Annotated in this window: 51 protein-coding genes and 1 riboswitch (2 of these 52 cut by a window edge); of the genes, 3 read left to right on the top strand and 48 right to left on the bottom strand. The window is 36.1% G+C overall.

What is annotated here, in order from left to right:
• The 8 genes from DFR56_RS00750 to DFR56_RS00715 form a co-directional block, all read right to left on the bottom strand.
• On the bottom strand, window positions 1-64 hold the 5' portion of the coding sequence (locus DFR56_RS00750) for a sugar ABC transporter ATP-binding protein (protein ID WP_146214227.1). The gene continues 1421 nt to the left of window position 1, outside the view; only the first 64 of its 1485 coding nucleotides appear in the window; the start codon lies at window positions 62-64; the stop codon falls past the left edge of the window.
• Window positions 65-90: 26 nt separating this feature from the next.
• Complete coding sequence (locus DFR56_RS00745; protein ID WP_242694539.1) at window positions 91-1065, bottom strand: LacI family DNA-binding transcriptional regulator; 975 nt, start codon at window positions 1063-1065, stop codon at window positions 91-93.
• A gap of 372 nt (window positions 1066-1437) precedes the next feature.
• Window positions 1438-2160 (bottom strand): response regulator, encoded by a 723-nt coding sequence (locus DFR56_RS00740; RefSeq protein ID WP_110393516.1) that lies wholly within the window; start codon window positions 2158-2160, stop codon window positions 1438-1440.
• A gap of 226 nt (window positions 2161-2386) precedes the next feature.
• Window positions 2387-3376 carry a pyridoxal-phosphate dependent enzyme gene (locus DFR56_RS00735; RefSeq protein WP_244916412.1) on the bottom strand — a complete coding sequence of 330 codons (990 nt, stop codon included), beginning with the start codon at window positions 3374-3376 and terminating at the stop codon, window positions 2387-2389.
• 564 nt (window positions 3377-3940) lie between these two features.
• Window positions 3941-5401, bottom strand: coding sequence for a sodium:solute symporter family protein (locus DFR56_RS00730; protein WP_110393514.1), 1461 nt, complete (start codon window positions 5399-5401; stop codon window positions 3941-3943).
• Between the two features lie 43 nt (window positions 5402-5444).
• A complete protein-coding gene (locus DFR56_RS00725; RefSeq protein WP_110393513.1) occupies window positions 5445-7076 on the bottom strand; it encodes an AMP-binding protein in 1632 nt (543 codons plus the stop codon).
• Window positions 7077-7095: 19 nt separating this feature from the next.
• Complete coding sequence (locus DFR56_RS00720) at window positions 7096-7659, bottom strand: TetR/AcrR family transcriptional regulator (protein WP_244916411.1); 564 nt, start codon at window positions 7657-7659, stop codon at window positions 7096-7098.
• A gap of 446 nt (window positions 7660-8105) precedes the next feature.
• Window positions 8106-8972: an amidohydrolase family protein gene (locus DFR56_RS00715; RefSeq protein ID WP_110393511.1), complete on the bottom strand. Its 867-nt coding sequence runs from the start codon at window positions 8970-8972 to the stop codon at window positions 8106-8108.
• A gap of 248 nt (window positions 8973-9220) precedes the next feature.
• On the opposite strand from DFR56_RS00715, the gene DFR56_RS00710 reads away from it, so the two are divergent.
• Window positions 9221-9811, top strand: a complete 591-nt coding sequence (locus DFR56_RS00710; protein WP_110393510.1) for a hypothetical protein — start codon at window positions 9221-9223, stop codon at window positions 9809-9811.
• A 70-nt stretch (window positions 9812-9881) separates the two neighbouring features.
• Window positions 9882-11177, top strand: coding sequence for an acetamidase/formamidase family protein (locus DFR56_RS00705; RefSeq protein WP_110393509.1), 1296 nt, complete (start codon window positions 9882-9884; stop codon window positions 11175-11177).
• Between the two features lie 342 nt (window positions 11178-11519).
• On the opposite strand, the gene DFR56_RS00700 is transcribed toward DFR56_RS00705, so the two are convergent.
• From DFR56_RS00700 to DFR56_RS00595, 22 genes are all read right to left on the bottom strand, one after another.
• Window positions 11520-13214, bottom strand: coding sequence for a methyl-accepting chemotaxis protein (locus tag DFR56_RS00700; RefSeq protein ID WP_110393508.1), 1695 nt, complete (start codon window positions 13212-13214; stop codon window positions 11520-11522).
• 477 nt (window positions 13215-13691) lie between these two features.
• A complete protein-coding gene (locus DFR56_RS00695) occupies window positions 13692-14687 on the bottom strand; it encodes an LLM class flavin-dependent oxidoreductase (protein ID WP_110393507.1) in 996 nt (331 codons plus the stop codon).
• 200 nt (window positions 14688-14887) lie between these two features.
• Window positions 14888-15652, bottom strand: coding sequence for a 3-oxoacyl-ACP reductase (locus DFR56_RS00690; RefSeq protein ID WP_110393506.1), 765 nt, complete (start codon window positions 15650-15652; stop codon window positions 14888-14890).
• Window positions 15653-15719: 67 nt separating this feature from the next.
• Window positions 15720-15819: riboswitch (TPP riboswitch) on the bottom strand.
• A gap of 514 nt (window positions 15820-16333) precedes the next feature.
• Window positions 16334-18049 carry a phosphoenolpyruvate--protein phosphotransferase gene (ptsP, locus tag DFR56_RS00685; RefSeq protein ID WP_110393505.1) on the bottom strand — a complete coding sequence of 572 codons (1716 nt, stop codon included), beginning with the start codon at window positions 18047-18049 and terminating at the stop codon, window positions 16334-16336.
• A complete protein-coding gene (locus DFR56_RS00680; protein WP_110393504.1) occupies window positions 18049-18315 on the bottom strand; it encodes a phosphocarrier protein HPr in 267 nt (88 codons plus the stop codon). The genes ptsP and DFR56_RS00680 overlap by 1 nt, the downstream gene beginning before the upstream one ends.
• Before the next feature lie 267 nt (window positions 18316-18582).
• Window positions 18583-18855 carry a PTS sugar transporter subunit IIB gene (locus DFR56_RS00675; RefSeq protein WP_110393503.1) on the bottom strand — a complete coding sequence of 91 codons (273 nt, stop codon included), beginning with the start codon at window positions 18853-18855 and terminating at the stop codon, window positions 18583-18585.
• A 15-nt stretch (window positions 18856-18870) separates the two neighbouring features.
• On the bottom strand, window positions 18871-19620 hold the full coding sequence (locus tag DFR56_RS00670; protein ID WP_110393502.1) for an SDR family NAD(P)-dependent oxidoreductase: 750 nt from the start codon (window positions 19618-19620) through the stop codon (window positions 18871-18873).
• Window positions 19621-19655: 35 nt separating this feature from the next.
• On the bottom strand, window positions 19656-20408 hold the full coding sequence (locus tag DFR56_RS00665; protein WP_110393501.1) for an SDR family NAD(P)-dependent oxidoreductase: 753 nt from the start codon (window positions 20406-20408) through the stop codon (window positions 19656-19658).
• Between the two features lies 1 nt (window position 20409).
• Window positions 20410-21444 (bottom strand): alcohol dehydrogenase catalytic domain-containing protein, encoded by a 1035-nt coding sequence (locus tag DFR56_RS00660; protein ID WP_110393500.1) that lies wholly within the window; start codon window positions 21442-21444, stop codon window positions 20410-20412.
• A gap of 229 nt (window positions 21445-21673) precedes the next feature.
• Window positions 21674-22111 (bottom strand): hypothetical protein, encoded by a 438-nt coding sequence (locus DFR56_RS00655; RefSeq protein WP_110393499.1) that lies wholly within the window; start codon window positions 22109-22111, stop codon window positions 21674-21676.
• 72 nt (window positions 22112-22183) lie between these two features.
• Complete coding sequence (locus DFR56_RS00650; RefSeq protein ID WP_110393498.1) at window positions 22184-22468, bottom strand: PTS sugar transporter subunit IIB; 285 nt, start codon at window positions 22466-22468, stop codon at window positions 22184-22186.
• Window positions 22469-22483: 15 nt separating this feature from the next.
• Window positions 22484-23860, bottom strand: coding sequence for a PTS galactitol transporter subunit IIC (locus tag DFR56_RS00645; protein ID WP_110393497.1), 1377 nt, complete (start codon window positions 23858-23860; stop codon window positions 22484-22486).
• A gap of 52 nt (window positions 23861-23912) precedes the next feature.
• On the bottom strand, window positions 23913-24386 hold the full coding sequence (locus tag DFR56_RS00640; protein ID WP_110393496.1) for a PTS sugar transporter subunit IIA: 474 nt from the start codon (window positions 24384-24386) through the stop codon (window positions 23913-23915).
• Window positions 24387-24684: 298 nt separating this feature from the next.
• Window positions 24685-25632, bottom strand: a complete 948-nt coding sequence (locus tag DFR56_RS00635) for a sugar-binding transcriptional regulator (RefSeq protein WP_110393495.1) — start codon at window positions 25630-25632, stop codon at window positions 24685-24687.
• A gap of 333 nt (window positions 25633-25965) precedes the next feature.
• On the bottom strand, window positions 25966-26364 hold the full coding sequence (locus DFR56_RS00630; RefSeq protein ID WP_110393494.1) for a VOC family protein: 399 nt from the start codon (window positions 26362-26364) through the stop codon (window positions 25966-25968).
• Between the two features lie 459 nt (window positions 26365-26823).
• Window positions 26824-27600, bottom strand: coding sequence for a Cof-type HAD-IIB family hydrolase (locus DFR56_RS00625; protein WP_110393493.1), 777 nt, complete (start codon window positions 27598-27600; stop codon window positions 26824-26826).
• Between the two features lie 41 nt (window positions 27601-27641).
• Window positions 27642-29018, bottom strand: a complete 1377-nt coding sequence (lpdA, locus tag DFR56_RS00620) for a dihydrolipoyl dehydrogenase (protein WP_110393492.1) — start codon at window positions 29016-29018, stop codon at window positions 27642-27644.
• Window positions 29019-30012: 994 nt separating this feature from the next.
• Entirely contained in the window at window positions 30013-31350 is a 1338-nt protein-coding gene (locus DFR56_RS00615) for a dihydrolipoamide acetyltransferase family protein (protein WP_110393491.1), read from the bottom strand.
• Window positions 31351-31364: 14 nt separating this feature from the next.
• Window positions 31365-32348 (bottom strand): alpha-ketoacid dehydrogenase subunit beta, encoded by a 984-nt coding sequence (locus DFR56_RS00610; RefSeq protein ID WP_110393490.1) that lies wholly within the window; start codon window positions 32346-32348, stop codon window positions 31365-31367.
• Window positions 32349-32362: 14 nt separating this feature from the next.
• Window positions 32363-33352 carry a thiamine pyrophosphate-dependent dehydrogenase E1 component subunit alpha gene (locus DFR56_RS00605; protein ID WP_110393489.1) on the bottom strand — a complete coding sequence of 330 codons (990 nt, stop codon included), beginning with the start codon at window positions 33350-33352 and terminating at the stop codon, window positions 32363-32365.
• 905 nt (window positions 33353-34257) lie between these two features.
• A complete protein-coding gene (locus tag DFR56_RS00600) occupies window positions 34258-34587 on the bottom strand; it encodes a CHY zinc finger protein (RefSeq protein ID WP_110393488.1) in 330 nt (109 codons plus the stop codon).
• 15 nt (window positions 34588-34602) lie between these two features.
• Window positions 34603-35706, bottom strand: a complete 1104-nt coding sequence (locus DFR56_RS00595; protein WP_110393487.1) for a D-TA family PLP-dependent enzyme — start codon at window positions 35704-35706, stop codon at window positions 34603-34605.
• Between the two features lie 508 nt (window positions 35707-36214).
• On the opposite strand from DFR56_RS00595, the gene DFR56_RS00590 reads away from it, so the two are divergent.
• The gene (locus tag DFR56_RS00590) at window positions 36215-36736 is read left to right on the top strand and encodes a GrpB family protein (RefSeq protein ID WP_110393486.1); all 522 of its coding nucleotides are present in this window, start codon (window positions 36215-36217) and stop codon (window positions 36734-36736) included.
• Between the two features lie 225 nt (window positions 36737-36961).
• Here the strand turns inward: DFR56_RS00590 and DFR56_RS00585 are convergent, their stop codons facing one another.
• From DFR56_RS00585 to nagZ, 18 genes are all read right to left on the bottom strand, one after another.
• The gene (locus tag DFR56_RS00585; protein ID WP_110393485.1) at window positions 36962-38488 is read right to left on the bottom strand and encodes a solute symporter family protein; all 1527 of its coding nucleotides are present in this window, start codon (window positions 38486-38488) and stop codon (window positions 36962-36964) included.
• On the bottom strand, window positions 38485-38832 hold the full coding sequence (locus DFR56_RS00580; protein ID WP_110393932.1) for a DUF485 domain-containing protein: 348 nt from the start codon (window positions 38830-38832) through the stop codon (window positions 38485-38487). The genes DFR56_RS00585 and DFR56_RS00580 overlap by 4 nt, the downstream gene beginning before the upstream one ends.
• Window positions 38833-38997: 165 nt before the next feature.
• Window positions 38998-40551: a Na+/H+ antiporter NhaC family protein gene (locus DFR56_RS00575; RefSeq protein ID WP_110393484.1), complete on the bottom strand. Its 1554-nt coding sequence runs from the start codon at window positions 40549-40551 to the stop codon at window positions 38998-39000.
• Window positions 40552-41493: 942 nt separating this feature from the next.
• The gene (locus DFR56_RS00570; protein ID WP_110393483.1) at window positions 41494-42054 is read right to left on the bottom strand and encodes a hypothetical protein; all 561 of its coding nucleotides are present in this window, start codon (window positions 42052-42054) and stop codon (window positions 41494-41496) included.
• Window positions 42039-42677: a lysophospholipid acyltransferase family protein gene (locus DFR56_RS00565; RefSeq protein ID WP_110393482.1), complete on the bottom strand. Its 639-nt coding sequence runs from the start codon at window positions 42675-42677 to the stop codon at window positions 42039-42041. The genes DFR56_RS00570 and DFR56_RS00565 overlap by 16 nt, the downstream gene beginning before the upstream one ends.
• A gap of 15 nt (window positions 42678-42692) precedes the next feature.
• Complete coding sequence (locus tag DFR56_RS00560; RefSeq protein WP_244916388.1) at window positions 42693-43640, bottom strand: phosphatidate cytidylyltransferase; 948 nt, start codon at window positions 43638-43640, stop codon at window positions 42693-42695.
• Window positions 43630-44247, bottom strand: coding sequence for a CDP-alcohol phosphatidyltransferase family protein (locus DFR56_RS00555; RefSeq protein WP_110393480.1), 618 nt, complete (start codon window positions 44245-44247; stop codon window positions 43630-43632). Before DFR56_RS00555 ends, DFR56_RS00560 begins: the two co-directional genes overlap by 11 nt.
• Window positions 44248-44592: 345 nt before the next feature.
• On the bottom strand, window positions 44593-45012 hold the full coding sequence (locus DFR56_RS00550) for a nucleoside 2-deoxyribosyltransferase (RefSeq protein ID WP_110393479.1): 420 nt from the start codon (window positions 45010-45012) through the stop codon (window positions 44593-44595).
• A 582-nt stretch (window positions 45013-45594) separates the two neighbouring features.
• The gene (locus tag DFR56_RS00545; RefSeq protein ID WP_110393478.1) at window positions 45595-46548 is read right to left on the bottom strand and encodes a GNAT family N-acetyltransferase; all 954 of its coding nucleotides are present in this window, start codon (window positions 46546-46548) and stop codon (window positions 45595-45597) included.
• Window positions 46549-47119: 571 nt separating this feature from the next.
• Window positions 47120-47989 (bottom strand): MurR/RpiR family transcriptional regulator, encoded by an 870-nt coding sequence (locus DFR56_RS00540; RefSeq protein WP_110393477.1) that lies wholly within the window; start codon window positions 47987-47989, stop codon window positions 47120-47122.
• Between the two features lie 24 nt (window positions 47990-48013).
• Window positions 48014-50107 carry a metallophosphoesterase gene (locus tag DFR56_RS00535; RefSeq protein ID WP_158525447.1) on the bottom strand — a complete coding sequence of 698 codons (2094 nt, stop codon included), beginning with the start codon at window positions 50105-50107 and terminating at the stop codon, window positions 48014-48016.
• 208 nt (window positions 50108-50315) lie between these two features.
• Window positions 50316-51221, bottom strand: coding sequence for an N-acetylmuramic acid 6-phosphate etherase (gene murQ, locus DFR56_RS00530; RefSeq protein WP_110393475.1), 906 nt, complete (start codon window positions 51219-51221; stop codon window positions 50316-50318).
• A gap of 14 nt (window positions 51222-51235) precedes the next feature.
• Window positions 51236-52384 (bottom strand): exo-beta-N-acetylmuramidase NamZ family protein, encoded by a 1149-nt coding sequence (locus tag DFR56_RS00525; RefSeq protein WP_110393474.1) that lies wholly within the window; start codon window positions 52382-52384, stop codon window positions 51236-51238.
• A gap of 24 nt (window positions 52385-52408) precedes the next feature.
• Entirely contained in the window at window positions 52409-53029 is a 621-nt protein-coding gene (locus tag DFR56_RS00520; protein ID WP_110393473.1) for a YesL family protein, read from the bottom strand.
• Window positions 53030-53056: 27 nt separating this feature from the next.
• Window positions 53057-53950: a carbohydrate ABC transporter permease gene (locus DFR56_RS00515; protein ID WP_110393472.1), complete on the bottom strand. Its 894-nt coding sequence runs from the start codon at window positions 53948-53950 to the stop codon at window positions 53057-53059.
• A 16-nt stretch (window positions 53951-53966) separates the two neighbouring features.
• A complete protein-coding gene (locus tag DFR56_RS00510; protein ID WP_110393471.1) occupies window positions 53967-54914 on the bottom strand; it encodes an ABC transporter permease in 948 nt (315 codons plus the stop codon).
• A 68-nt stretch (window positions 54915-54982) separates the two neighbouring features.
• On the bottom strand, window positions 54983-56602 hold the full coding sequence (locus DFR56_RS00505) for an extracellular solute-binding protein (protein WP_158525446.1): 1620 nt from the start codon (window positions 56600-56602) through the stop codon (window positions 54983-54985).
• Between the two features lie 117 nt (window positions 56603-56719).
• Window positions 56720-57671, bottom strand: the 3' portion of a protein-coding gene (nagZ, locus tag DFR56_RS00500; RefSeq protein ID WP_110393469.1) for a beta-N-acetylhexosaminidase. It continues 644 nt past the right edge of the window; 952 of the gene's 1596 nt are visible here — the last part of the coding sequence; its start codon lies off the right edge, out of view; the stop codon is at window positions 56720-56722.

Raw genomic sequence — 57671 nt, 5'->3', positions numbered from 1 at the left:
GGGCATTCTTTAGAACCTGTACAGCACCAAAACTTTTATGAATACCTGACATTTCTAGTTCCACTTGCTAACCCTCCTTACAAAGCTAATTCATTCCTTTTTTGCCTTGGTTGATTCACGAACTAAAACATTAGGCTGAATCATGATTATTTTATTTTCTATTGTTTCTCCATTAATTAAATGAATAAGAGCATCAGCCATTTTGTTGCCGACTTCTTGCACAGACTGTTCAATTGTCGTTAATGAAGGAAATAAAAACTCACCAATATAACTATTATCAAAACCAATAACTTGAACTTCATCCGGGATGTGGACATTCTTTTGTTTAAAATAACGAATAACCGTTGCTGCAGCGATATCATTAAAGACGAAAACGCCATCATATTTTTCAATGTTTTCTAATGTTTTAATATTTGCTTCAAGCATTTTACGTTGAAAATCACTTTCAAAGCGAATGATATCGACAGACATTCCTTCCTTCTTTGCTTCGTCTAAAAATCCCTGATATCGATCATGCACTGCTTTTGAAAAGTCAAGTCCAGTAATATGGAGAAGATGATTACATCCATTGCTTTTTAAATGATCAAAAGCAAGTTTTCCGCCTTGATAGTTATCTGTTACAATCGTAACAATATCGTCTGAAATGATACTTTCAAAAGAAACCACTGGAACTGTAAATAATTCATACTCTTTTTTGCATTGAGCCCGTACAGTGAAAATCCCCGCTACTCGATGACCTTGTAAAACATTAATGTATTCTCTTTCTTTAGTAGGATCGTCGTTTGTATTACATAAAAAGATAGAATAACCATGTTTACTAACATATTCTTCAATAATTAACGCTAATTCATTAAAATATGGGTTCGAAATATTCGGAACAAGCAGACCAATAATTTTGGAGTTTTTTGAAAAAATTGCTCTTGCTAACTCATTCGGTGTGTAATTAGTTTGTTTCACTATTTTTTCAATTTTCTTTTTTGCTTCTTCACTAACATAACCATTTTTATTAATATACCTTGACACTGTAGCGAGGCTAACACCAGCTTCTCTCGCAATATCTCTCATACTCTTCAACACTAATCCACCTTTATTTAACAGATTTAAAATAATCATCTATGGAACATGTTCCACATTTAAGTTTTAAAAAATTGTAAGCAAAAGGTTATGTTTTTTATGTAACATGTTTCATATTGATGATTTTAGATTATCAGAATTATTTTGTCAATCAATATTTCTTCACTAATAATCGATCAAGCTATTTGCTAGGGAAAAATCACCTGATTAGGCATTTACAGTCAGACAGATCACTTTTTTGTATGCGTATACAAATTTAGGGGAAGGAGGATGACATAATTGGCATCTTCGCTAGTATCTTTTGAAATATTCAAAAATGAATGAAATGTGTTGATGGATGTAGATAAAAACATCTTACTTCAATCAATCACTTCCAGTAGATTCGGTTTTACGTTCGATTGTCACCCAACCATTTTCAATCGCCTTCACGACCGCATGTGTCCGATCATTTGCACGACTTTTCTTCAAAATATTTCTTACATGGCTACTAACTGTGTAGCTTGTAATAGCCAATTTTTCAGCAATTACTTTATTGCTATAACCTCTAGCCAGTAATTTTAATACGTCATATTCTCGAGTTGTAAATAAATCGAGTGGTTTAATTGGTTTTTGATCGTCGTTTATAGGAGTACTAAACGTTTCACGAATAAGATAATAATACTCTTTGATTAATAAATGAGTGACATGCGGGTGAAACCAATACCTTCCAAGTTGTACGGCTTTGATCGCTGTAATGAAAGTTTCGGAATTCATTTCCTTTAATACATAGCCGGTAGCACCCATTTTTAATGCCACAATCATATGATTGTCATCGTCCTGACTAGATAAAATTACTATTTTTGTTTCAGGAGCTATTCTTTTAATGGTTTTAATATCGATTAATTCATTTGTTTTAATACTATTAATATCAAGCAAAATGATATTAGGACGATATTTTTTTACAAGTTGCAATGCGTCTTGTCTCGTTTCTCCTTCTGCAATGACGTTAAACGCAGCGTCTAGTTCCAAAATTTTTCTAATACTTTGTCTAAATAATGTATGTTTTTCTATTAATACGATGGAAATCGTTCTCTTGGAAAGATGCATGCTCCATTCCCCCTCATGGAAATTCGTTTGTTACTATATATATCGGCTAAAAATAATACTTTTGTACTATAATATCACTTTTTTCCTATTTCGATTAAAATATTAACATTTTATTTTACCTAGCGTAGTTAAAAACACCCTAATTTAGCTACTTTTCGTGCTATTTTTAGATTAATCATAAAAAATCCCACCTCAAACTATGAGGTGGGGATTTTTACCAAACAATCTAAAGTAAATTATTTTCTTGTGCGAATAATGCTGGTAATTCGCCAGGATGCAAAAATAGTACACCATCATCTTTTTGAAAATAACCTTTTTTAATCAAGTTAAAAAGCCCTGCCATCGCTTTACCAGTATGATAATGATCTAAAAATATCGCTTCTTTATCCGCTAATAATTTTATTGCATGCACACCTGGTTCATTTGGAAGAACACAATTATAGCCAATTGAATTAAAAATTTGGATTTCTTCCTCTTTTATTTCTATATCTAATCCTAGATGCTTTTTGGCTTCGTCAAATTGTTTGAATACTTGCCACCGATCTTTTTCTGCCTCATTCGAAACACTTATACCAATCGATCTTAAACCTGTTTTAAATAGTTTATTAGCCAACAGAAATGCACTATATGCATTAGCAGAATCGACTGCTTTCACAATGTAATTAATGTTCAATTTTTTCTGTTTAATTTGCTTAGAAATTTCTAATAGATCACAAACACCAGTTGGAGTTCCTTCGATTTTCCTCGGTATAATACAGGCTTTCATCCCTTTATTTTCATAATACTTTTTAATTTCTTGTACTTTCTCATCACAAATGTTTGCGATCTTTTGAACGGAATCTTCGTTTGTAACATTAATAAGATACATTTCCGTTCTATAAGATTCCTTAAACAAGTAACAGTCTTCTGGAATTTTTGATTCTGCTTCTGTAATAACAACGACAGGCTTTAAACCGAATCGGGCGGCTGTTGACACTGTTTGCCGAATATGATTTGATTGCAAATTACCAGAGGTGATAATTAGTTCTGCCCCATTATTTACTGCATTAGCCATTAAAAATTCTAATTGTCTCACCTTATTTACACCAAAAGCAATCCTCTTCTTATCATCTCTTTTTATATATAATTGAGGACCGTCGAACATTTCCGTAAGCCGATCTAACCGATGTATTTTTGTCGGAAGATTTCCGATTTTTATTCTTGGCATTGTTTTCATTTTCAACTGATAAACCTCCATCTATATAAACTCGTATTCCCTTAAAACTTTCTCGTTTCCCACTTTTCCTTTTTAATTAGCTAAAGCATGTACCATTAGAAAAATTGGCTTATCACAAGCCTTGTTGCAGTACGATGCACAATGTTTCTTGCGACGAGTGATCGCGGTCGCAAAAGTCTTCGACGAGACGAGATTTTATCGCAGTCCCAAAAGCTTTTCGATGGGACGAACGATTGCACAAAATCTCTCCGATGGGACGAGTAATCGCAGTCCCAGTCCCAGGATGTGCTAGTACTGGCGCCCGCGACACGTGTTTTGGGATGGGAAAAACGAAAGTCTAGTCCCAAGACGTCGCGCTTTTAGACAGTGAGCAGTAAGAATGTTTGATCCTTCCTTATCTGCAAATAAATACCCCTTTTTTTGATCTACAAATGAAGTTTTTACATGTGTTATGTTTATCTTGAGGATTTTAGTCTTTAGACCTTTATTTAGAAGAAATATATGTAAGGTGTTTATTTCCTTTTTAATTGCTTTTAATCCATTATTTTTACACTTACCCACCCCTTATTTCATTTTTGCCTGAATATTTCTTTCTAACTCTTTTTCTTTCCTTTCATCTCGAAATACAGGCTTTGTTGCTGTATCTTTTTGATACGTTAGTAAACTAATGATCCACATCAACCCTAAATTAATGATGATAGCTGGTAAGATTGGTTCCACATCCAACGGCTTATCCAACCCGTACAGGACAATTAAAATGATCGAACTAATGATGATACTCCAAAAAGCACCTTTTTTCGTCGCTTTTTCCCAAAACAGTGCAAAAATAATGGGAAAAAATAATGTCGCTGTAAAAATCGCATAGGCTAGCATCATTAGACCAAATAAACCACTAAAGGTTAATGCAATGACAATTCCCGCTGCTCCAAGTATTAATGTCACAATTCGAGACGCTTTTAAGTCTTGTTCATAAGATAAGGATTTTTTCATTACAGCTGGAATCACATCTTTGGTAATGACGACACCGGCAATTAATAATGTGCTACTTGCTGTGGACATTGCTACAGCTAAAATTGCTACAAGTCCTAGTCCAATTAAGCCGTTTGGTAAATAACTAATGATCAATTGCGGTATTGCTTCATCCTTATTTGTTAATTGTGGAATAATAACAGAAGCAGTGATCCCTAAAAGTAAGATGACGATTGAATAAAATAGAAAGATCCCCCCACTTATAAAAGAACTAAATTTTGCGACCTTTTCATCTTTACTAGCCATTACTCGTTGCCAAATTGTTTGATCAATAATAATTCCCGGAAGATACGTCGCAATAATTCCTACAACAAACAAAAATGGTAATCCTGACCAAACGCTCCACATTTCAGGGTCAACTGTTTGTCTTAGGTCAGAAAATGTAATTCCATCTGTAAATACATAAATGGGTAAAACAAGTACAAACAGAACTAAAATAATAATTAATTGGATGAAATCGGTATATGCAACTGCGATCATCCCGCCAATAAAAGTATACAGGACAAGAATGACACCAACGATAACTATTGCAGTCGTATAACTGATGCCAAGTGAATTCCCAACTAAATTAAATATAAGCCCCATAGCAATAATTTGTGCACCAAAAATTGCTGTAACTGCAATAGCTAAAATAATCGTTGTGAAAACTTTTGCAGACTCCCCATACCGCTCAGCCATTATATCTGGAATATACCATTTTCCCGTTTTCCTTATCTTTTTCGCCAACATCCCGACGATGATATAACCGACAAAAATAGCGATTGCTTGCCAAACTAAAATCATCCCATACTCATAGCCCATCGCCGCTGTCCCCATTGTTGCCGCTGTTCCAATCATCGTCGCTACAAGTGTTCCAATTGTCACACTATACCCCATTCGTTTTCCTGCTAACACATAGTCATCTTTATGTTTTATTCGTTTTGAAGCGATCAATCCGATGACGACCATGATAGCGAGATAGACAATAACGACAACAACATCTACTAAAGTAATCATGAAACTCTCCTTGATAGTAAGTTTTCCTTCTGAAAAGGGTTGATTATGGATGCCATTTATTTTCCACCCGATCAAAAGCTCCACTTCGTATATCTGCCTTATTATTTATTAACAATTGTTTCGCAATTTTATCGGATGGTGTTCGTGGAAATCTATCAATATAAGCAATATATCTCGGTATTTTAAAGGCTGCTAATTTTGTAGTGCAATGTGCAAAAATCATCTCCGGTGGTATATCCTCAGCCGTTTTATCTTCGGTTAATACGATAAAACACATTACTTCCTCTTTACGAATGTCATCAGGAACTGGAATGGCAGCCGCCTCCACAATACCTGGAATTTCTTCTACTACCGATTCCACTTCAAGTGCAGAAATGTTTTCTCCACTTCGTTTAATCATTTCCTTTATCCGACCAACGATATAGTAGTATCCATTCTCATCTTGGCGTGCTAAATCCCCTGTTTTAAACCACTTTCCATGAAAGGAGGTTTTATTTGCTTTCCTATTTTTATAATATCCCCACAACATAGCAGGTCCTGTTACCCATAACTCTCCCGTTTCTCCTTGTTCTACATCTCTCCCGCTATCATCTACAATTCTTAATTCTCTAAATGGTGCTGGTAAGCCACAGGAGCCGGAGCCGACCATATGAGTTGCATCTTCTGGCATATGGGTTCCAAGTCCAATTTCCGTCATTCCAAATGAATCTCGCCCAACGACATTAAACCGTTTCTCTAAGTCTATATGTGCTTGTCCTTTATATAAGTACGCGCTAATAAATCGCAAACTATTTTCCCGATCTAGCGGAGTTTCTGGAATACTTTTCATAATTGGTTCTGGAAAAGCGCAATAATGAATATTGTACGTTCGAATCCAATCGATAAATTTTGTTAAACTTGCTTGTTTAGGTACGTAAACAGTTCCTTCTTGAAAGATTGCCATCATTAGCTCAACTTGTGCTTCCATATAAAAAAATGGAAATTGAATAAGAAAATTTTCGATTCGCTGTTTTGTGAAATATGTGGCACTTTTCGCCATTAATAACCAGTAGTGATGGGTTAACATACACCCTTTTGGAAAGCCAGTAGTCCCCGATGTATACTGAATATTGCATAAATCTTCAAGGGTTACTTTCGTAGGAGCGATAAAATCATTATTACCATAATTAACTAGCTCCTCAAAGCTGTAGGCTATTGGATCTGTTTTACTACCTTTTACAATTACTTCCATGTCCATAAATTGTCCATTTTGTCGAATTTCGCGAAAAGTATTTTCACCATTTTCATCCAAAATCAGTATTTCTGCATCTGAATTCCGTAACACAAATTCCATTTCCTTCGCTGTATAATTTACATTAAGTGGCACCATTACTGCACCAATTTTGACAATTGCCATCCATGCAATAGGAAATGCAGTAACATTAGGTAGCATGATTGCAATATGGGTTCCTTTTCGAACCCCAAGCTCAAGTAAAGCATTAGCAAGTCTATTTGAATATATATTTAATTCCTTATAAGTTAGCTCTGTTTCATCTTCAAAAAATATACAAAGGGGCTTATCACCAACCTTTTCTACTTTTTCTGCTAATAACTCACCTATACTACTTGGTAGCTCTAGCTCTTCCATTTGTTTACGGATTTTATGTACCTGTTTCCATCCCGCATCAAGTAACATGTATGAATAACTCCTTTCTTTATGAATACACGCCTTCCATATAGATCGTTGTTATTGCATTCGCTATCTCGTTCGCCTTAAATTGTTCTGACAGTGTATATTCCCAAATAAATCCCCAAATCATATGCATTAATGCTCTTGCATTTAATAAATCATCTTTCGAAGCGGTCAATCCGTTTTCACGATTGTATTTTAGATCTTCGGCAATCCGGTAAATAAATCTTTCTTTCAATTGATGAAGCGTATGATACACAATTTCTGATTTTCCTTTCGCCTCCCAAACTACTTGCATGATCCGTCTATTTTTATCTACAATCTCAAAAGAACTCATCATTTGTCCATAAATAATTTCTTTATTTTGTTGTACCGTTTGCACTTGAAATTCCTGATCAAGCACTTGATAAAATTCTTCCATCACAAACGTAAAAATCTTCAGTAGCACATCATCTTTTCCTTTTCTAAAATGAAAATATACTGTTCCGTAAGCAACACCTGCTTCTCTACTAATCTGGCTAACAGTCGTTTCTACGTATCCTTTGTCCATAAAAATATCGAAAGCAGAGTTAATTATTTTCTCCTTCACACTATTCAATGTCAGCATCCTCCAATTAAGTTATATAGCATGAATTATAAGCAGATTAATAGTTTTATAAGAGGTTGTTCAAAAAGTCAGGTAAAAATGATACTTCGCATTTCTTTGGCAGTGAAGAAAGTATAAATCCTTTCTTACTCTGTAAGCGGAATTTTTAGTTCTCGCAATCATTGGCTTGCCTTTTCGCTACTCACGTATTAAAATGCATACGCTCCATTGCCGGAGGCCACGCCGCCTTGAACTGCGACGCACAATGTTGTCGATGGGACGAGCATTTAGCACAGTCCCAAGACGTGCTAGTGTCGGCTTTGCTGCATGTTTATTATGCCGAACGTAGGCACAACGTTTTTCGCTGGGACGAGTTATTTAACGGAGTCCCAGGACGCCAGCAATCTTGGCCGATCTCGATCCTTTTTATCCTCCTTTCTGAACACGCATTATAATTCAATTGTTAATAATGAACACGCATTTTTATGTAACCATTTTTCTTGTACGTCTTGCTTCAATGGAAACCCCTTTATTTCATCGATTGATCGCTTAATGGGAAGCAATGGCCAACCACTTGCAAACAACATTTTATCTTGAATAACCGTATTCCCATAATGAACAATCTCTTGCCAACCCGTATTCGGCATATTCATATATTTGGGCCGCATAGCCGCTGTTTGAATATAGACATTTGGATGTCTCCATGCAACTCCTATCAGCTCATTCACCCAAGGCCATCCCGGCGTCATTGCAATCAGTTTAAGTTCAGGAAAATCGACTGCGACTGTATCAATATATTGCGGATGACCATAATCCATCTTCCGTTCAGTTGAAAAATTGATCGAACAATGCAATGAAATCGGAATCCCAAGTTCCACACATTTCGCATAGATCGGATACATTTTGCGGTCATCTGGATACATGTTGTATTCAAAAGGTTCAATTGCTACACCAACAAGTCCTAGGTCTTTCACCGCTCTTTCTATTTCCCGAACCGCATCCATCCCTTTTAATGGATCAACCCCAGCAAATCCGACAAATCGATCTGGATATTTATTTACAATCTCTGACACTACATCATTCGCTATCTTCCTACCATGTAATGTTTCATTATCTTTTCCGCTTATGACAGCTAGGTGTACTTCCGCACTATTTAAGTGGTCGAAAAATTCCTCTATCGGTGCATGAAGAAAATGATTCACCTCATTAAATCGATCCGCATACAAATGTGCATACCCTTTTAAATAATCGGGTGGATCATAAAAATCGTCCATAAATGAACGGTGTGGTGGGCGCACACTAAAATCAATAACCATTGTCAACCTCCAATTTATGTAATCATCACAATATTATACGTGAACTGACACCGTGTCAACGCTTACTTTTCGACAATTTTCACTATTCTATCTTTCGTTGTAGGGACTTATCACTATACATTACAACATTTTGTCCGAGCGTAATGTGATTTTATCCCGCATTAAAGAATATTCAGAATATACGCTTGACTTTTGAATAAATAGGGTAAAATAGTAATAAACATATAGAGGGGGCGAGGCATATAGATATGTCAACAGCAATTACCTTTTTAACAATCGGATTATTCTGTTTTACTTTCGTTTTCTGGCTAAAAAAAAGCGAGAACAAACATAAATATGAAAGAGCGAAATTGGTTGAAATGTTTATTAAACAAAAAAAGATTCATGTAGATAACATTTTCATTGGCTTCTATTTTGATCTAGTAAATGATGCGAAAGGGCGAAATATTTGGTTTTTTTACTTACGACGAAATACCCTTCAATATAAAAATATCCCTTATGATGATCTATTTCAAATTGAGTATAAACTAGATGGTCAAACGATACATTCTATTGCAAGGATGGGAAAGTTAAAACGTGATCTTGTCGTTGTAAATGATACAAGTACAACGGGCGAGGTAATGGAAAATACAAATATAGTAGTAGATGAAAACTACAGAGTAAAAGAAATAACATTAACAATTTTAATTGATGAGTTAACCCCATCTACAATGGACTTTGTCTTTGTTTCATCGCACTTTCCTGTAGAATTAAAAAATGTAAAAGATCAAGATGCAAAAGAATGGTTTCAATTACTGACGGATATTATACAGGAGGAAGATCGTCGGTTAAAAAATTAACTGCTATTTGGAAATAATAATATCAAAATTACATATAACTAATTCCATATGGATAAGGAGCTGAACTAAAATGAACGCGAAACAAACTGTCTTCGTCGATCAATATACAGATGGAATTCTTGATCCAAACAAAGAGATGGAATATGTCGTAAAAGACGGGGGACATATCGTCGCCAATACGACCCCCGGCTGTTGGGGGCCAATGATTACTCCTGCCTTAAAGGGTGGACATGAAGTTACGAAACCCGTTTTTGTAGAGGGAGCTGAGATAGGCGATGCAATTATGATCTATATAAAGTCGATTGAAATTACCTCTTTTGCAACAGCATCTGGGAATGATAAGCCGGTTGATGGTCGTTTTAATGGAGATCCTTTTGTTGCCGCCATCTGTCCTGTTTGTCATACAATCAATCCTGAAACAGTCATAAAAGGGATTGGAAATACAGCAATCCATTGTAAAAATTGCGATTCTGATATTACCCCATTTAATTTTACCCATGCGTATACGATCGCCTTTGATGACAAAAAATCGGTTGGATTAACCTTAAATAAAAACGCTGCTGAACAAGTTGCTGGTGACGGAAGAAAATTTATGTGTACACCTGAAAATTCAATCCAAAATCCAATTGTAACTTTTGCGCCAAATGATATGCCGGGAACAATGGCACGAATTAGAGCATTTTTAGGACAGCTTGGAACAACACCAGCAAGAGCATTACCTGACTCACATAATGCGGGCGACTTTGGTCAGTTTTTAATTGATGCCCCACACGATTATGGAATAACGGAAGAACAACTCGAAGACCGGACAGATGGTCATATGGATATAAATCGTGTACGTGCGGGAGCTGTATTAATTTGCCCCGTAAAAGTAAAAGGTGGTGGAGTCTATCTCGGTGATATGCACGCGATGCAAGGCGATGGGGAGATTGCTGGACATACGGCAGACGTCGCTGGAATCGTCAGCCTGCAAGTTCGTGTCTTAAAAAATATGCAACTGGATGGTCCGATTTTGTTACCTGTGGAGGAAGATCTACCGTATTTAGCAAAGCCGTTTACAGAACAAGAAAAGATCTGTGCAAACCAATTAGCCAAACAGTGGAAGATGGATGAAATAGAAGACTTATGCCCCATTTCATTTATCGGAACAGGTGCCAATTTAAATGATGCAACGACAAATGGAATGGAAAGAGCAGCAAACTTTTTCGATATTACCATTCCTGAAGTAATGAATCGCTCAACGATAAATGGCGCTATCGAAATTGGCCGGCACCCGGGTGTTGTAACTGTTACTTTTTTAGCACCAGAATCATACCTAGATAATAAAGGGTTACTTGATATAGTGAAAGAACAGTATTTGTTATAAATGCTCTTTATAATGAATGTGTAAGAGGCCGGGACAAAAGTGTTTTCACCAAAGAAAAACCCGAACAATGGTAGCTGCATATAACCCGCTCCGGAAATATACTTCGCTTTCCGCGGGCAACGCCTCAACTAATTTCAAACGTTTTATTCAAAACGTTTGAAATGGATTTTCGGCTGTTGCTCTTCCCGCAGGAGTCTACGTATATTTCCTCCGCTAAGGTAATGCATTGTTTGTCTTTAGATTTGGTTATTTTAGTTATGTCCCAGCTTCCTTTGTTTTGTTGTCTTACATACATTTGATGAAATCTCATATAACAACGACGATTTAGTGCTAATCGACTAGTTAAATTTTAAATTGAAGTACTAATTCGTTTAATTCCTCGGCTAATCTTGCAAGATCATTTGCACTAGATGTAACTTCTTGCATGGCACTGCTTGCTTGTTCAGAAGATGCTGATGTTTCTTCTACTCCTGCAGCAGATTCCTCTGTAATTGCTGCAACCTCCTGGATTGAACTACTCATTCCTTGACTATCAGTTAAGATATCCCTTAGATTTGCAGACACAATGCTAATTTTGTTTGCCATTTCGGTAACTGCTGAACTAATCTGATTAAACGTTTCACCTGTTGTAATAATTTGAGTTGTCCCTTGTTCTACCTCTTTATATCCTTCTTGTAAGGAGGATGTAACAAAATTTGATTCACTTTGTATATCATTCACGATTGTTGTAATATTTGAAACAGAGTCCGAAGATTGTTCTGCGAGCTTTCTTACCTCATCGGCAACAACTGCAAACCCTTGGCCCTGCTCCCCTGCACGTGCCGCTTCAATAGCAGCATTTAATGCTAAAAGATTTGTTTGGTCGGCAATATCTTGAATTACTGAAACTAATGATGATATTTTTTGGGAATGTGTATCTAACCCTTCTACTTTTTGAACAGCATCGTGTACGATTTGATTTATTTTGGCCATTTGTTCCGTTGACCTTTCCATTAATTTGTGACCTTTATTCGTCATGTTTAAAACTTCATTCGATGACTGTTGAATTTGTTCACCATTTTCATTTGCTTCCTCCACTTTTGACACAAATGCTCCCATGACATTTGATAAGTCCCCAGCATTGTTTGCTTGAGTTTCTGAACCTTTTGCTAATTCTTCCATCGTAATGGTAATTTGTTCTGTCCCAGCCATCACTTCACTTGCTGATTGCGTTAACTCTTCACTTTGACTACTTACTGTGTGGGATACTCCGTTCATTTGTTCTAATAAAGTATGTGTATTATTTGTCATTTCATTTGTTGCTTCTACTAGTTGACCTATTTCGTCCTTTAAATTCGTTTGCAGTGGCTTCCCACTAAGATCACCACTTGCAATTGATACCATTCGGTTCATGACTGCTTTTAATGGCTTTGAAATGGAATTGGACGTAACGAATGCAATGATCATGCTAAAGACAAGAACGAGAACAGTTACAGCCACCACTATGGTTAAAGCAAACTTCCCACTTGATAGATTTACATTTTGATTGTTAATAATAACACTTTCCCTATCCTCTGCTAACTTTTGATAACCGAACATCAATTCTCGCGCATCTTCATTTGTTTTGATAAGATTTTGTAAAGCTAACTCTTTTTTCCCATTATCATATTCGGTAAACACATCTTCTATCATCATTTCAATCCATTCGTCTGTCTTTGTCATTAGTGCATTAAATTCTTCATTAGCACCTATGGCTTGCACTTCTTTTTCAAAATGTGCACCTTGCTCTAAACCTTCATTAAAAAGTTCACGATAACTAGGATCACCTGATAAAACATATCCTCGTGAAGTAGCAAGCAATTCTGCCATTATTTTGGCAAGTTGTTCATTAGCAATTAACAATGGTAGATCTTCATCTAAGACTTTTTCGGTAGAATCATTCATTTTATGTAATGTTACGTAATTATAAATCCCATAGATAACAATGAATAAAACAACCACCATAAAACCGACGATCATTTTCGTTTTAATACTTCTAAAATTTAGTAGACTCTTCATTTCTATCCCTCTTTTTTATTGGAACTATTTTTCCGTTTTAGATTTTTTGACTGCTCTATCTCCTTTTTTATAGGAATTTTTTACTGACGCCTCCCTACTTATAAAAATCACAGTAAAAAAAGACATTCTAATAAAAATAGAATACCTTTTTGTGCTTTACATAAAATCTATACGCTTTTCATCCATATTTAAGCGCAATAGATATGATTTTCTCTTTTTACTTTATAGTCTTTTAGAACTAGGCACTAAGTAATTATACACTAATCCTTTCATAATGAACAAAGATTTAACACGTTTGAACATCTCATGACTAAAGTCACGAGATTCTTGGGAACAGAACATATTTGAGAGTGGTGGCATACACTACCCACAGTGGTTTCTCTTATACACCAAGCTATCTCCGTAGTTCCTACGGTTCTTGATTATTTCTTTTTTACGTTAGGGATAATTTCCTTTTGAAAAAAGCTTATCCTTTCATCAATTTTTAAATTGTTCTGCTAATAGTCGATATGATATGAACTTTGCTTCTTCATCATATGTAATCGTCACGATCATTATTTCGTTAGCTTCATATTGGGTATTTAAAGCAATAATTTTTTCTTTTACTTGGATGGGATTTCCAATGATCATTTTTTTCTTCAGTTGATCTATTTTTTCTTTTTCCTTTGTTGTGAACGAATAGTTTTTCACAGTATCACGGGATGGTATCTTGTGTGGTCCTGTCACTTTTTCTTGTAAAACTTTCCAAAGTAACACACTTTCCGCCAGTTTTTCTGCCTTCTCAGTAGTTTCAGCACAAATCACATGCATAGCGACAATGACTCGTCCATGCGAATCATGAAACTTGCGAAAATTTTTCCGATACAATTTAACGACTTCTGGACCTTGTGCATTTGTCATAAAGTGACCGAAAGCATAATCTAATCCTTTTTCCGCAGCTAAAACTGCACTTTTTTCACTCGTTCCTAACAACCAAGTTTGAAGTGGGATAGGTGGAACAGGTGTCGGCTTTATTTTTCCATATGGATGATCTTTCGGGAAATTATGTGTAAAAAAGTTATTTAATTCATCAATTTGTTGTGGATATTCTCTCACTTGCTTCAAATAATTATCAGAAAGTGCCATTGAAACCTCAGCAGATCCGCCGGGGGCCCTACCAATACCTAAATCGATTCGTCCTGGAAACAGTGTTGCAAGCAAATGATATGTTTCTGCTACACGAAATGGTTTGTAATATGGTAGGAGTACAGCACCAGCACCAATTCTAATTGTATTCGTTTGTGCCCCAATGACACCAAGCATTACGTCAGGATTTGGGCAAGCAAGTCCAAACAAATCATGATGTTCTGCAATCCAGTATCGATGATAGCCAAGTTCTTCTCCAAGCTGAGCAAGCTTAACAGAAGACTGTAATGCTTCTTGTGCTGTTTTCCCTGCCGAAATTGGCGCTTGATCAAGTATGCTTAATTTCATAAAATATCACCTCTCCACAAAGTATATAATGAAAGTATCATCCTTTAAACGAAAAACGTTTTTGTTTGGGTCGGCTTATAGGCGATAAGTATAATAAGGAACTAAATTGTATATACACGTATATTTTTAATTAAATATAAAAACTCACTATCTGTAATTTGTTTACAGATAGCGAGGTAAAAGAAAAAGATGCAAAACCTTTATTTCATTACTAAGCCACCGTCAACAATTAAGTTTTGCCCCGTTACTGCACGACTCCATGGTGAAGCAAAAAATAAAATCGCATTAGCGACATCTTCTGGTGTTGTCACTTTTTGAAGGGGTGTCCCTTCTTCGATTATATTGAAAACTTCATCTGGAGTTGCAGCACTCGCATCCGTTTTACGGAGTAAACCACCAGAAACCATATTTACACCAATTCCATCTGCTCCTAATTCTTTCGCCATGGAACGAGTCAATCCTATGAGGGCGGCCTTTCCGGTATTATAATCATGGTAAGGAACAACTGGATTTTGCACGAGGTTTGTTCCGATATTAATAATTCTTCCAAACTGCTGTTTCACCATATCGTTCCTCCCGGCTTGTAGTGTATGTAAAGCAGCTTTTACACTTCCATCTAATTGTGTTTGGAACTCGTCCCATCCAATGGTATCTAGTTTATTTCTTTCATCGCCATTGAACGTAAAGTCAATTAGCGCATTATTTACAATCGTGGAAATCGGCTGACCAAAATGATCTTTCGCATGTTGAAACATATTATTTACTTCAGTTTGGTTACGAACGTCCGCTTTTAGAGCAATTGCTTGATCATTCCCTATTTGCTCGACAACTTCTTCGGCCTTTTCTTTACTTGAAAAATAATTCACGACCACTTTTGCACCTACCTGCCCAAATGCTTTCGCTATTGCCGCACCAAGTCCCCTACTCGATCCTGTTACTAATACAACCTGTTCGTTCATTTCCATGTTGAAACAACTCCTTTTCTATACTAAAAAAGATCACTAGGACAGTGATCTTGTTGATAAAAAAGAGTCATCAACTAAGTCACTTCCCTACGTCAGTGTTACCTGCATCAGGTTCAAAGGGTCAGAGTATCCTCTTCTCAGCTACAAGAGCTCCCCTAGTGATCAAATTATATGGTTGTCTTCAGTCTATCATACTTTGTAAAAAAGCAATATTATAATGAAATAAAAGGACAAGTACTCTACCAGCTAAAAATTTCGACGTCCTAGGAACCGCGATCTTCATCACCGTCAATGATGATCAATTGTCCATTCAACTAAAAACACGCGTCGTGGAACTTGCGATTACTCGTTTGTACTTGCATGTCCTTTGTGTAACGATGTACAAGTAGCACCTAAAACGTAAGATGGGTAAACTTTACCAGCCAAAGTATTCGCACAACGTATTACAAGATATATTTTATATATCTTCCTATGAAGGAGCATCTACCTTGTATTTCGTCATTGGAAAAAAATCGATCAAGTTCACTTGGAAATAGCTCTTGGAAGTAGCTTGAAATTTGCTACAAGCTTGAGCCCATTTACGCTAAACGACTATCTCGTAACTGTTCCAACGTGACATTGCCAAGTGAAAAGTTAAATCAAATATAATCCATACAAAAAAAGGAGGAACTCTCCCCCTTTTTATACAGTAATTTGCGTCAAAAATTTATTCACTTGTTTCATTAACTCTTCTTGTGTTTTCATTTTTGTTACTTCTAAAGCAAGTATTTCTAAATCTTCTTTGACGTGATTTATTAAGGAAAAACGTGACCCCAAGATGGATGGTGCATTCATTGATAATTCTTCCACACCAAGACCAACTAATACTGCTTGGGCGACATCATCGCTTGCAAGCTCCCCACAGACGCTTACCTTTTTCCCATATTTTTTAGCTGCTTGAGCTACTTTTGCGATCATCGTGAATATAGCAGGGTTATGTGATTGATATAAATAGGATACATTTTCATTCATTCTATCACAAGCGAATGTATATTGTGTTAGATCATTTGTTCCAATACTAAAGAAATCAGCTATTTGAGCAAATTGCTCCATTAACATAATGACAGACGGAGTTTCTACCATAATGCCAACATCAATATTGTCGCTAACGGAAATTCCTTCTACCACTAGCTTTTGTTTTTCCGCTAGTAACATATTTTTAGCCATGATAAATTCCTCAATCGTCGAGATCATCGGAAACATAATTTTTAATGTTCCATAGACACTTGCCCGAAGTAAGGCGCGTAGTTGAGTTGCAAATAATTCTTTTTCCTTTAATGTATATCGAATGGCTCGTAAACCAAGAAAAGGATTCTCTTCTTTCGGTAGCTGTAAATAAGATAATTCCTTATCTCCACCAATATCAAGTGTACGCACCGTTACTGGGCGGTCCCCCATTTGTTCGAGCACTGTTTTGTACGCTTCAAATTGCTCTTCTTCTGTCGGGGCCTGATGACTTTCCATATATAAAAATTCCGTCCGATAAAGCCCAATTCCTTCTGCACCATTTTCCAGCGCTTGCTTTACATCTGAGGGAGATCCTATATTAGCATTTAATTTTACTGTATGACCATCTTTTAGTTCAGTAGGAAGGTCTATATATTGTTTTAACGTTTCCTTATGTTGTTTATCTTCATCTCTTCTTTTTTCGTATGATTTGACTGTTTCAGAATCCGGATTGATATAAACTTCTCCTTGTTCCCCATCAATAATGACTAAATCATTTTCTCCAATATGCTCACTCGCTAATGAAGTACCAACAACTGCCGGAATGCCCATCGTTCTAGCCATAATAGCTGAGTGAGACGTTTTTCCGCCAATATCTGTTACAAATCCTTTTACATAACGAATATCAAGTTGAGCAGTTTCCGATGGTGTTAAATCTTTAGCAACGATAATCACTTCGTCTTTAATTAAACTAAGATCTGGTAACCATTTATTTAATAAATGAGCCATAATTCGTTTCATTATATCTTTTATATCTGCCGCTCTTTCTTTTAAGTATTCATCATCTAATGCTTCAAACATATCGATATAAGTTGTCATTACTTCGTCTAAAGCGGCTTCCGCATTGCTCTTCTCATCTTTTATCTTTGTCTCTATTGCAGAAATTAACTCAGGATCTTCTAATAAAAGGAGATGTGCATCAAAAATCTTCGCTTCCTCTACAGATACCTTTTTCTGAATGGAAGATAAATCAACTTTTGATTGATTAATTGCCCCATGAAATCTTTTTAACTCTTTTTCCTCATCGTCAATCTCTCGCTTCTCAAATGACAAGTCTGGACTCTTTAGCAAATAGGGACTTGCAATTGCTATCCCTCTTGAAGCGGAAATACCTTTTATTTTGTTTCTCATTATTCTGCTATTCCTTCGTCTTTAAGAATCGTCGCTAGTGCTGTCAGACCCTCTTTTTCATCTTCTCCGTTTACAGTAATACTAAATGATGCACCATGAGGGATTCCAAGTGCCATTACACCCATAATGGACTTTAAGTTTACTGTTTTATCATGATAAACAAGGTTAATATCTGCCTGAAATTCACTCGCTTTTTTCACTAAAATAGTCGCTGGGCGCGCATGTAACCCTTCTTCTGTAATTACTGTAAATGTTTGTTCTGTCATTATTCATATCCTCCTTAAAAAACTCGGCATTCGCTAAAGAAAACATGCCCCTTAAATAGGGGTATGCCGACGTTAGGCGCAAAGCTTGTTCTTAGTCGGCCTTCCCTGAAATAGCCGTCAGGCGATGTCAGGGATGATGCCCGCGCTTATGTAAATAAGTGATTAATTTATTTACCAAGTCTTTACAGCGAATGCTTTAGTTGCTCTTATGTAGTAGATAAGAAAGGATTTATACTTTCTTATCTACTAAAAAATCTGTCAAACATATTAAAGATGGCTAATAATATCATCAATTACTTGATCTACTCCAATTGTCGTCATAAATGCAATACCATCAATAATTGGTATATGCGTCTCTAATTTATTCGGTCCTAATAAGACAATAACATCAGGATTGATCTCGTCTAACTTTACTTCATATATGTTTTTAGCTACGACATCTACTTCGACGTTTTTATCTGCACACATCTTTTTAATTGTTTCGGCAACACTGTTCATTTTATTTACACTTGTTCCTGTTGCTACTAAAACTTTTTTCATCTTGTTCTCTCCTTCTTATGATGATAAATAGGTTCTTCCCCCATCAAGAAGCAATACTTGTCCTTGGACATATTTTGCTTTTTCACTAATGAGAAAATTTATCGCGTTTGTTGTATCTTCTAGCGTACCAAATTTTTTCACTGGTATTTTTTCTAATAATGCTTTTTTGCTTTCTTCTGTTGGATATAATTTCTTGAGCATATCCGTTTCAATTACCCGTGGAGCAACTAAATTAATAGTAAGCCCTTGATGACTATATTTTTTTGCAATTGCACGCATCAACCCGAAAGCTCCACCTTTAGAAGTTGCATAATGAAGTCCACCGCCTGATCCAGTAATAGCAGATCCAGAGCCGATAATAACAATATTTCCAGCTTTTTTTTCAAGCATATAAGGTGTTACTGCTTTAAGTGAATAAAATAACCCTGTTAAATTGATATCAATTGTTTTTTGCCATTGTTCAAAGGTTAAATCATCCCAAGCAGTCTGATTTGTAATACCAGCTGAATGGACAAGCACATCAATTTGACCAAATTTGTCCATTATTTTATCCACTACAGCTTTCGTATTTTCCCAATTTGTTACATTATGAGGGAAAAACATTGCTTGATCTTTTTCACCATTTACCTCTTTTAAAAGTTCTAGACCAGCATCTTCATTCAAGTCTGTAAATGCAACTTTGTCACCTTTTTTTATCCGGTTCCGTACAAATTCCTTTCCAATCCCAGCGGCACCGCCAACAACCAAAATAGTTTTTCCTGACATGAACTCTTCACTCCGATTAATGTAGGGATCGTTTTTTATGAATATGTCTTTCCTCCATCGACTAATAAAACCTGTCCATTTATATAAGTTGCTAGTGAGGAAGATAAAAACATAATAATATTTGTTATATCACTTAACGTAGCTTGACTTTTAATAGGAACAGTTCCTCCATTTACGCTGCTCGCCTTTTCGTCACGTAATGTTTGAAATGAGTCGAAACTAACACCGTTTGCTCTAATTTGCGCACCCAATGCCCTTGATAAACCTTTATTAAAAGATTCAAGCGCACTTTTACAAGCAGCGTAAGAGACTTCTCCATTACCACCATGGATAGCATGAGGAGAAGTTAAATGAATAATGACAGCTTGTGAACTTGCCTCTAAAAACGTTGTATAACTTTTTAAAACGATAAATGGAATATGCAAATTAACAAATAGCCCGTCATTCCACTCAAGTGGTGTAATGTCTAATAAATCTTTTTCCACTTTATGTTCTAGATTATTGATAAAGACATCGATTTTTTCTATTTCGCCATCCATTAAATGACGAAGTTCTTCCTCTACATTGCTACTTTGAAAATCGATCATTCCTAGCTTTTTATTCTGCGTAGAGGACAATTTAAACATTTCGTACCTTGTAAAACTTTCTTCAGAACGATTAAAATAATAAACCTTTGCGCCTGCTTCATCATAAAGTTTCATCAGAGTTTCGCCAATTTGATCTAACCCATTTAATAGTAGTACGACTTTATTGTTAAAACATTGTTGAGGTTGAAAGTAATTTCCCATCTTAATTTCCTTTCGGTTCAATCATTACTTTAAGTACTTCCTTCTCCGTATCATGAGCAAGTTGTATCGCTTCTTTCAACTCGGAAAGTGGAAAACGATGTGTAACCATCTTATCTACTTGGATTACTCCTTTTTTCAATAATTCTAACGCAGGCTTATAATCATATGGTGTGGAAGAATAAGAGCCAACAATGGAAACTTCATCTTCAAAAAAACGGTGAGCGGGAATAGTAATTGGTTCTTTCTTAAAGGGAGCAAAGACTAATATTGTTCCTCCTCTGGATACACATTCCATCGCCTGCTCTAATAGAAATCCAATACCTGATGAAATAATAACGATATCTACTCCTCGACCGTTCGTTATTTCGTTCACTCTTTCTTTCACATTTTCTTTATCTGCCTTAATGACATGGTCTGCACCAAGTTCTAGCGCTTTATCTAATCGATATGGATTTATATCGCTGACGATTACTTGATCGGCAAACAAATGTTTAGCAATTTGCGTTTGTAAAATACCAATTTGTCCTGCCCCCATAATGAGTACATTGTCACCTTGATAATAATGAATTAAATCAAAACCGTGTAGACAACAAGCGATTGGTTCAACCATTGCTCCCTCTTCAAAACTAATATCGTCTGGTATTAGTCCCATCGTATGTTTTACATGAAGTTCTGGAACACGAATATATTCCGAAAAACCACCTGGATCAATGTTTGTAGCAGTAAATTGGGGGCAAAGCGAATAATGTCCTCTTCGGCAATGCTTACATGAAAAACAAGGAACATGATGAGCAAGATATACTCTATCCCCAACTTGATAATCAGAAACTTCTGCCCCTACTTCAACAATGGTTCCTGCTACCTCATGACCAAGAACAATTGGAGTAGGAACAGACTTGCTAATAGCTTTATGAATATCTGTCCCACATAAACCGCATGACTCCATTTTTAAAAGTACTTCTTTTGAACCGATCGTTAATTCACCGATATCTTCATATTTAAAATTATCCACATCATAATAAACTGCTTTTTTCATCTGAATTCACCCTACCTTTTTATTAGTTCTTTATATTCTTCTTGGTGAAGTTTTAGGGGTTGTTCAAAAAATCCGGTAAAAATGACACTTCGCATTTCTTTGTTGGCTTGGTTTTCCGCTACTCACGTATTAAAATACATACGCTACGTTCCTTGGAAAAGAAGACCACTTTTCCGGCGTGCTAAAACATTTGCTCAAAGCTACACCGCCTCGAACTGCTCGATCCTTTTTATCCTCCTTTTTGAACACGCAATTTTAGGGATTTTTCATATAAAATATTGATTAACTCTACATAACCATTCATGTTACTTGAAATCCAGTACCTTCCTCTTAAAAAAGTCGGATTACCAACCCGCACATACATTTTTCCAATATAATGGTAATTTTTAAGTTTAAGGGAGCGAACTTCATTCCAGTTAAAAACATGGGACATTCCAATCGCAGAAAATATGATCTTCTCATCTGTTACTTCGACTTTACTAGGATTACTTAATCCAAGCACCCCAAAAAATAACAATATCGGCACTACAGTAAATATGAGCTTATACAATGGTGTCAAACCTTCATTTACTGTTCCAGTTATTGCCCAAATAATAAGTCCAACCATCACAAAAATCGGTACCAATATATTCATTAAATAATTAGTGACAGGATATTTATATATCAATGTAATCATATCCTTTCTAAAAAACTACATAAGCTGACAAAAATGAGTTACTCATCTTTGTCAGCTATAAAATCATTCTAGTCCGAGTACATCCATAATTTTTTCAATGTCTGCATCGACTCCAATTCCTGATAGGAAAGAGACTGTTTGGATAACAGGTGTATCGCCAACATTTCCAATTGGAGTTGTTGTTACAATTAAATCAAAATTCGACGCTTTTGCTGGTGCTTCCGAAGCTTTACATTGATCAATATAGACATTATGACCTTTTCCTTTTAGCACCTCTTCAATTTTTTTAGCTACAACTGTCGATGTTGCAATTGCTGTACCACATGCAACTAAAATTCTTTTTGACATCATTTCCACCCCATTTTATTTTTTGAATTGATCTTCAATACCCATTTCTTTCGCATACTGTTTTTTAATATCATTTCTAACCCAGAACCATAATAATGCATAAATGATAGCAACCCCAATCGCAACATAGAATAATGGATTAGTCGGATCAAGCAAATTAATAAAGATAAAGACTAAAATATGTGATCCTACATCAATCCCAGAGATTAAGTTTGCCCCTTCTGGAATAGCAAATCCGACAGTTTGTCCCATTGTTGTCGTTAATTCAGCAAGGTTTGTCGCAATAAATAAAACAATCATGACAGTAATAATCGCATTAATTAAACCACGAATAATATTACCTCTTGAAGCGGCAACAGCCCAAATCACTGTAAACGGTAGAACTGCTAAGTCTGCAAAAGGAAGCATTTGGTTCCAAGGAAGAATTACTGCTAAAAGAATTGTAATTGGTACCATTAATAACGCAACCGCCATGTTAGCAGGGTTTCCAATCACAACTGCTGCATCCAGACCGATGAAAATATCTTTTCCCGGAAATCTTTTTGTTACATATTCTCTCGTACCTTCAGAGATCGGAATAAGTCCTTCCATTAATAGTGCAACCATTCTTGGTAGTAAAATCAGGACAGCTGCCATTTGAACTCCCATTGTTAGAATTCCCTTTAAATCATACTGTCCGAGAATACCGATAATAATCCCAAGAACGAGCCCCATAACAAGTGGTTCTCCAAAAACCCCAAAACGTTTACTTAACGTTTCTGGATCTGCATGAAGTTTATTAAAGCCAGGAATTTTATCTTCCACTTTATTTAAAGCGTACGTAATTGGTGCAAAGTTAACTGTTTCTGAGTGAGCTAATGAAACACCTTTTAACCCAAAATGGTGCTCTACCGCTGGTGCTGTCCAATCTGCTAATTTTAATGTAATCGCCGTAATAACGAGACCAATTAATATAGCTAAAATAGCATTATCAGTTGCAATATACACAATCGAAGTTGAGAAAATTAAATGCCAAAAATTCCAAATATCAACGTTAATTGTTTTCGTAAAGTTAATTGCAACTAACACTAAGTTCAATATAACAATCAACGGAATCATAATCGGTGCAAGTGTTGTTCCAAAAGAAATCGCTGCTCCTACAGGCCAACCAACATCCAATATAGATAAATTCAAATTAAATCTTTCAACCATTGCTGTAGCAGCTGGTCCAAGTGCATCCATAAGTAATCCAATAACTAAATTAATACCGACAAAACCTATACCAATGGTAATACCAGCACGAAATGATTTATTAAAGCCTTGTTTCAATAATAAACCAAAAATGATCATGACGATAGGGAGCATTACAGCAGGACCAAGATCCAAAATAAAGTCTACGACATCCTTAATCATTACTTTTCCCACCTTTTTTCAGATTATGAACAACCATTTTTCTAACGAATAATTAATCCACATTTTCTTCACTATATTGTTTAATAATTGCAAGTACTTCAGATTCATCTTTACAATTAGAAAGTTTATTCAACACTTCTTTATTTTGAATCATACCGATGATTATTTGTAATATCCCTAGTTGATTATCTGGCTTTTGGATCGCTAACATAAATACAACTTTAACTTCTACTTCCGTATCTTCCATGCCCATATGATTAAATGTAACGGGTTCATTTAATATCGCTACACTGATTGCCTCTTTGTTGACGTGTACAGAATCTGTATGAGGAATAGCTACTCCAAGTTCTTCAGCTTTCAATCCAGTAGGATACTCAACTTCCCTCTTTTTTATTGCGTCTAAGTAGCTTTCTTTCACATATCCATGTTCGGTCAAACGATTACACATTAACTCAAAAAGTTCATCTTTTGTTTTAACATCTGCAAATAAGACTAACTTCTCATGAAAAAAACTTTGAAAATTCATCCCTATCCCCCCTCGCTTATCTAGTCTCCAAATTTCGTTTTATATTTACTTATTATGCATAGAGATACTAAAAAAAATCATTTTATTACATATGTTTCGGTATGTTACCTTTGTAATAATGATAACGCTTCCCCATAAAGTTGTCAATATTTATTTGTTGGTTTCAATCATTTTTCACTACTTTTTATCTATTCATTCTCCTATACATAACGCTTTTTACATATTTTACAATTTCAAGCATAAAAAAAGACTTTAGCTCTTTGCAATAAAAGCTAAAGTTACATTAGGATCAATTAAATTATTCGAATTTATCAAGCATGGAAGCTGTTTTTTGATCCGTGATCAAAACATCAATAAATTTACCTTTGAGTGCAGCCCGTAAACTATCTACCTTGTTTACCCCTGAAACGACAGCTACTACTTTGTTAATTTGTTTTAAACTATTTAACGAAATACCGATTACTTGTTTGTCCAAAATATCAGTTAATGGACTCCCACTTTCATCAAAAAAACGAAAACCTAAATCACCGACTACCCCTTTTTCTCTCATTAAATCTTTCTCTTCATTTTGAATATATCCAAGCGTCTCTAATGTAGAGTTATGATAAGGATTACCGATTCCTATTAATGCCATATCTACATTTTTACATTCATTAAGAACTAATTCGATATCTTCCATACCAATTAATCGTTCATACAACTCTTTTGATTCAACGATTGCCGGCGCATATAAGTACGTACACGTTCCGCCCATCCGGTTCGATAGCTCATATGCTAATTGATTTGCATGAATATCAACTTTTTTTGTCCCCATCCCACCTTCAAGCGGGACAATCTTAACATTTTCACGCATTTCAAACGGATATTCTTTTACTAATGCCGTTAACGTTTCTCCCCACGAAATACCTAAACTTTTTATTTCTTTCATATTTTTAGATAAATAGTTTGCTCCCGCTTTTGCGACTGCATGCGTTGTCATTTCAACTGATTGATCCGAACTTGGTACAATTAAGACGTCATTTAAATTGTATTTTTCTTCCAATTTTTCTTCTAACTTGACTGTATGAAATGTTTTATCATTAATAAATACTTTGATAATGCCGATTTGTTTTGCTTTTTGTAAAGCTTTCGAAATGACAGGTCTCGATACAGAAAACTTTTTAGCTATTTGTTCTTGAGTCCAGTTATCGTTATAGTACATATTAGCTATTTTCACGAGGTGTCTTCTTTCTTCCCAATTAGTCATTTGTTTACTCCTTTTTAACTTTTTACACTATAATTCTATTCAGTCTTTTCATTATAACATGTTACACCAATGTATTTTGTCCATGCTGACATTTATTTTTAATCATGTTAAAAAACTTGTTTTATTGTCGAGCCTTTAATAGAGAGAATAAAGTTGCACGTATGCGAGTCAAGAATTTCTTATCTGTTCACTCCTAATAAATGATCAAACCCTAAATTAAAAAAGTAAAATGAAAAGACATAACATATTTTATGACTAATATGTTACGTCCTTATGTGTTCAACTAATGCACGTGGTTGGTTTTATTATTGGTATTAACAGGGATTAGTAAGGTCATTTAGGTAGATTTACTTGCCACGAAACTCCAAAGCGATCATTAACCCATCCAAACTTTTTACTGAAACCATAATTGTCTAAAGGCATAAGCGCTTGTCCATCTTCGTTGAGTTTTTGATAAACATGGTCAAGTTCTTCCTCCGTAGTACAAGTAACAAATATGGAGAACGAAGGTGTGAAGGAAAACTGATGTTTTACATTACTATCAATGCACATAAATTCTTGACCTTTTAAGGTGAAAGTAGCCTGCATCACTGTTCCTTCTTCCCCAGCTTCGTTAGGTCCATATCGAACAACTTCTGTAATTCGGGAATCCTCAATAAGAGATGTGTAAAAATTCATAGCTTCTTCAGCTTTGCCATCTTGAAACATTAAAAATGGTAGGACCTTTTCCATTTTAACACCACTCCTTTTAGTATCTATTCTCTAAATTATAAACTAATATGACAGATCGTTCAGTAACATCAACAAACATGCGTCAATCTTTTTTGAATCAACACCCCTATATGAAGCAAAATTGCTTAACGAAAGGCGACGACTTCTACGGAAATAGCATGGAAGGGAACACAGGCTAAGTGTGCCATGTCCTGGGACTGTACTTCGTTCGCCCCCATCGAAAAGTGTTTGCGATGACAGTTGCTTGTACTATATAGACTCAGGAAAGCGTTCTCCTGTAGCGGAATGCAACGATTTTAATAGTTTATATTGTTCAAATTCATCCTTGATGAAATTAACTCTTCTAAAGAATCATTCTAATATGGATTAAAAAAGAGGAAATATGCTCACATTTTGAACATGATATCCTCTGTTTGTATCGTCTATTTAAAAAATGAGCGATGTGTTGTATCTACCGTTTTATTCAATTAAACCTAAATGTTTGAGTCCGTAGTAGATGCCATCTTCCTTTAGAGGTTTCGTTACAAAATCAGCTCTATCTTTCGCTTCTTGAATCGCGTCACCCATTGCTATTCCATAACCGACATATTGTAACATTTCTAAATCATTTAAATGATCACCAAAAGCAGCCGCATTTTTCGGGTCAATTTGTACATGGTGTAAAAAAGATTTTACCCCAATTGATTTGTTCATATTATAACTATTTATATCGACTGCGTATGGATGCCAACGAGTAAACTTTATTTCTGGGTGGCTTTCTTCATATACCTTTTGTTCTTCTGGCAAACAATATAAATATGCTTGGTAGATTGGCTTATCTTTCCAAATGGTTGGTTGAAAAGAAGGTTGCTTTTCTTTTAAACGTTCAAATGTCGTTGCAATTCGTTTATCTTGCTCAACGCTGGCATAACATCCTTCATCATTCAAATAAACAATCGGATGATCCTTCATTTTGATATCATCCATTAATTTTGTTAATGTTTCCAAGTTTAATTGATGGTTAAAAATGGTTTCCCCTTGATGGAATCCAAATGCACCGTTAAAACATATATATGAATCAATTTGAAACATTTTTTGCACATCAACAATATGTCTCGGTGACCTTCCTGTCGAAAATACAACTTGTATTCCCTTTTCCTTTAATTGTTCAATCGCTTGTAATGTTTTTTTTGCTGTCTTCTTGTTTTCATCAATTAATGTTCCATCAATATCAAAGAAAACAATTTCGATCGACATTTCTACACCCCACTGTTTTATATTTTATGAAAAGAATTATTTTATCTATAATGGATTCCTTTATTTAAATAGGCACTTGCCGCTTCAAACATTGCTTCTGAGACAGTCGGATGTGGAAAGACCATATTTTCCATTTCTTCTACTGTTCCTTCAAGATGCATAAAAGCTGTTGCTTGACTAATCATTTCGGTTACATGTGCTCCGACCATCACAACACCGAGAATTTCATTGTATTTTTCATCTGCAATCACTTTCATAAATCCTTTATTTTCATTCGCCGCAATTGCTTTCCCATTTGCGGCTAAATCAACTTTTTTCACTTTCACTCGATAACCTGCTTCTTGTGCTTCTACTTCAGAAAGACCGACACTTGCGATCTCTGGGAACGTATAGACACAGCGAGGAATAAGTGCTTCTTTTTTATTACTTTCACCAGCAATATGTTGGACAGCACGGATTCCTTCATTACTTGCAGCATGAGCAAGTTGATATCCTCCGATGACATCACCAATTGCATAAATGCCTGTAACAGAGGTTTCTAACTTGTGATTCACTTTTACAAATGGACCATCAAATGCGACGGATAGTGCCTCCAATCCAGTTATGTTTGGTCTTCTTCCAACACACATTAAGACAGCATCTGTTTGGAGTGTAAACTCTTCTTCACCCTGTTCCATCCGAATCACTTTTTGATTATCTGCTTGCTCGAACTCAGTAACTTTCGTATTCGTATGAAAAATCACCCCACTTGTTTCTAACTGTTTTTGTAAAAACGTAGAAGCCTCGACATCTTCCATCGGTAAAATCCGTTCCGCCATTTCAACTATTTCTACCTTAGTTCCAAAGGCTTGAAAGACACACGCAATCTCAAGGCCAATAACACCACCACCGACGATGACAAGATGATTCGGTACTTCTTTTATATCAAAAATCGTATCACTTGTATAATAATCAATCGCTTCTAATCCATTAATAGGTGGGACAAATACTTGAGATCCGGTTGCTAAGATAATGTTTTTTGCAGAAATTGTTTCTTGTTTCTCACCTGTTTTAATGGTCACTTTTTTATCATCTGTTACATGGCCGAAACCTTCGTATAATGTAATTTTATTTTGTCGTAATAAACTTTGAATACCGCTTTTTAATTGACGAATGACAGTATTTTTTCTTTCAATTATTTTTGGAAGATCAAATGAGTAATGTTCGATTTCAATCGACAGTTCACTACTTTTATTAATTTGTTCCAAAGCATCTGCATGTTTTAATAATGTTTTCGATGGGATACACCCACGATTTAAACAAGTTCCGCCTAATGCATCCCCTTCTACTAAAGCGACAGATAAGCCTAATTTCGCAGCACGAATTGCTGCTACATAACCACCCGGGCCACCACCAACAATAGCAATATCATATTTCATTTTCATTCCTCCAATAAATAAAGTTAAAAGGGTGGGACATATACTCTAAAAACGAAACAATTTCAAGATAGAGATCGACTGGACATAAATATTTAGTTACAATAAACTGCGCAGTAACTTAGTATAATTTTCATCTACAAACCTAGTCACGGCAACATTGATTTGCGCTTCGGACAGTCGCTTTCCGCGGGCAACCCTCAACTTCCTCGGAAGCAAAGTGCGCTTCCTGCGGGATTTTCGGTTGTTGCTTTTCCCGCAGGAGTCGACTGTCCTACGCTCCAATCAACTGTACGTTAGGTTAGGTAAATATAAATGATAATAATTTCAAACATAAATTACCTTAATGATTCAACCTCACCTGAGCGAAGGAAATACACTCCGCTTTCACCACAGGGCATAAGAGTGAACATCTATTCAACCTGCGCTATCGCTTGCTTTCACAGTGTCTCCTTTACTGTGGGCAACTGACGAGCCTCCTCATTTGTAATTAAAGGAGGGTCAACTTCGACATACCCCTTGCCGGTTAGGATCTTAACTCGTCCCATCTCGTAGCTCAGATTTGGGAAGCACATATAGCTTTTCGCTTTTTAGGGCACGATTAGGAGGTAATTATCGTCATTTCCGGGAGCAAACCAACAACATTGGACATCATTCGGATTACCGACACTTAATCGCGAAGAACCACCACATAACCGTAAAGATGCGCCATATTACTGCAAAGATACGCCATATAATTGCGGAGATACGCCATATAATCATGGGAGAAGACGCAGCATTTTCGAAAACGTCCATGTTTATCTCGTCATTTATAAAGGAGAAGTATATTTCCGCAGCGGAAAACAACCTAGCTGTTACTGCACAGTTTATTTCTAATGAGCAATACGTTCTTATCGACATATAAACGAAAAGTCCGAACTAATGCAAATTCTTATTGAAGAAATTTGAATCATCGTTCGGGCCTTTCCACTAAAGCACTTTTGTCCCATCTACTTCTTTATACAAATAAACTATATGGATTTTCTAATGTTTCTTTCAATTCTGTTAAAAATGCTGCAGCTGGTGCACCATCGATTGCTCTATGATCAAATGAAAGACTTAGTACCATCATTGGTCGAACAGTAATATTTCCATCCACTACAACTGGTTTTTCTGTAATCCGCCCTACGCCGAGAATTGCTGTCTCAGGTGGATTAATAATTGGTGTAAATCCATCGATTGCATACATTCCTAAATTACTAATCGTAAACGTGCTACCCGTCATTTCAGCAGGAGTTAATTTGCTGTCACGAGCTTTTTTCCCTAACGTTTTACTTACCGCTGTAAGTTCTGCTAACCCCTTTTTGTCAGCATCATGGATAGACGGAACGATTAATCCGTTATCGACTGCAACTGCGAGACCAATATTTACAGCTTTATTGTAGACAATTTCATTATCGATTAAAGATGCATTAATATTTCGATGTTTCGTTAATGTATGTGCAGTTGATTTAATAATAATTTCCGTAAACGATAAGCGATATCCTGTTTCATTTTCCACAATTGGTAACAAGTTCTTTCGAATATCAATCACTTTTGTCATATCGACTTCCGTTGTTAATGTCACATGAGGAATTGATCTAGCGCTTTCTAGCATTTTATCAGCGACGGCTTTTCTTAATCCTTTTAATTTCACTCGTTCAGCTGGTTCTTCTTCACGAACCTTTTGTGATGAAAGATAACGTTCCACATCGGATTTTTCAATTTTGCCTCTTATCCCTGTACCTTCTATTTTACGTACATCAAGCTGATGATCTTTTGCCATTTTTTCAGCAAGTGGTGTAATCAGGACTGCATTTTCTTTTACGGCATCAAGGACGTCCTGTTCATGAATTCGCCCTTTTGGACCAGAGCCAGAGATGGTTTCTAATGAAAGATCATTTTCACGTGCAACTCTTCTTGCCGCTGGAGTCGCACGGACTTTACCTACTTGTCCTTCTACTTCTTCTAGTTCTTCTTGTTCCTGTTCCATTGTAGTCTTTTCAGCCTTTGGACTATCCACTTCTTCCTGAACTTCTTCTCCTTCACTTGCAGGTGGTTCATCTGGTACAGTTTCTCCCGCTTCACCGATATAACCAATGATCGTATTGATCGGAACCTCATCGTCTACTTCATAATACTTTTTTAACAAAACTCCTTCTTCATACGACTCGACTTCAATATTGATTTTGTCGGTCATAATTTCAAATAACGGATCTCCTACTTGAACAGGATCGCCTTCTTCTTTTAACCATTGAAGGAGTGTTCCAACTTCCATCGTACTACTTAGCTTCGGCATAAATATTTCTTTTGCCATGTAAAGTCCCTCCTTTACGCTTTATTTAACGTTTCTTTTACAGCTTTTATAATATCTGGCACTTGTGGAACTGCTAACTTTTCAAGTTCCGGGTTATACGGAATTGGTGCGGCAACCCCACCTAATCGTTTAATAGGTGCATCTAAATAATCAAATGCTTCACTCTCGGCGATCATACTTGCAATTTCACCACCGTAACCACCACGTTTAACAGCCTCATGAACGACGACTAAATGTCCTGTTTTAGCTACAGATTTCACAATTGTTTCCTCATCTAAAGGTACCAGTGTACGCGGATCGACAACTTCTACACTAATTCCTTCTTTTTCAAGTTCCTTCGCTGCTTCTAATGATTTATGAACCATCACTGCAGTTGCAACAATTGTTATATCTGTTCCTTCCCGTTTCACATCTGCCACACCTATAGGAATCGAATACAGATCTTCCGGCACTTCCGACTTTGTACCATAAAGTAATTTATGTTCATAAAAAACGACTGGATTTGCATCATCAATAGCTGCTTTTAATAGTCCTTTCGCATCGTAGGCAGTTGAAGGTTGTATGACTTTTAAGCCTGGAATATGAGTCATCCATGCTTCTAAACTTTGTGAGTGCTGTGCTGCTGCACCTGTTCCTGAACCACTTGGCGTCCGAAGTACCATTGGCACATTCCCTTTCCCACCATACATATAACGTAATTTTGCAGCTTGGTTTACCATTTGATCCGTCGCTATCGTAATAAAATCAGAAAACTGTAATTCTAAAATTGGGCGCATTCCAGTTAAAGCGGAACCAACAGCAGCACCAGCAATTCCTGATTCACTAATTGGAGTATTTCGGACACGTTCTGGACCAAATTCCTCAATCATTCCCCTAGTTACACCAAACGCACCACCATATAAACCGATGTCCTCTCCTAAAATATAGACATCGTCATTTTGTCTCATTTCTTGTTGCATCGCTTCACGAACCGCTTCTAAATATGTTATTACTCTCATGATTCACCCTCCTATTATGCGTAAACGTCTGTTAATAAATCATCTTCTGTTGGCATCGGACTGTTTTGTGCAAATGTAACCGAATTTTCAATATCTTGTTTCGCCGCTTGCTTAATCGCTTCCGCGTCTTCTTCTGAAAATACATTTGCTTCAATTAAAACATCTTTAAAACGTTTGATTGGATCTTTTTCTTTCCATTCATTTTCTTCTTCACGTGTCCGATAAAGTCTTGCATCACTTTTCGAGTGACCTTTCCAACGATACGTTTTCATTTCGATTAATGTAGGACCCTGGTCACTTCTAGCACGTTCTACTGCTTCATTTGTTGCATTCATTACTTCAATCATGTCGTTCCCATCAATCGTTACTCCAGGAAAACCATATGATTTTGCACGTTCGGAAATATTTTCAATTTTCACCATATCCTTCACTGGACCAGACATACCGTATTGGTTATTTTCACAAATAAAGACGACTGGTAAATTCCAGACAGCAGCTAAGTTCAACGCTTCATGAAAACTTCCTTCATTAGTCGCACCGTCACCAAAATAACAAACGGTTACATAATTTAATTTTTTCATGTACGATGTTAAAGCTGAACCAACAGCAAGCGGAATACCCCCACCAACAATACCATTTGCTCCGAGATTTCCTTTATCTACATCCGCAATATGCATCGAACCACCTTTTCCTTTACAGTAACCAGTCGTTCTGCCGAATAGTTCTGCCATCATCCGATCCACTTCTGCTCCTTTTGCAATGCAATGTCCATGTCCACGGTGAGTACTTGTTATTTTGTCTTCCTCTTGTAAAACAGCACATGATCCAACCGCACTTGCCTCTTGACCCACACAAAGGTGTGTCGTACCATGAATCATTCCTTTTGCAAAAAACTCGTCTACTTTCTCTTCAAAAAAACGAATATCCCACATCGTTTTATATAGTTCCTTCAACTTGTCGTGACTAAATTCAACTTGTAAATCTTCTAGCCGATTTTTACTCATGAATTCCACTCCTCTTATTTTTTCATTCTATATTTACCACATTAGAAAGCTTGGCGAATGCCTTAGTTGCACTTATACAGATAAGCAAGTTTTATATTTTCTTATCTGCTAAAAACTACTTTAATGCTAGGTAGATCATAACTTTTCCAGCCCTCAAGTTACAATCGTTCCTATATATTACTTTTGTAATTATCATAGTGCAGAAATTGCGTTTAGTCAATGATTTTATACTGATGAAAGCAGTTTTTTAATCGAAATGGTTTTGTTTTAAAACTGTATTTGACGCAATTTTCGTACTTACTTGTCCAAGTTAGTTTTAGCTCATTATGCACTGATATACGCTCGTAATTTAGTTAAACGGAAAAGTATAAAGTATGTGAAAAACGGTGCAATGCCTTAAGCGGTGAAAATGAGCAGACAAGGGAATGAGGCACGGAAAGAGTAAAGTTTTATTCAGTTGATTGTCGATTTGTTCAGAAGAAACACGGGTTTATTCAGCTGTTTCCCAATTTGTTCAGGAAGAAATGCGGGGCATGCGTTTGGAACAGGCTCTATCTAATATATATTTGATAAACAGTACAGTTGATGAATTCATAGCTAGTTAAATGATTTAGGAAAAGAATGAGTTTGTATATAAATCTTAATGATTTTAAATAAAATGTGAGAGGATAGACGACTTATTAGAAGAGTTTGCCGCTTATCCTGTTAATGAGAAGATTGAATAGAAGATGCAAATTGAACTTATGCTTTTTAAAATTTACAATCTTTAAATGGTGAGTTAGATAAAAGCTTTATCGACATTTCGCTATTAGTAGGATCCAGCAGCGAAAAAGTTTACAACGTTTTTATTTAGTAAGATACCTGTATCACTGTTTTCTTTTCAGAGTAAGGGTATCTACCTTTTATTAAATGGCGAAATATAATTTTTCATGTAGCTTGCAGTTCGGATTAAATGCTGCCTGACAAGTTGGACATTTATTTGTTCCCTTTAAATAGGTATTAATCGTCAACTCTTTTCCACAAGCTCCACATAATATAGCTTTTTGATCAAACTTGTCCTGTGGCCATACTTGCGTTTCACCACATCCAGCTTCCTCATGGCAAAGATGGCAAGGAAAATATGTTTGACAGCAATAGAACTTGATCGCAATTCGATCAAGTTCTGTATGGTAATGAGTACAACGTGTTTCCTGATCAATTACTGGTCCTTTTATTATATGCTCGTTTATTTTCATCGTATGCCCCCCTCTTTACTTCAGTTTCCCTCGAGCATCTACCTTCCATTCATCTATCACTTTTCCGTTTTGATAAACAAGATACGTGTCGAATAAATTAGCAACCACACAAGCATGATTTGGGATAATGGTTATTCGGTCATTTAGTTTTAGGTCTACTTCATGCTTTAATGGAATTATGCCATGTTCTTCTGATAGACGTTCAATCACTAATTCTGGATATCCAATAATATAACCATGTCCAGTAATACTTGAATTACCATGTGCCCCTTGATCAAGTGCTAACGTCTTACTTCCCGCATCAATGACCATTCGATCTGATTTTTTGGATACGACACTTGCAAGAACAGTTAACGCACACTGTTTTTGGGTTGCGATCCCAAGTCCAACTTGGATCATATCGTAAAACACAGCATTCCCTGGTCTGATTTCAGTAATTCCTTTGATTGCGCCAGCTATTTTAAACGTCGGCGTAGAACCAATGCTACGATGCTTGATGTTAATTCCAGCTTCTTCACATAATTTAACACTTTTTAGAACCGTTTCTGCTTCTTCATTCGCAATTTTTTCTATTTGCTCTGGAGAGGTTGCTGCATAGGAATGTCCTGCATGGGTAAAAATGCCATTTAAACAAAGTGCGGTTAAGTTATTTATATGTTTTGCTAATTCTACAACCTCCTCATTCGGTTCCACACCAACCCTATTCAGCCCAGAATTCACTTTTATCCACACATTGAGAGGCTCGCCGTTTTTAAAAAATTCATGCAAAAGAGTTGCCTGTTCCATCGAATCTACAGCAACTGTTATTTTTGCTTTTTCTTGCAACTTTTTGACTCTCGCTAATTTTGTTCTTTGAGCAACTGGAAAGGCTATAAGAATATCATTAATCCCACCAGCAACCATTACCTCAGCCTCGCCTACCTTTGCAACAGTAACCCCGATGGCACCAGCTTCTAATAGACATCTTGCAATTTTAATGCTTTTATGTGTTTTAAGATGCGGGCGGAGATTAACGCCTGCATTTTCAGCAAAACGAACAATATCTTTTATATTTGCGTCCATTTTATTTAAATCTAGCAACAATGCTGGTGTATCAATAGTGGATAAAAAATCATTCATTATTCATTCCTCCTTTAAAACTATCTTTATTTTACCATGAAATACAGACTTACTTTACAATTTTAGTGTAAACCTTTTAATGAAGGATTTTCGTTTTTAAAAACGTTTCATTAGGAAAAAGTGAAAGTTTTATTGTCATTGCGGAAAGTGGAATATGTCGCGGAATTTAGATAGAAAGGATATTTTCTTTTTTATTATATTTGATATATTAGGTGTTAACCAAAAATATTAGCTATAGAATGATGTTATCGAATGAGGAATTAACCTTTTCTTCCAATTTGTAATAAACAAGATTTATTCTATCCTACATACGAACCAATAAAATTAATCGGGCTACGGGAACAACATAAGCATGTTTCTAGGAGATACAGAACAGACTTTAGCGTGTGGAACAAATTGTTTAAAGGAATTTTTACAGTGAAATAAGTTTATATGGGAAGTTAGAGGACTAACTTATTGAAGAACAAATACAATTGATAGGGAATCAACAGATCAAAGGGGGAATTACATGAGAAAAGTTGAAGTGAAGCCGTATAACGAGCAATGGCTTTCAATGTTTGATGAAGAAGCTGAAAAATTGCATCAAATTTTCAATTCTGAAATCATTGAAATCCATCATATTGGCAGTACGTCTGTAAACGGCCTAAAGGCAAAGGCTATCATTGATATCATGCCTATTGTTAAAAATATTAATCGGATTGATGAATTTAATACAGCAATGGATGCCATTGGTTACAAATCAAAGGGAGAAAATGGGATAACTGAACGCAGATACTTCCAAAAAGGGGGATTTAATCGAACTCATCATGTCCACATTTATCAATTGGGCAATCCTAAAATTGAGCGTCATCTTGCATTTCGGGACTACTTGCGTGTACATCCTTATGATGCAAAAAAATATGGAAATTTAAAAGAAGCATTATCCCAACGTTTTCCCTACGACATAGAATCATATATTAAAGGGAAGGAACAGCTAACATTGGAGATTGAGCAAAAAGCAATAGAATGGTATCGAAGCTCAAGAGGATAATTAGATTATTTAACATTGTGATAGTTCAATCTGACATGGGCATTTTTGGGTTTCACTAAACCTCTTTTATATCAATTATAACCATTTCCATCCATCACGGAAAAAGAGTAACGATCACTGAATTGCCGTTTTCCAACTTTCTAGTTTCAATACTATACTAAAAATAGAAAAGGCTGGGACAAGAGTGTTTTTGCGTTTTAGTTATATCCCAGCCTCCTCACCATATTATTCTCTATAACCTGTAGTTGCTTTCACCTTTACTTCCGCGAATTTTTGTTCATTATATTCTTTTGATAGGATCGTTCCGATAAGCCCACCGAGGAATCCAAGCGGTACAGAAATAATGGCTGGATTTTCTAGTGGGAATAGAGCATGTCCAATAAAAATGGCTGAACCGTCTGGTGCCAACACATTTGGACTCACTGCTACTAATACTAATGAAGTAATAAGTCCTGTTAACATTCCGGTTACTGCACCACTTGTGTTGAAACGTTTCCAATAGATCGTGTATAAAATAACTGGCAAGTTCGCACTCGCTGCTGTACAAAATGCAAGAGAGACTAGAAATGCAACATTCATTTTTTGTGCAAATAATGCAAGGATAATTGAAAATATTGCAACTCCGATGGAAGCATAACGAGCTGCCAACATTTGCTGACGATCAGAAATCTGTCCTTTTTTAATTACTTGGCCATAAATATCATGGGCAAAGGCAGAAGCTCCTGCAAGCACAAGACCAGCAACAACTGCTAAAATGGTCGCAAATGAAACTGCTGATACAAACGCAAATAATATATCACCACCAAGTGCTTCTGCAAGTAACGGTGCTGCCATGTTTCCGGCTGGGTTTGCTGCAATAATCGTTTGTTCACCTACAAAAGCCGCTGCTCCAAATCCAAGAAAAATTGTTAAAATATAAAAAACCCCAATGATCCATGTGGCCGTTACAACTGAGCTTCTAGCTGTTTTTGCGTCTTTTACTGTAAAGAAACGCATCAAAATATGTGGAAGTCCTGCTGTCCCAAACACGAGCGCAATCATAAGTGAAATTGTACCGAGCGGGTTTGTATATTTTAAACCTGGCTGCAAATAAGCAACTCCATGGCTTGTAGCCGATTTCATTTCTGTAAACATAAAAGCGATATTAAAGTTGTATTTCAATAATACTAAAAATGCAATAATGACCATCCCGATCATCAGAAGGACAGCTTTAACAATTTGCACCCAGCTTGTCGCTGTCATTCCACCAAATAAAACGTAAATCGTCATCATCACGCCAACAATTAGCACGGCATAGACATAGTTGATCCCAAATAGTAATTGTATTAGTGCACCTGATCCAACTAACTGTGCGATCATATAAAAAATACTAATGACAATCGTACTTAAAGCGGCCGTACCCCGAACTTTTCTTGCATCGAAACGGGAGTTGATCATATCTGCAAGTGTATATCGACCTAAATTTCTTAACGGTTCTGCAACTAAAAACATCACAACTAAATAGGCAATTAAAAAGCCGATACTATAAAAAAAGCCGTCAAACCCGAATAATGCAATCGCCCCAGCAATTCCAAGAAACGATGCCGCTGATAAATAGTCCCCCGCTATTGCAAGACCATTTTGCCAACCAGTAAGTCCGCCACCAGCAGTATAGAACTCACCAGTAGAAGTTGTTTTTTTCGCTGCCCAATACGTAATATATAAAGTTAGTGCGACAATTAAAAGGAAAAAAGTGATTACTGTCCCATTCATTCTTGTTCGCCTCCTTCTAATTGTTCTTTAATTATTTCATCTGCTTGTTTATCAAACTTGGCAAATTTCTTCACATAAACAACACATAACACCCACGTCATAATGAATTGTGCAACAGCAAAAATCCATGCCCAGCTTATATCTCCGAAAGCAGACTTATTCAAAACCGTCGAATAAGACGTTAAGATCGGAAGAGTAAAATAAAATACGAGAAAGAAAATTGTTAACGGTATAATAAATACTTTTCTTTCATGGATTAATTGTTTAAATTTACTACTATGTGCCACCCGGTCATAGTTTGACTTTAGAGGCACATTTGAATCTTTCGTTACGGCATTCCCCATCATGTATCAATCCCCTTTATAAAAATTTGATAAACTTCATAAATGTTCATATTTCCATCTTGTTTTTGTTATCGCTTTCAAATTATATGTAAGTCTAAACAGATTTTTCATATTTAGCTAGATAGTTAGCGCAAAGTCCGACAGAATTTTATCTGTTTGAACAAGCTAAGCACTTTTTCTTTGTTGTAGCTCTGGATGTTTTTTATGATACCAATTACCGAGAAAACGTAAGATGAAAAATTGGGCAATAACTCCGATAGTTAATAGGATAAAGGCATTGCCAACAATGGTATAAGATAAATACATCACTCCTGTTAAACAAGCTGTGACAAGTGCATATGGAAGTTGAGTTTTCACATGGGCAATATGATCCGATCCAGCAAAAATCGATGCCATAATCGTCGTATCAGATATAGGTGAAACATGATCACCGAAAATGGCGCCTGAGAAAACCGCTCCTATCGCTAAGTGGAGTAAAGGTTCTCCGCCAATACTAAAGGCAAGTGGAACAGCGATCGGCGTTAAAATTGCCATCGTTCCCCATGAAGTCCCTGTCGCAAATGAAATAACCATTGCAATGACAAAAACAAGAAACGGTAACATTGCAGGTGTCATCCAGCTTTCGGTTATTCCGACAACAAAATCTGCCGTACCAAGCACTTCAGTTACCAAACCGATCGACCAAGCTAGAACGATAATAATTAATGCAGGTAACATTGTTGTAATTCCACCTAATATCGTCTCTTCAATTTGTGTAAAACTAGTACCTTGAAATAAAGCAGTAATGATTCCAACGGCCGTCATCGCAAAAGCTGCCCACGTTAAGGCAACAGCAACATCTGTATCAGCAAGTGCATCTATTAACGATTTTCCTTCAGCACCACCGCCTGTATACCATAACCCCCAAATCCCTACAGAAATAAGTGTTACGAGTGGTAAAATAAAGTTCCAAATGCTTCCACCTTCTTTTTTAAACGGTTCCCCTAAATCTTGCTCAACAGACGATAAAGGACTTGCTCCTTCAGCAATTAACTGTCCAGTTGTTTCTGCACGATGTTCTGCTTTTGCCATCGGGCCAAAATCTTTCCCTAAAATAATCATCGGAATGGCAAACAAACTAAGAATCGCATAAAAGTTCCATGGAATCGACTGTAAAAATGCAAAATATGGTTCAATTCCAATAATCGCAACTCCTGCCATTGCACCTGCAATGATGGAAACTTGAAAACCAATCCAATCGGAGACAGGGCCAATCGTTGCCATCGGTGCAGATGTAGTGTCCAAAATATAGGCTAGCTTTTCTCGAGACACTTTATTTTTCCCTGTAATATCTTTAGAAGCGTTTCCAACAATGATCGAATTCACATAATCATTAAAGAAAATAACGATTCCAAGCACATATGGTAAAAAGAGTACTTTACGTTTTGATGTTAATTTCTTTTCTAACACACGAATCAGGCCATCAGAACCACCTGTTTTAAACATAAATGCAGCCCCAACTCCTAAAAGAGCGACCATCACTAGAAACCTTGCATTCCAGTCATCAATCATCACATCTTTCATCCATGTAAACGTGTATGCCACCGCTGAAAAAGGATTTCCACCTGGGACAATAACCCCACCAATCAAAATACTGATAAATAATGAAATGATCACCCGCCTCGTAACAATTGCTAAAACAACTGCAACAATTGGTGGAATGATAGATAAAAAGTCCATGTATTTCCCCCTAATTTATATTTTCTAGGCAGTATAACATAGACAAATTTTAGTGTAAACAGCACTTTTACATAATATTAGCATGTTCATATAACATTAAATTGTCCTAAATACTGCCATGACAGTCATTAGCAAGCTCATAAAAAAGTGATAAAATTATTCGATTTTTTTAAAAAAAGACGAAAAAAAATTTCTCCCTTAGCTAAAAAAGATGGAGAAATTCAAACTCTTTTTTCTTAAAATTTTTGGAAAATCACATAAAGTACGTGTTCAAAAGGAAGATAAAAAGACCGAAGTTGACTAAGATCGCAAGCTTCCTGGCCTCCACTAAATGCCCGTCCTATCGAAAACTTTGTGCTTGCGATTACTCGGGGGCAATAAACATGTGCGTTGCAGTTCAAAGCTGCGTAGCTTAGAGCAAATATTTTAACATGCTAGAAAAATGGTCTTCTTTTTCAAGGAACGCAGCGTATGCGTTTTAATAGGTGAGTAGCTAAAAAAGCAAGCCAATTAGAAAACTTGGCATTTCAAGCCTTTTGCGCGAACTAAAGTTGCGCTTTTGCAGTAAGAAAGGATGTATCCTCTCTTATCTACTTAAGAAGTAGGAAGTGGCATTTTTACCAGGTCTTTTGAACAACCTCTTAAAAGAGGTCGGGACAAAAGTGATTTCACCAAAGAAAAACCCGAACAACGGTAGCTGCATATAACCCGCTCTGGAAATATACTTCGCTTTCGATATGTTCATTTTAGTTATGTCCAGCCTCCTGTCATTCACTTAAATACTTCTGTCTATATCTAAAACCATGAGCATCTTAATTTGGTATAAATGAGATTCTCCATCACTGTCATTGTCACTGCTTTTAACACGTACAGAGAATTCTAGAACAACGCATTCGCTTCTGGCTTATCAACATTTTACTCTTTGAACCTTCTACCTAGTCTTTATTTCTTATCCCCTTTCCACGGATGGATCGTAAAATAAATCACATAAACAATAACCCATACAATGCCCCACACTAAATATTTCACCCACATAGGTGCATAACCAAAGAGAACTTCTGCGGCATACCAAGCAGCAACACTAGTTAAAAAGAACCGAATAAAACGAGCAGGGATACTTGCAAGAAAAAAAGGAATAAATCGAATACTTGCCCCAGGAGCCATGATCGCATATGCTTTATAGGGAATACCGCGAATAGGACCTAGCACCATCGCAATTAAGCCTTTCTCCCTTAGACTTACTTGCACGTCATGTAACATTTTTTCTTGAATAGCTGGCACACGCCAAACGAAACGATATGCATGATCATAACGTTTCACTGCAAAAATATACATGATGCTTCCACCAATAAGTGCCCCAGCAAGTGCGATCAAACTCGCATCTAATCCTGCACGAAACCCGTGGATAGCGATAAACGTTAAAATGACATCTGGAATAATAAAGAAGAAAGTCGCTTCCGCAATTCCCCATAAGAAAGCGAGCAACATCAATCCGAATCCCATTGTGGAAAACTCCCTTCCGCCGCTAGTTTATTCATTTTTTCTTCAACTGTTTTCATAAACTGCTTGCGATTGTCTTCCCATAAAAAAGGCTCTCCGACAAATACATCGCAAAAAAACGGTACGAAGGTGCGCTCTCCTTTTGGCAAAGACTTTCCAAGTCCATGCATAAATACCGGAAAAACCGGGACATCAGGACGCTCCTTCAATAAATAATAAATGCCAGATTTAAGTCGTGCCACTTTTTCTGGTTCACCACGTGATCCTTCTGGAAAAAGAATAACAATATGATTGTTATCTAACGCATGATAAATTCCATCAAATATCCCTTTCTTTTGCTTTGGCTTTCTTTCAAGTGGGATAATATTCATCATATGAAGGGCAAACCATGCGATGAACCTATTTTTCAAAAAATAATCCGCTGCAGCAATGGGGCGTACTTGATGGATCAGCTTTCCCCGAAATAGCGTCATTAACACGAGCGTATCCAAATGACTATTATGATTAGCAACGATTATGGCCGGCCCTTTTTTCGGAAGATTTTCCAACCTGCGAACATTTAATCCGAGAATAATTAAAATAAAGGGTCGAATGATAAAAGTGAAAAATAAGCCTCTTAAAATCATCGATCATAAGCTCCTTTATGTGAAATAGAAATAGCGTATAAAATGGAAGAATAGTGGTGCTGTATACGTTAAACTGTCAACACGATCTAAAATCCCACCGTGACCTGGAATAGTCTGCCCTGTATCTTTTATTCCTAGATCCCTTTTTAACGAAGAAATATTTACATCCCCAATAAAGCCAGTAAGCCCGATAAGAAAACCAGTAAATAATGTTCCTTTTAACGTTAATGGAGTAAGTAGTGGTGCGAGCAGCAACGCAAGGCCCACCGTCGTAATGATCCCACCAATTAACCCTTCCCACGTCTTATTCGGACTTACCCGTGGAATGACTTTATGTTTTCCTAACAATTTTCCCCAAATAAACTGAGCAACATCATTACATTGTGTTAAAATCACGATATATAAAATAAGACCAGCTCCAGTAGCCCCATTTTCACCAGTAATTCCAGGAAGTACGAGTAAATATGCGAGATGGCTAAGTCCAAAAACCATAATCATTAATCCCCAATGAACAGATCCCATCGTTCGCAAAAAGCCTTTATTTTCTCCAATCAAAATCATCTGAATTGGCAAAAATAAAAACATATAGACGGGAATAAAAATAATAAACATTCCATACCAGCCGATATAAATCCAGAAAAACTGGATTGGGATCGATAAATATGCCCAAAAAAGAATTTTTCGATGTGCCCGATTCGTCGGAATAAGGGACAAATATTCTTTAAAGGCTAAAAAACATAAAAACGCTAAAAAAATTAAAGATACATTGTGATTAATTAAAATTGCCATCGTAAAAACAGCTGCCATCACCCACCACGACTTAATTCTAGCATTTACTTCTGAAAAATCTTTTTCCCTATTAAACTTTGTTAACAAAAATGCAATAATACTAGAAACGATTAATAACGCTAAAATACCAATTAAAACAATCAAAATTTCTCTCGATATTGCTTCAAACGCCAATCTCATCTACCTCCTTTAACGCTCGCCGTATCCTGATCATAATATTTATGATGATCAGCAATAATACGATACTAAGAACCACCGTGTTCCATAACGTTGGTAGCAAGTTGAACGCTCCGAATATGGCAAGCAGACCAAAAACAAAAGCACGATCACTTTTCCCCATCGGTCCATCATATCTTCTGCTCGCTCCAATAACTACCCCTAACACCCCAGCCATTTCACTAATAATCGCACAAACGACAATGAGAACGAGTAACGGAGCATAAAAACCGGTTATGAATGCAAATGGTAAAAGTAACATCGCGTCTGAAACAACATCTCCTATTTCATTTAATATATTTCCAAGCTTTGTCATCATTTGATGTTCTTTTGCCAACATCCCATCAATCGCATTTAATGCCATTCTAATAAACATAACAATTGGAACTAAAAATAATATGTATGAATGCTCGTAAAATATCATTAATATGAACCCAGTCATGATCGACAACATCATTGCTGCTACAGTCACTTGATTTGGTGTAACACCTGTTTTTGCTAATCGATTCACTATGGGACGTAATAACTGCTGAAATTGTGGCTTTATATCATAAATACTTGCCATCGTAGTTCCTCCAAATGATCATTTTGTTTTACAATTGGTTAGACACACACACTCAAATCCTACATTATATTTTAATTCAGGCGCTCCGTCTTCTGTACATAACCACCATTTTTATTTTCCTATTTGACTTCTTTCATTATCTGTCAGTTGTGAAAACTTTTCAATAATGCTTTGTTCCTATGAGTTGTTTTTCCAATCGAAAAAACCTCCATCCAACATCTGAAGGAGATTTTCAATAATTAAATAAGCTATCTACATTTCTGATCGTATCAAATAATGTTCGGTGGCTTCTGTTTAATCGTATTTTATAATCTGGTAAATAGAGGGTTATCATATGAAAAGTTTCTAGAACGTCTCATTTGCTCTGGTTTTACGCTCGCTTTCTTGTTCTAATAAGTTTTCTGCAAAGGTATCAAAAGTTCCCACAAATTTATTTACACTTTTTATATGATAAAAAGTACTTGTTTTATCAAAATCATATAGTTCATTTGTTGGAGAGTAAATATAAATCCTTTTTCCAAGTCCCAGTGCAATTCCTAATTCAATGTGGCTTCCTTTTCCTGCTGGAAGTAAAATGATAAGTAAATCTGAATTTTTAACAGCTTCTATTTCTAATTCGCCAATAGTTGATAATTCTTCAAAAGAATTTGCTCTTTGGTTTTGCGTCCAATCATATGTGTGAATATACCCTTCTAATTTTAATCTATCGGAAAGAACTCTTACATTTTCTCTATTTGTAAAACTAGTTGCAATATAAAATCTCATATAATGTCCTCCTAGTAGTTATATACATATATTACCATAATTATAAGTATGTCTCATATAACAACAATCTTTTAGAAGACAACCTATTATGATGAGAATCTTCTGGACGTAGTATCTAAATGTAATAAAAATAAAAATGACTCACTATCTCATATATAATTTGGTTTACATGCCAATTTTTCCATTACGCCACTAACAAATTATCAAAAAATATATCCCTACCAAAAATAAAAGCATTCGGCAGAGATATCGCAATCTAATACATGATCAACTTCATTTTCTTTTCTAAGACATTAACATCTTTTATCGTAAATACTATTCTTGCGTAGCATATTGCCCCATTTGTTTCATCTGTTTACTCCTGACTTTTTTCTATCTTCTCGTTAAAACACCATCCGTATAAACAATGTTGCTTTTCGATAGCAAGGTCATTATGATGGGCATTTTAATTGCGGAAATTCTAAAGAAAGTGTGGAAATGTTTGAATAAGATACGGAAATTCTGTGAGTATAAACTTCTATAAAAAAATGAAACAAAAATCCTACCAATAATCCATCGTAGAGATTTTTGTTTCATAGACAATCACAGTTCTTTTTTATATGAGAGATATCCTTTCCAAATGTCATATCCTAAACGTTTGTAAAAATCGACAAGTCCTGTCCAGTCAATAACAATTCGCTCAATACCCCGCTGTCTTAAAAAAGCAATACCTGCTTCAACTATTGCCAAGCCATACCCTTGGCCACGTTCTTTGGCATCAACTCCTAATGGTCCAACACCCCCTAGTTCTTCATCAACTAAAGGTGCCCAGTAAACATTCTGTGCAATCAAAGGGGATTTAGCATCATTTATGCGGCAAAAGCCGATAATACGCCTTCCCTTTTTTAGAACAACGAATTCCCTTCCTGTACCACCTTTTTGAAAATAATGTATTGCTTCATATTCCCATCTTCCAGGAAAGCATCTGTTTAAAAAGGTCAAAAATTCCTCTTTATCGTTTATACTTAAAGTAGTAAATTCAACCTCAGCCATTTTAGGAACCGACATACCATCTTCAAGATCGTAATGACGTATTAAATCATACTCTGTACCGAAATTTTCGTACCCTTTTGTCTCAAACCATTCAGCCACATCTTCATATTGTTTAGGAATACCTGGGAAATAGTGGTATGTATCTTTTCCAAGTAAGATTTGCTTGACACCAATATCCTTTAGCTGTGATTCAGCATGTTCTAATAATGTAGAACCGATTCCTTGCTGACGATAAGGCTTTGCAACAAGTAATGCTTGAATCCATCCTCTCGTATCATCCATATTTACGTTGATGTTTTCTTGCCATCTTTTCGCAATGACAAAACCAATGATTTCATCTTGACCATTTAAGGCAATACAAGAACTTTTCAAACAAATATTTGAATCTTCAAAACTATTTTGTTTACATAATTCAACTCGAAGCGGAAAGTCTGCGCCAATTTCTTTATTCCACAATTCGACTACGTCATTTATTCTGTTTTCTTGCCATGGAATTATTTTCATCCGTTTACCATCCTTTGTAAAAAATTAAGATAAAATCTCCTTATATCTAAGACGACTATCTACAAAAGTAGATTGTTCAAGTAAACTATTGAACGATGCTTCATTGAATCAAATTCATCATTTAATAGTTCAGTTAAAAATCCAAACAACGAAATTTAGTTATTAGTTCTCCTTTAGGTGGTCGCTTTTTAGCGGGCGGCCGTTAAGTTAAGCCAACGCCTGAGCTAAAGTCCTTCTAGTTTTACCTGTGCTTTTCCTCCCGCGACGCACAATGTTTATTGCTGACGAGTAATCACGGTCGCAATGTTTTCGATGGGACGAGCATTTAGCGCAGTCCCAATGTTTTCGATGGGACGAACAAATGTGCAGTCACAGGACGTGCTAGTGTCAGGCGATGAGACGAGCATTTAGTTAAAGGATCAGGACGTGACCGCTTTTAGCCGACTAGGAGACGACTAACTAGAGTGGAAGCCTTAGGTGTTCGTTATAAAAATCGAATATTTATTTTTTTCAATATATAATGTTCGAATTTATCCTTAGAATGAACATTGATGAAATTGGCTCTCATTGTTTATTTTTTGTCTGTTAGAGTCAGTAAATGATCGATTGCTTCTTTCGTAGCATCTAAATGTTTGATGGTCTCATCATATTCTTTTGATGCAACACTCATTAATAAAATATCAATCACATGTAGCTGAGCTAGTCTAGAGGAGGTTGCACCACTTCTAAAGTTTGGCTCCTTTGTTGCAGACGTATAAAGTTTAATATCTGCTTGTTCAGTCACTGGCCATTTTCCGTACTTTGTTAAACTGATTGTGCTAGCCCTTCTTTTTTTAGCTAGTTGTAATATATGAGCGATCTCCTTGGATCGACCAGAAAATGAAATTCCGAAAACAACATCATGTTCATTCATATTCGCAATAAGCGTCGTCGCCATATGAATATCCTGGAACGCATAAGCTGTTTTATTTATTCTTAAAAACTTTTGCTCCGCATCTTGGGCTATAATACTTGAAGCACCAACACCGATAAAATGTATTTTACGCGCCTTTTTGAGTAATTGTACCGCTTTTTCTAATTCATCCATTCCGAGCAACTCAGCTGTTTCGCTGATCGTTTGAATGCTATTATTCGTCATTTTTTCAATAATCGTTGCAGGGGATTCATTTGGCTCAATATCACGAAAGCCTTGTACGGTATTTTTTTGTAAATCTCCTGCAATTCTAATTTTTAAATCATGAAAGCCTTGTAAGTTTAATGATTTGCATAGCCTAATAACAGCAGTTCCACTCGTTCCACTTCGTTTTCCAAGTTCATTTGCAGTTAATGTTACTACAATTTGCGGGTGTTCCAATATATAGGTAGCGATTTTTTTCTCAGATGGCGGTAAGGCTGGTAACATCTCCGTTAACCTTATCAACCCACCTGTCATAAATACCATACAATCAACTCTTTTCAGCAAAAATTATTCCACTTCAATCATAACGTCAGCTTTTTTTCCGTTCACCTCAACTTGAATTCGTGCGGTACCACGTTCTTTTCCAAAAATAACTCCTTGATCATTAATCGTTATTACGTTTGGATCACTCGATGTCCATTTCTTATAAATGGAATCGAGGTTTGTTAAATCAACTGAATAGTTCGATTGTAAAACATTTACATAACCGTACACTTGTAACAAATGTCTTGTTCGTTTGTTCACTTTTAACGGTGCCACTTTTATATCTACACTTGCTAGTAGTGGTTTAAACTGATAATTCATCCCATTAGGAGTGACGCTCAATACACCATACCCTAACAAATTTCCATTTTGATGAGAGACATATCCCTTTTTTGCCCCATTTCCTGTAATTATATAGTGAGTCTGAGCTTCATCCTTCCATGTTTGTAAAACGTGTAAATGACCAAAAAGAACCATTATTTGTACATGTTGATTTTGGTATTTAAAATCTCTTACTATCTGTTCCAATTTTTTGGCATCTTCATCAACGAGACTATGAGCTGTCCCATAGTGATCTTTTGTAGGTACATGTGTAGCAATGACTATATTTTTTGCTGTAGTTTGAGCAAGTACATCGTTCAAATAATGAAATTGTGTCGAATCAGATTGACTAATACTTTGTTCGAAAGCGGAATTTAATACAACAATTAATGTATTATTCATTTCCATGTGGAATGTCGGTGAACCGAAATAGTGCTGATATAAATCCAAATTTCCTTGAAATGCTTCATGATTTCCTGCCACTGTTAGTAATTTTTTGTCGTCTAAGAGATGAATATTTTTTTTCATTCGTTGAAACTCTTCTTCTTTCGCTTCTTCTACCATATCGCCCATATGAATGACGATCGGAGCAGATTCTCTGACAACTGTTTTTAAGAGTAGTTCAGCATATTGTGCACAATGAGTATCAGGTATGACGCAGATACTGAATGTATCTTCCACTTCGTTAGCAATATCCTGTACGTTTATTTTTCTTTTGATTGGATCAAGTCGATTTCCAGCCCTGTCTTTTACTGTGATAGTGAAAACATGTTCGCCATCTAGTAACTTTTTAGTAGGAAATGTATAACACCAGCCAGACCTTTTATCATACTTAACCTCGAGCTTCTCCCCATCTAGCCTAACGATAATATCTTTTTTATCAACACCACTTTTTTCATCTATGACATTAAACGTGATCCTTGGCTTGTTCGAATAGGTGATGACATTTTCAGTCGGCGTTATATTCGTCACTTTCGGAGGTTCAATATCTGGACTTACATCTACTTTTAGCTTTTTATCAATAGGTGGTAAGGAAAGATTTCCTGCATAATCACGAGCTGTTACAACAAGATGCAACACTCTTTCATCTACTTGTTTAAATGGATAACTAATTAGGCCCGTTTTATGACAATAATGATGGGGAACTCTTTGCCCGTTCACTTTTACAAAAATCGATTCTGGGTCAACACCTGACATATCATCTACTACTTTAGTTGAAAACGTAAATGTTTGCTGGTAAACTCTTTCCTCCTTTGGAAAAACCTCCGTAAATATTGGCCCAATTAAATCTTCATCATCTATATAAACAAACCGTAATTGATCAAAATATATTTCTCCTGAATAGCTCGCATCTCCTTGTAACTTCTTATCAGTTTCTACCGCATATATTTGTTCCAGCTTAATTGGAAGCTCCCAACTTTGATCAATGGCAGCATCTACATATCTCCAGCCAACCCAATCAATATTTGCCTTCGTTAGATTGACTGTTTTTCTCTCCCCATTTCCATCCATAAATACTGCTCGAAGCCAAGGGGATTTACCATCCCCATACACCCATAACCCAAATTTAACAGGTCTCCGGCTAGAGGCTATATTTTCTTTAAACAACACATACATCGCACCATTTCCTTTTAACCACTCACCAAAATGATAGCTAATTTTCAAGCTGTTTTTCCCCGTTTTTGCGAAATTTTTGCTAATAGATAGATGATAACTAGTAACGAAAGAATGATTTGTTTCATATTTTGTTATATTATCGTGTTCAAAATCATCTAATAACAGTACCTTTCTACTCATCACCAATCCTCCAAAACATGACATAACGCTAGGAAATCTTTAAAGAAAAATCGGATTATCGTAAGAAATCCTATACATCGAGGAAAGCGAGTAAATTCCTTTCCCAAGATATAGAGAAATCTATTTCTACAATATTTTTTCGATTCCCCTTTTTATCTACTTGTCATGCATTTCTCCATGCACACAAAATAAAAGTACATCACTCAAATTAACTGTTTGCTAATTCAATTGCCTTTCGCACAAAACCATTTGATTCCTCTATTAATTGTTTGGCTTTTTCATAATTAACTTTCGCTTTAATCATGACAATTGCAGGTTTCACTTCTAAATTCGCTTCCTCTAATATCTCTTCCGCTCGATCACTCGAAACAGATGTTATGGTACTAATAATACTTTTCGCTCGTTCTTTTAATTTATAATTACTCACTTTTACATCGACCATTAAGTTCTCATATACTTTGCCAATCTTAATCATTGTCGTCGTTGTAATCATATTTAGTATTAATTTTTGTGCTGTAGCTGCTTTCATTCTTGTCGATCCAGTCAACACTTCCGGACCTGTGTCAACATCTATTGTAATGTCAGCGTTTTGTCCGATAAGTGATTGTTCATTACTCGACACACTTACCGTTGTTGCACCAATTTCTCGTGCAAATTGAAGCGCCCCAAGAACATAAGGTGTACGTCCACTTGCCGCAATACCGACAACGACATCAAGTGACGTTAATTCTCGCTCCTCTAAATCATTTGCCCCACGCGCCTCATCATCTTCAGCCCCCTCCGTTGCTGTCATGAAAGCATCTAGACCACCAGCAATAATTGCTTGCACTAAGTCAGGTGGGGTACTAAATGTTGGGGGACATTCTACTGCATCAAGAATGCCAATTCTTCCACTTGTCCCTGCACCAATATAAAATAATTTTCCACCTTTACTCATCGCATCACAAATCTTATCGATCGCTTGTTCAATATTAGGCAGAACTTTTTTAACGCTCTGTGCTACTTGGACATCTTCATTATTAATGACGTGTAAAATTTCTGAAGTAGACAGATTATCTATATTTTTTGAATGAATATTTCTTTGTTCTGTCGTTAACGTTTTTAATTTAACCATTTATTGTTATCACCCTACTTATATAAAAGATATTTCTTTTTTATTTTATTAAAGTTTTTCATTTGTTCTTCACATCGTTCAAAAAACGGTGTCGTATCATTTTCTAAAATCTTCTTTCTTAGATTTTTCGTCCCTGCAAGAAGATCAAAAAAGAATTTGCCGTGCTCATTTTGCACGAACTGAAAATGTTTTGGATACATCTCGGCAATGATACATAACAAAATAACCCCTGTTTTAAAGGAATGAAAATGATTTCGTTCCATAAGATGAAGCTGAATTCCATGACATATGTCACCTACATACTTTTGATAAGTAGGTTGGAATGTGACAGGACGGGCTAACACCCCAGGAATGTTCCTATTGTTCATTCGTTTCGCTAGTAATTGTCCATCGATAAATGGCGCTCCAATCCATTCAAACGGTTTCATCGTCCCTCTTCCTTCCGACACATTCGTCCCTTCCAACAGACATGTTCCCGAATACAAAATAGTCATATCTACATTTGTCGTATTTGGAGATGGTGGGACCCAAGGGAATCCAGTATCGTCAAAATACATGTGTCGTTTCCATCCTTGCATTGGAATAACAGTCAATTCACAATCATAGCCAAACTCATTCTTAAACAACATTGCCAGTTCCCCAACGGTCATACCATGACGATTCGGAATTGGCAAAAGACCAACAAAGGAACGAACATCCTCTTCCACAAGATTTCCTTCCATGGTTATTCCGTTTATTGGATTCGGACGATCAAGCACAACAAATTCCTTTTTATATAAAGCACATGCTTCCATCACATATGCCATTGTATAAATATACGTATAATACCTTGAACCAATATCTTGTAAATCAAATACGACTACATCGACATTCTCAAGCATTTCTTTACTCGGCTTGCGTGTTTCTCCGTACAAACTATATACAGGTACATTCGTCGCTTCATCGATAAAAGAATCTACCTTTTGGCCTTCCTTTGCATCTCCACGAATTCCATGTTCTGGACCATATAAAGCAGTCATGTGAATATGTGGATGATTAAAAAATAGATCGATTGTTGAAACAAGTCGTTTATTTACCCCTGTCATATTTGTGACCAGACCAATTCGTTTACCAATGAACTGTTTATATTTATTTTCTAAAAATACTTCTAAGCCTAAACGCATTATTTTCCTCCTCGCTGGACAGTGCTAACTTGCTTGTTGTTCTTCGTATTTTGAAAAAGTTTGTGAGGCACCCCACATTAAAATATAAGCAGTAATACTACCTCCAAAGAAAAATAATAAAGCTGGAATCGTCATAAATGTAAAATATAATAATGCCAACACGACACCTAATAAAAATATCGTTAAAATTGGATGGGAAACTCCAATGACTAATGACCATTTGACATATTGAAACGGTTTTAAATTAAAATGTACAAAGATAGGAAAGAAGTATAAAAGTACGATAAAATAAATGAAAAAAAGCCCAATCACACCGAAACTTGCAAAGAAATAAGCAATATGTTCCTGGGTCCTTAGAATTTGAAACTCAATCGTTAATAAATAGCCGATTAATATAATCAAATAGCCAAGTAAATTTATCTTTATAAATTCTTTCCGATACGATTTCCAAAACGTTTGAAAAATGGGAATATCCGTTTCCCCGTTAATCCATTTTCTCACAACTGCAAACATGGCTGAGGTGGCAGGTAGCAAACCGAAAAACACCAAACCGAAAAGGGAAAACAGCACCCATAATATATTTAAATAAGCAAAACGAGTCACCCAAACGGCAAAACGATAATATCCTGCAACAAACCCATTCATTTCTTTCCCTCCTTTTAAAATAGATCATTATTCTTTGATCGAACCTATGAGAACCCCTTGAACGAAGAATCTCTGAATAAAAGGATATACGAGTAATAATGGGAGTGATGAAACGATAATGACAGCATATTTAATTAAGCCTGCCGTCTTCACTTGATCGACTAATGACTCTGCTCCCCCACCACCAGGATCATTTAGTTGCATTTGGTTGACGACAAGAATTTCCCGCAAGATTAACTGGAGCGGATATTTATCTCGATCTGACAAATAGATGAGTGCATTAAAGTACTGATTCCATAAATTAACCGCATGGAATAAGGCCATTACTGCGATAATTGGCAGTGATAGTGGTAAAACAACTCGGATAAAAATATAAAAATCGGAAGCTCCATCAATTTTAGATGCTTCAACAAGTTGATCCGGAATACTCTGTTGAAAAAATGCCCGGGCAACTAAAATAGACCATGCCCCAACGACATTAGGAATGACAATTGCCCACATCGTATCAAGCATTCCTAATGATTTGATAATTAAATAAGTTGGAATTAAGCCACCATTAAATAGCATCGTAAACAAGATAAACCATAAAATAGCTTTTTTCGCCATTAATTCTTTCCTTGATAATGCGTATGCACAAGGAAGTAACACAAATAAGTGAATCGCCGTACCAACAACTGTATAAATGATCGTATTTGTATAGCCGCGCCAAATCGCATCATTGGCGAAAACTCGTTCATACCCTTTAAACGTTATATCGACAGGCCATAGCCACATTTTTCCCGAACTAACTGCATGTGGATCACTAATGGAAGCACTTAGTACAAAAACTAATGGATAAACAATTAAAATCATCACAACGATTAGAAAGATCGTATTTACGATACCGAACGCCCTATCTGATAGGTTAAATCTACTTCGCATCTAGTTTTCTCCCTCCTTACCACAGACTATTGTCACTCGTTTTTCTAGCAACATAGTTAAATACAACTAACAAGGTGATATTAATAGCTGAATCAAACAATCCGATAGCTGCCGCAAAACTATATTGCCCTTCAAGTAACCCTGTTTGATAAACAAATGTTTGAATAACATCCGATGTCGAAGCATTCAAATCATTTTGCATTAGTAACACTTTTTCAAACCCAACTGTCATAAAACTACCAATATTTAAGATGAATAACACGACAATCGTCGGTAAAATACTAGGAATATTGATATGGATAATTCTTTGTAACCTTGTCGCTCCATCCACTTCAGCCGCTTCATGCAATTCTGGATTTACTCCAGAAAGTGCTGCTAAATAAATAATCGATCCCCAACCTAATGTTTGCCAAACACCAGACCATGTAAAAACATGCCTAAACCATGATGGACTCGTTAAAAAGGCAATCGGTTCACCACCAAAAGCAACAATTAATCGATTTACTAATCCTGTTGTCGGATCTAAAAAAATAACAATCATTCCAACTACAACAACGACCGATATAAAATGTGGTGCATAAGTCAATGTTTGTGTCCATTTTTTAAAGGCACCATTTTTTAGTTCATTTAACGAAAGAGCTAAAATAATCGGTAATGGAAAGAGTAATAGTTGATACCCACTTAAAATAAACGTATTTTTAAGCAATCTCCAAAAATAGTACGAATTAAAAAATCGTTCAAAATGCCCAAACCCAATCCAAGGACTTCCCCAAATTCCTTGATTTGCAAAGAAGTTTTTAAACGCAATTTGTACCCCATACATTGGAATATAATGTAAAATAACAAAATATAAGATCGCTGGAAGCAGGAAAACATATAGTTGCCAATTCCTCAAGAAATTCTTTTTAACCCCTTGAAATCTTCCCTGTTTTGGAATAGTCACTTCCTCATTTACTAGTTTCATTTAACAACCTCCTATTTATTAATGGTCGGAAAGATATCCGACCATTAATAAATGCACTTCCTAAAAGATTAATTTTCTTGATAACGATCATACGCATTTTGCTGAATTTCCATATATTCATCCAGACCCATTTTTTCGATCGTTTCAACGTATTTATCCCATTCAGAAAAGTCCTCTTCACCTGTAATAAATGCGGCTTGCATTTCAGAAACATATTTATCTAAATCGGTTTCTAAAATGGTAATTTGATCGTTTTCTTCCGCTGTATACGTAAATTCAGGCCAAATTTCATCGACTAAATAAGGATCTAATATTTCTACAGCTTCCTTATCAGTCGGTGCATTTTCAGATCCAGTAAAGTAATCATCTGTTACAACTACAGGATGGTTTCCACCTGGGTTAATAATATATTCTGCTAAAGCTTGCGTTAATGTTAGTCCATCTGGATGATTCGTAATTTCCTCTTTTAACTTAGGACCATCTGTTGTTTCTTCATACGTGACACCTTCAACACCCATGAAGAACATTTTCGACCCTTCATCACTCCAGAAATAGTCGATCCATCTTAATGTAGCTTCCGGATTTTCATTCACATTTGTAATGACAAAGTTTCCTAATGAACGCACTGGAGATGTAATGCCAGAATACATTTTCGTTCCATCTGGACCTTCTAATGCATTACCAGGAATAAACTGACTTCCAACTTCTTCTCCATATAACTCAATTGGGTTATAAAACTGTACCGCACCATATTTATTATCAGCTGCATTTGCTAAATGCTGATCTACTTCTAGTGAGTAAATATTTTGTTCAATTAATTCTTCTTCATATAGTTTATTTAAGTATTTAAGCATTTCTTTATACTGATCATCAATTGGATAAAAACGAATATCCCCAGTTCCTGGATCCCCATCGACTAATGTATGCAAACTTCCTTTGTTTTGGACACCAAAAGCACCCGAAATCCAATGGATAATTCGTGACATCTCAGCGACACTACTTAACGGGATTTCATCATTTTCTCCATTTCCATTTAAATCCGTTTCTTTTACAGCTTTTAAGTATTCATAAAACTCTTCCGTCGTTTCTGGATTATCCATTCCTAGTTCTTTAAGCCACTCTCCATTCACCCAACCTTTTGCTCCAATTAATAGAGATGGAAAATCAGGAGAATAAACTGTTGGAATGGAATAAATATTTCCGTCCGGGAATGTGATCGCCTTTTTTATCTCAGGATTTTCATCCAATACTTTCTTAATATTCGGAGCATATTGATCAATCAGATCATTTAGTGGAATAAAAGTCCCTTGAGCACCATATTTTTGAACGTCCGATACTGGTAGTTGAGCAGAATAAAAAGCATCTGGCAAATCATCACTAGCTAAAGCTAGGTTACGTTTTTCTTCTAAACCATCGGCCGGAACTTGATTCCACGTAATATTGACGTTTGTCATTTCTTTATATTCGTTTAAAAGTAATACATCATTCCAGTCATCAGCAGTTGTTGCTGCTTTTCCTGAAAAAATTTCAAGCTCAATCGGCTCTTCAACAATCGGCATACCCGTTTCATTTAAATTTTCCAGTGCTTCTTTACTACCACCAACTTCGGCATCCTCTTTTCCACCACATGCTGTTAAAAATAATATTAATACCGTAAACAAAAGATAAAAGGTGCTTTTATATCTCACAGAAAACCCTCCCATAGTTAGTTTTTTTAAAAACAGGTTACTAGTAATCAACGATTCCCCTCTAAAAAATATGATGAACTTAATTAATCGTTTATAGACCACCCCCTAAAATATGAGTCATCCATCTATACGAACTGGAAGCTCCCCTTTAACATCCACCTCTCCAAAAATAGCACTAGCCGCAACTTTTAATGCCGTTTTATTTGGCTCATAAGTATTGATGAAAGCATCGACTCCTTTAATACAAGAGATATCATAAGGATTTCTCATTCCAATTCCGATAAGCGTTGTATCTTTATCATACAGTTGATGAATTAATTGCTGATAAAGTGGATCAGAAGAAATAGTGAGAGTACCAAAAATGATAGAATCATAATTTGTAGCATACTTCAAAATATCTTCTATTTGTTTGTCAATGAGAGGTAACTCTATTAATTCAATATCTGTTTGTGAATGAAATTCTTTTATCGCATTTCCTAATAGATAGCGTTCATTATTTTTATCTTCTACGAGCACTCTTGTTTTCGATAATGGTTCTAATACTAAAATTTTATTGTTTTCGTTTAGTTGTAAAGGAAGGACTTGTTCATTTTTAACAATTGTCACACTGTTTTTATACACATCAAATGCAAGTTGTTCATGTTTTAGAGATCCAACTATCTGAACGATATTAGTGGAATCTGTTTGTAAACTTTCTTCCCATGACACATATTTTTTATTCAACCGATGTACTCTGTCCATTGAAGTGTTGATGTTCCTTTCATCCAATTCACCTCGTTCCATAGCAGAGACCACCTCTTTTATTGCTCCAATTTGCCGTTCATATGTATGGGAAACCATTACCAAATCGGCCCCTGCCTTTAAGGCTGCTACAGCCCCTTTCTCTGTACCTATCGTTTCAGAAATAGCATTCATTTCCATACAATCAGTCGTAATCACTCCAGTAAAGCCAAGCTTCTCTCTTAATAAATGAGTAAGAACATTTTTGGACAGTGTAGCGGGTATCCCTTTTTCTTTTTCTAAAGCTGGAAAATAAATATGTGCCGCCATTATTATATCTGCACCTGCA

This window comes from Pseudogracilibacillus auburnensis (assembly GCF_003201975.1).
Lineage (GTDB): Bacteria > Bacillota > Bacilli > Bacillales > Amphibacillaceae > Pseudogracilibacillus > Pseudogracilibacillus auburnensis.
This window is presented reverse-complemented; position numbering and strand designations above follow the sequence as displayed.

What these genes read in the sequence shown, in the direction of transcription:
- DFR56_RS00610 (WP_110393490.1), bottom strand. Translation starts at nt 32,348, where the DNA reads ATGAGAGTAATAACATATTTAGAAGCGGTTCGTGAAGCGATGCAACAA.
- DFR56_RS00735 (WP_244916412.1), bottom strand. Translation starts at nt 3,376, where the DNA reads ATGAAAACAATGCCAAGAATAAAAATCGGAAATCTTCCGACAAAAATA.
- DFR56_RS00535 (WP_158525447.1), bottom strand. Translation starts at nt 50,107, where the DNA reads ATGAGTAGAAAGGTACTGTTATTAGATGATTTTGAACACGATAATATA.
- DFR56_RS00540 (WP_110393477.1), bottom strand. Translation starts at nt 47,989, where the DNA reads ATGGTATTTATGACAGGTGGGTTGATAAGGTTAACGGAGATGTTACCA.
- DFR56_RS00670 (WP_110393502.1), bottom strand. Translation starts at nt 19,620, where the DNA reads ATGTCAGGAAAAACTATTTTGGTTGTTGGCGGTGCCGCTGGGATTGGA.
- DFR56_RS00615 (WP_110393491.1), bottom strand. Translation starts at nt 31,350, where the DNA reads ATGGCAAAAGAAATATTTATGCCGAAGCTAAGTAGTACGATGGAAGTT.
- DFR56_RS00715 (WP_110393511.1), bottom strand. Translation starts at nt 8,972, where the DNA reads ATGGTTATTGATTTTAGTGTGCGCCCACCACACCGTTCATTTATGGAC.
- DFR56_RS00675 (WP_110393503.1), bottom strand. Translation starts at nt 18,855, where the DNA reads ATGAAAAAAGTTTTAGTAGCAACAGGAACAAGTGTAAATAAAATGAAC.
- DFR56_RS00575 (WP_110393484.1), bottom strand. Translation starts at nt 40,551, where the DNA reads ATGGACTTTTTATCTATCATTCCACCAATTGTTGCAGTTGTTTTAGCA.
- lpdA (WP_110393492.1), bottom strand. Translation starts at nt 29,018, where the DNA reads ATGAAATATGATATTGCTATTGTTGGTGGTGGCCCGGGTGGTTATGTA.
- DFR56_RS00595 (WP_110393487.1), bottom strand. Translation starts at nt 35,706, where the DNA reads ATGAATGATTTTTTATCCACTATTGATACACCAGCATTGTTGCTAGAT.
- DFR56_RS00565 (WP_110393482.1), bottom strand. Translation starts at nt 42,677, where the DNA reads ATGATTTTAAGAGGCTTATTTTTCACTTTTATCATTCGACCCTTTATT.
- DFR56_RS00665 (WP_110393501.1), bottom strand. Translation starts at nt 20,408, where the DNA reads ATGGGAAATTACTTTCAACCTCAACAATGTTTTAACAATAAAGTCGTA.
- DFR56_RS00640 (WP_110393496.1), bottom strand. Translation starts at nt 24,386, where the DNA reads ATGAATTTTCAAAGTTTTTTTCATGAGAAGTTAGTCTTATTTGCAGAT.
- DFR56_RS00600 (WP_110393488.1), bottom strand. Translation starts at nt 34,587, where the DNA reads ATGAAAATAAACGAGCATATAATAAAAGGACCAGTAATTGATCAGGAA.
- DFR56_RS00725 (WP_110393513.1), bottom strand. Translation starts at nt 7,076, where the DNA reads ATGTTACTTGATGCGGGATGGAAACAGGTACATAAAATCCGTAAACAA.
- DFR56_RS00515 (WP_110393472.1), bottom strand. Translation starts at nt 53,950, where the DNA reads ATGCGAAGTAGATTTAACCTATCAGATAGGGCGTTCGGTATCGTAAAT.
- DFR56_RS00605 (WP_110393489.1), bottom strand. Translation starts at nt 33,352, where the DNA reads ATGAGTAAAAATCGGCTAGAAGATTTACAAGTTGAATTTAGTCACGAC.
- DFR56_RS00580 (WP_110393932.1), bottom strand. Translation starts at nt 38,832, where the DNA reads ATGGGGAATGCCGTAACGAAAGATTCAAATGTGCCTCTAAAGTCAAAC.
- DFR56_RS00555 (WP_110393480.1), bottom strand. Translation starts at nt 44,247, where the DNA reads ATGGCAAGTATTTATGATATAAAGCCACAATTTCAGCAGTTATTACGT.
- DFR56_RS00645 (WP_110393497.1), bottom strand. Translation starts at nt 23,860, where the DNA reads ATGATTAAGGATGTCGTAGACTTTATTTTGGATCTTGGTCCTGCTGTA.
- DFR56_RS00525 (WP_110393474.1), bottom strand. Translation starts at nt 52,384, where the DNA reads ATGCGTTTAGGCTTAGAAGTATTTTTAGAAAATAAATATAAACAGTTC.
- DFR56_RS00700 (WP_110393508.1), bottom strand. Translation starts at nt 13,214, where the DNA reads ATGAAGAGTCTACTAAATTTTAGAAGTATTAAAACGAAAATGATCGTC.
- DFR56_RS00690 (WP_110393506.1), bottom strand. Translation starts at nt 15,652, where the DNA reads ATGGAAATGAACGAACAGGTTGTATTAGTAACAGGATCGAGTAGGGGA.
- DFR56_RS00550 (WP_110393479.1), bottom strand. Translation starts at nt 45,012, where the DNA reads ATGAGATTTTATATTGCAACTAGTTTTACAAATAGAGAAAATGTAAGA.
- DFR56_RS00510 (WP_110393471.1), bottom strand. Translation starts at nt 54,914, where the DNA reads ATGAAACTAGTAAATGAGGAAGTGACTATTCCAAAACAGGGAAGATTT.
- DFR56_RS00680 (WP_110393504.1), bottom strand. Translation starts at nt 18,315, where the DNA reads ATGACAGAACAAACATTTACAGTAATTACAGAAGAAGGGTTACATGCG.
- DFR56_RS00660 (WP_110393500.1), bottom strand. Translation starts at nt 21,444, where the DNA reads ATGAAAAAAGCAGTTTATTATGATGTGGATAATTTTAAATATGAAGAT.
- ptsP (WP_110393505.1), bottom strand. Translation starts at nt 18,049, where the DNA reads ATGAGAAACAAAATAAAAGGTATTTCCGCTTCAAGAGGGATAGCAATT.
- DFR56_RS00740 (WP_110393516.1), bottom strand. Translation starts at nt 2,160, where the DNA reads ATGCATCTTTCCAAGAGAACGATTTCCATCGTATTAATAGAAAAACAT.
- DFR56_RS00730 (WP_110393514.1), bottom strand. Translation starts at nt 5,401, where the DNA reads ATGATTACTTTAGTAGATGTTGTTGTCGTTATTGTCTATCTCGCTATC.
- DFR56_RS00520 (WP_110393473.1), bottom strand. Translation starts at nt 53,029, where the DNA reads ATGAATGGGTTTGTTGCAGGATATTATCGTTTTGCCGTTTGGGTGACT.
- DFR56_RS00630 (WP_110393494.1), bottom strand. Translation starts at nt 26,364, where the DNA reads ATGGAAAAGGTCCTACCATTTTTAATGTTTCAAGATGGCAAAGCTGAA.
- DFR56_RS00650 (WP_110393498.1), bottom strand. Translation starts at nt 22,468, where the DNA reads ATGTCAAAAAGAATTTTAGTTGCATGTGGTACAGCAATTGCAACATCG.
- DFR56_RS00695 (WP_110393507.1), bottom strand. Translation starts at nt 14,687, where the DNA reads ATGAAATTAAGCATACTTGATCAAGCGCCAATTTCGGCAGGGAAAACA.
- DFR56_RS00625 (WP_110393493.1), bottom strand. Translation starts at nt 27,600, where the DNA reads ATGTCGATCGAAATTGTTTTCTTTGATATTGATGGAACATTAATTGAT.
- DFR56_RS00635 (WP_110393495.1), bottom strand. Translation starts at nt 25,632, where the DNA reads ATGACTAATTGGGAAGAAAGAAGACACCTCGTGAAAATAGCTAATATG.
- DFR56_RS00745 (WP_242694539.1), bottom strand. Translation starts at nt 1,065, where the DNA reads ATGAGAGATATTGCGAGAGAAGCTGGTGTTAGCCTCGCTACAGTGTCA.
- DFR56_RS00570 (WP_110393483.1), bottom strand. Translation starts at nt 42,054, where the DNA reads ATGGGATTCGGATTGATGTTGCTCGCTTTCTTATGGGGAATTGCGGAA.
- DFR56_RS00585 (WP_110393485.1), bottom strand. Translation starts at nt 38,488, where the DNA reads ATGAATGGGACAGTAATCACTTTTTTCCTTTTAATTGTCGCACTAACT.
- DFR56_RS00705 (WP_110393509.1), top strand. Translation starts at nt 9,882, where the DNA reads ATGAACGCGAAACAAACTGTCTTCGTCGATCAATATACAGATGGAATT.
- murQ (WP_110393475.1), bottom strand. Translation starts at nt 51,221, where the DNA reads ATGGTTAAATTAAAAACGTTAACGACAGAACAAAGAAATATTCATTCA.
- DFR56_RS00545 (WP_110393478.1), bottom strand. Translation starts at nt 46,548, where the DNA reads ATGAAAATAATTCCATGGCAAGAAAACAGAATAAATGACGTAGTCGAA.
- DFR56_RS00590 (WP_110393486.1), top strand. Translation starts at nt 36,215, where the DNA reads ATGAGAAAAGTTGAAGTGAAGCCGTATAACGAGCAATGGCTTTCAATG.
- DFR56_RS00710 (WP_110393510.1), top strand. Translation starts at nt 9,221, where the DNA reads ATGTCAACAGCAATTACCTTTTTAACAATCGGATTATTCTGTTTTACT.